The 54,213-nt window shown below is 68.7% G+C and carries 56 protein-coding genes and 1 riboswitch (1 of these 57 only partly in view); of the genes, 27 read left to right on the forward strand and 29 right to left on the reverse strand.

The features are described 5' to 3' along the window. The 9 genes from AC1DSA_RS23265 to AC1DSA_RS23305 all read right to left on the reverse strand — a co-directional run. Positions 1–284: GTP-binding protein (locus tag AC1DSA_RS23265; RefSeq protein ID WP_477893280.1), on the reverse strand; the 284-nt coding region annotated here is incomplete at its 3' end. Between the two features lie 147 nt (positions 285–431). Further along, positions 432–2,534, reverse strand: a complete 2,103-nt coding sequence (fusA, locus tag AC1DSA_RS23270; protein ID WP_477893281.1) for an elongation factor G — start codon at positions 2,532–2,534, stop codon at positions 432–434. A 69-nt stretch (positions 2,535–2,603) separates the two neighbouring features. Further along, the gene (rpsG, locus tag AC1DSA_RS23275) at positions 2,604–3,077 is read right to left on the reverse strand and encodes a 30S ribosomal protein S7 (protein ID WP_201674570.1); all 474 of its coding nucleotides are present in this window, start codon (positions 3,075–3,077) and stop codon (positions 2,604–2,606) included. A 151-nt stretch (positions 3,078–3,228) separates the two neighbouring features. Beyond that, positions 3,229–3,606 (reverse strand): 30S ribosomal protein S12, encoded by a 378-nt coding sequence (rpsL, locus tag AC1DSA_RS23280; RefSeq protein ID WP_017759704.1) that lies wholly within the window; start codon positions 3,604–3,606, stop codon positions 3,229–3,231. Positions 3,607–3,753: 147 nt separating this feature from the next. Continuing rightward, positions 3,754–4,914, reverse strand: a complete 1,161-nt coding sequence (locus AC1DSA_RS23285) for a D-alanyl-D-alanine carboxypeptidase family protein (RefSeq protein WP_477893282.1) — start codon at positions 4,912–4,914, stop codon at positions 3,754–3,756. Next, positions 4,911–5,540, reverse strand: a complete 630-nt coding sequence (locus AC1DSA_RS23290) for an alpha/beta hydrolase (RefSeq protein WP_477893283.1) — start codon at positions 5,538–5,540, stop codon at positions 4,911–4,913. Before AC1DSA_RS23290 ends, AC1DSA_RS23285 begins: the two co-directional genes overlap by 4 nt. A gap of 64 nt (positions 5,541–5,604) precedes the next feature. Beyond that, on the reverse strand, positions 5,605–5,943 hold the full coding sequence (locus AC1DSA_RS23295) for a (2Fe-2S) ferredoxin domain-containing protein (RefSeq protein ID WP_477893284.1): 339 nt from the start codon (positions 5,941–5,943) through the stop codon (positions 5,605–5,607). Further along, complete coding sequence (locus tag AC1DSA_RS23300) at positions 5,940–7,070, reverse strand: VanZ family protein (protein ID WP_477893285.1); 1,131 nt, start codon at positions 7,068–7,070, stop codon at positions 5,940–5,942. The genes AC1DSA_RS23295 and AC1DSA_RS23300 overlap by 4 nt, the downstream gene beginning before the upstream one ends. A 1-nt stretch (position 7,071) precedes the next feature. After that, positions 7,072–7,494, reverse strand: a complete 423-nt coding sequence (locus tag AC1DSA_RS23305) for a CopD family protein (RefSeq protein ID WP_477893286.1) — start codon at positions 7,492–7,494, stop codon at positions 7,072–7,074. A 255-nt stretch (positions 7,495–7,749) separates the two neighbouring features. On the opposite strand from AC1DSA_RS23305, the gene hemB reads away from it, so the two are divergent. The 4 genes from hemB to AC1DSA_RS23325 all read left to right on the forward strand — a co-directional run bounded on the left by hemB (position 7,750) and on the right by AC1DSA_RS23325 (position 11,270). Next, on the forward strand, positions 7,750–8,751 hold the full coding sequence (hemB, locus tag AC1DSA_RS23310; protein ID WP_477893287.1) for a porphobilinogen synthase: 1,002 nt from the start codon (positions 7,750–7,752) through the stop codon (positions 8,749–8,751). A gap of 92 nt (positions 8,752–8,843) precedes the next feature. Continuing rightward, a complete protein-coding gene (locus tag AC1DSA_RS23315; RefSeq protein ID WP_477893288.1) occupies positions 8,844–9,947 on the forward strand; it encodes a magnesium transporter CorA family protein in 1,104 nt (367 codons plus the stop codon). A 1-nt stretch (position 9,948) separates the two neighbouring features. Further along, entirely contained in the window at positions 9,949–10,545 is a 597-nt protein-coding gene (locus tag AC1DSA_RS23320) for a DUF1003 domain-containing protein (RefSeq protein ID WP_477893289.1), read from the forward strand. Then, positions 10,542–11,270 carry a DUF72 domain-containing protein gene (locus AC1DSA_RS23325; protein ID WP_477893290.1) on the forward strand — a complete coding sequence of 243 codons (729 nt, stop codon included), beginning with the start codon at positions 10,542–10,544 and terminating at the stop codon, positions 11,268–11,270. The genes AC1DSA_RS23320 and AC1DSA_RS23325 overlap by 4 nt, the downstream gene beginning before the upstream one ends. Here the strand turns inward: AC1DSA_RS23325 and AC1DSA_RS23330 are convergent. Next, positions 11,253–11,906: a glutathione S-transferase family protein gene (locus AC1DSA_RS23330; protein ID WP_477893291.1), complete on the reverse strand. Its 654-nt coding sequence runs from the start codon at positions 11,904–11,906 to the stop codon at positions 11,253–11,255. The two genes, AC1DSA_RS23325 and AC1DSA_RS23330, sit on opposite strands and share 18 nt — an antisense overlap. Positions 11,907–11,970: 64 nt before the next feature. Here AC1DSA_RS23330 and AC1DSA_RS23335 point away from each other — a divergent pair, with 64 nt between their 5' ends. After that, positions 11,971–12,624 carry a hypothetical protein gene (locus AC1DSA_RS23335; RefSeq protein WP_477893292.1) on the forward strand — a complete coding sequence of 218 codons (654 nt, stop codon included), beginning with the start codon at positions 11,971–11,973 and terminating at the stop codon, positions 12,622–12,624. 4 nt (positions 12,625–12,628) lie between these two features. Here the strand turns inward: AC1DSA_RS23335 and AC1DSA_RS23340 are convergent, their stop codons facing one another. Continuing rightward, the gene (locus AC1DSA_RS23340; protein ID WP_477893293.1) at positions 12,629–13,504 is read right to left on the reverse strand and encodes an amidohydrolase family protein; all 876 of its coding nucleotides are present in this window, start codon (positions 13,502–13,504) and stop codon (positions 12,629–12,631) included. After that, positions 13,504–14,187: a dienelactone hydrolase family protein gene (locus AC1DSA_RS23345; RefSeq protein WP_477893294.1), complete on the reverse strand. Its 684-nt coding sequence runs from the start codon at positions 14,185–14,187 to the stop codon at positions 13,504–13,506. The genes AC1DSA_RS23340 and AC1DSA_RS23345 overlap by 1 nt, the downstream gene beginning before the upstream one ends. Before the next feature lie 132 nt (positions 14,188–14,319). Here AC1DSA_RS23345 and AC1DSA_RS23350 point away from each other — a divergent pair, with 132 nt between their 5' ends. From AC1DSA_RS23350 to groL, 5 genes are all read left to right on the forward strand, one after another. Next, positions 14,320–15,066 carry an SDR family oxidoreductase gene (locus tag AC1DSA_RS23350; protein ID WP_477893295.1) on the forward strand — a complete coding sequence of 249 codons (747 nt, stop codon included), beginning with the start codon at positions 14,320–14,322 and terminating at the stop codon, positions 15,064–15,066. Beyond that, the gene (locus AC1DSA_RS23355) at positions 15,066–15,566 is read left to right on the forward strand and encodes a MaoC family dehydratase (protein ID WP_477893296.1); all 501 of its coding nucleotides are present in this window, start codon (positions 15,066–15,068) and stop codon (positions 15,564–15,566) included. The genes AC1DSA_RS23350 and AC1DSA_RS23355 overlap by 1 nt, the downstream gene beginning before the upstream one ends. Further along, the gene (locus AC1DSA_RS23360; RefSeq protein WP_477893297.1) at positions 15,566–16,213 is read left to right on the forward strand and encodes a MarC family protein; all 648 of its coding nucleotides are present in this window, start codon (positions 15,566–15,568) and stop codon (positions 16,211–16,213) included. The genes AC1DSA_RS23355 and AC1DSA_RS23360 overlap by 1 nt, the downstream gene beginning before the upstream one ends. A 211-nt stretch (positions 16,214–16,424) precedes the next feature. Then, positions 16,425–16,745, forward strand: a complete 321-nt coding sequence (gene groES, locus AC1DSA_RS23365; protein ID WP_477893298.1) for a co-chaperone GroES — start codon at positions 16,425–16,427, stop codon at positions 16,743–16,745. 50 nt (positions 16,746–16,795) lie between these two features. Further along, the gene (gene groL, locus AC1DSA_RS23370) at positions 16,796–18,442 is read left to right on the forward strand and encodes a chaperonin GroEL (protein WP_477893299.1); all 1,647 of its coding nucleotides are present in this window, start codon (positions 16,796–16,798) and stop codon (positions 18,440–18,442) included. 99 nt (positions 18,443–18,541) lie between these two features. Here the strand turns inward: groL and pcl are convergent, their stop codons facing one another. From pcl to AC1DSA_RS23395, 5 genes are all read right to left on the reverse strand, one after another. After that, the gene (gene pcl / locus AC1DSA_RS23375; protein ID WP_477893300.1) at positions 18,542–19,756 is read right to left on the reverse strand and encodes a 4-coumarate--CoA ligase; all 1,215 of its coding nucleotides are present in this window, start codon (positions 19,754–19,756) and stop codon (positions 18,542–18,544) included. Then, entirely contained in the window at positions 19,756–20,145 is a 390-nt protein-coding gene (gene pyp / locus AC1DSA_RS23380) for a photoactive yellow protein (RefSeq protein WP_477893301.1), read from the reverse strand. The genes pcl and pyp overlap by 1 nt, the downstream gene beginning before the upstream one ends. A gap of 130 nt (positions 20,146–20,275) precedes the next feature. Next, positions 20,276–21,301, reverse strand: a complete 1,026-nt coding sequence (locus tag AC1DSA_RS23385; protein ID WP_477893302.1) for an ABC transporter substrate-binding protein — start codon at positions 21,299–21,301, stop codon at positions 20,276–20,278. 10 nt (positions 21,302–21,311) lie between these two features. Continuing rightward, a complete protein-coding gene (locus tag AC1DSA_RS23390; protein WP_477893303.1) occupies positions 21,312–22,127 on the reverse strand; it encodes a pseudouridine synthase in 816 nt (271 codons plus the stop codon). Further along, the gene (locus AC1DSA_RS23395; protein ID WP_477893304.1) at positions 22,084–22,809 is read right to left on the reverse strand and encodes a Crp/Fnr family transcriptional regulator; all 726 of its coding nucleotides are present in this window, start codon (positions 22,807–22,809) and stop codon (positions 22,084–22,086) included. Before AC1DSA_RS23395 ends, AC1DSA_RS23390 begins: the two co-directional genes overlap by 44 nt. Positions 22,810–23,020: 211 nt before the next feature. On the opposite strand from AC1DSA_RS23395, the gene AC1DSA_RS23400 reads away from it, so the two are divergent. From AC1DSA_RS23400 to AC1DSA_RS23440, 9 genes are all read left to right on the forward strand, one after another. Next, positions 23,021–24,955 carry an AMP-dependent synthetase/ligase gene (locus AC1DSA_RS23400; protein WP_477893305.1) on the forward strand — a complete coding sequence of 645 codons (1,935 nt, stop codon included), beginning with the start codon at positions 23,021–23,023 and terminating at the stop codon, positions 24,953–24,955. Continuing rightward, entirely contained in the window at positions 24,952–25,860 is a 909-nt protein-coding gene (locus tag AC1DSA_RS23405) for an ABC transporter ATP-binding protein (RefSeq protein WP_477893306.1), read from the forward strand. The genes AC1DSA_RS23400 and AC1DSA_RS23405 overlap by 4 nt, the downstream gene beginning before the upstream one ends. A gap of 9 nt (positions 25,861–25,869) precedes the next feature. Further along, the gene (locus AC1DSA_RS23410; RefSeq protein ID WP_477893307.1) at positions 25,870–26,799 is read left to right on the forward strand and encodes a branched-chain amino acid ABC transporter permease; all 930 of its coding nucleotides are present in this window, start codon (positions 25,870–25,872) and stop codon (positions 26,797–26,799) included. A gap of 12 nt (positions 26,800–26,811) precedes the next feature. Next, positions 26,812–27,888, forward strand: a complete 1,077-nt coding sequence (locus AC1DSA_RS23415) for a branched-chain amino acid ABC transporter permease (protein WP_477893308.1) — start codon at positions 26,812–26,814, stop codon at positions 27,886–27,888. A 40-nt stretch (positions 27,889–27,928) separates the two neighbouring features. After that, positions 27,929–29,242 (forward strand): ABC transporter substrate-binding protein, encoded by a 1,314-nt coding sequence (locus AC1DSA_RS23420; RefSeq protein WP_477893309.1) that lies wholly within the window; start codon positions 27,929–27,931, stop codon positions 29,240–29,242. A gap of 93 nt (positions 29,243–29,335) precedes the next feature. Further along, a complete protein-coding gene (locus tag AC1DSA_RS23425; protein ID WP_477893310.1) occupies positions 29,336–30,220 on the forward strand; it encodes an ABC transporter ATP-binding protein in 885 nt (294 codons plus the stop codon). A 17-nt stretch (positions 30,221–30,237) separates the two neighbouring features. Further along, a complete protein-coding gene (locus tag AC1DSA_RS23430) occupies positions 30,238–31,488 on the forward strand; it encodes a phenylacetate--CoA ligase family protein (RefSeq protein WP_477893311.1) in 1,251 nt (416 codons plus the stop codon). Positions 31,489–31,642: 154 nt separating this feature from the next. Further along, positions 31,643–32,629, forward strand: coding sequence for a tripartite tricarboxylate transporter substrate-binding protein (locus AC1DSA_RS23435; protein WP_477893312.1), 987 nt, complete (start codon positions 31,643–31,645; stop codon positions 32,627–32,629). A gap of 118 nt (positions 32,630–32,747) precedes the next feature. Then, complete coding sequence (locus tag AC1DSA_RS23440; RefSeq protein WP_477893339.1) at positions 32,748–33,734, forward strand: Bug family tripartite tricarboxylate transporter substrate binding protein; 987 nt, start codon at positions 32,748–32,750, stop codon at positions 33,732–33,734. A gap of 49 nt (positions 33,735–33,783) precedes the next feature. Here AC1DSA_RS23440 and AC1DSA_RS23445 read toward each other — a convergent pair whose 3' ends face one another. Together AC1DSA_RS23445 and AC1DSA_RS23450 are read right to left on the reverse strand one after the other, a co-directional pair. Further along, complete coding sequence (locus AC1DSA_RS23445; RefSeq protein ID WP_477893313.1) at positions 33,784–34,107, reverse strand: DUF1840 domain-containing protein; 324 nt, start codon at positions 34,105–34,107, stop codon at positions 33,784–33,786. An 11-nt stretch (positions 34,108–34,118) separates the two neighbouring features. Further along, positions 34,119–35,381 carry a class I SAM-dependent methyltransferase gene (locus tag AC1DSA_RS23450; RefSeq protein WP_477893314.1) on the reverse strand — a complete coding sequence of 421 codons (1,263 nt, stop codon included), beginning with the start codon at positions 35,379–35,381 and terminating at the stop codon, positions 34,119–34,121. Positions 35,382–35,525: 144 nt separating this feature from the next. Here AC1DSA_RS23450 and AC1DSA_RS23455 point away from each other — a divergent pair, with 144 nt between their 5' ends. Beyond that, on the forward strand, positions 35,526–36,005 hold the full coding sequence (locus AC1DSA_RS23455) for a MarR family winged helix-turn-helix transcriptional regulator (protein ID WP_477893315.1): 480 nt from the start codon (positions 35,526–35,528) through the stop codon (positions 36,003–36,005). After that, complete coding sequence (locus AC1DSA_RS23460) at positions 36,002–37,627, forward strand: AMP-binding protein (RefSeq protein ID WP_477893316.1); 1,626 nt, start codon at positions 36,002–36,004, stop codon at positions 37,625–37,627. The genes AC1DSA_RS23455 and AC1DSA_RS23460 overlap by 4 nt, the downstream gene beginning before the upstream one ends. 28 nt (positions 37,628–37,655) lie before the next feature. Here the strand turns inward: AC1DSA_RS23460 and AC1DSA_RS23465 are convergent, their stop codons facing one another. Next, positions 37,656–38,675: an ABC transporter substrate-binding protein gene (locus AC1DSA_RS23465; RefSeq protein ID WP_477893317.1), complete on the reverse strand. Its 1,020-nt coding sequence runs from the start codon at positions 38,673–38,675 to the stop codon at positions 37,656–37,658. 118 nt (positions 38,676–38,793) lie between these two features. Beyond that, a complete protein-coding gene (locus tag AC1DSA_RS23470; protein WP_477893318.1) occupies positions 38,794–39,360 on the reverse strand; it encodes a GNAT family N-acetyltransferase in 567 nt (188 codons plus the stop codon). A 58-nt stretch (positions 39,361–39,418) separates the two neighbouring features. On the opposite strand from AC1DSA_RS23470, the gene gspF reads away from it, so the two are divergent. Further along, positions 39,419–40,645 (forward strand): type II secretion system inner membrane protein GspF, encoded by a 1,227-nt coding sequence (gene gspF, locus AC1DSA_RS23475; RefSeq protein WP_477893319.1) that lies wholly within the window; start codon positions 39,419–39,421, stop codon positions 40,643–40,645. 4 nt (positions 40,646–40,649) lie between these two features. Next, on the forward strand, positions 40,650–41,555 hold the full coding sequence (locus AC1DSA_RS23480; RefSeq protein WP_477893320.1) for a 5'-nucleotidase: 906 nt from the start codon (positions 40,650–40,652) through the stop codon (positions 41,553–41,555). A 130-nt stretch (positions 41,556–41,685) separates the two neighbouring features. Here the strand turns inward: AC1DSA_RS23480 and AC1DSA_RS23485 are convergent, their stop codons facing one another. Next, complete coding sequence (locus AC1DSA_RS23485) at positions 41,686–42,639, reverse strand: DMT family transporter (RefSeq protein ID WP_477893321.1); 954 nt, start codon at positions 42,637–42,639, stop codon at positions 41,686–41,688. Between the two features lie 99 nt (positions 42,640–42,738). Next, positions 42,739–42,907: riboswitch (FMN riboswitch) on the forward strand. Between the two features lie 99 nt (positions 42,908–43,006). Here AC1DSA_RS23485 and ribB point away from each other — a divergent pair. Then, the gene (gene ribB / locus AC1DSA_RS23490) at positions 43,007–43,648 is read left to right on the forward strand and encodes a 3,4-dihydroxy-2-butanone-4-phosphate synthase (RefSeq protein WP_477893322.1); all 642 of its coding nucleotides are present in this window, start codon (positions 43,007–43,009) and stop codon (positions 43,646–43,648) included. Between the two features lie 133 nt (positions 43,649–43,781). On the opposite strand, the gene acuI is transcribed toward ribB, so the two are convergent. The 6 genes from acuI to AC1DSA_RS23520 form a co-directional block, all read right to left on the reverse strand. After that, positions 43,782–44,762 (reverse strand): acrylyl-CoA reductase (NADPH), encoded by a 981-nt coding sequence (gene acuI, locus AC1DSA_RS23495; protein WP_477893323.1) that lies wholly within the window; start codon positions 44,760–44,762, stop codon positions 43,782–43,784. 30 nt (positions 44,763–44,792) lie between these two features. Further along, positions 44,793–45,347, reverse strand: a complete 555-nt coding sequence (locus AC1DSA_RS23500) for a Crp/Fnr family transcriptional regulator (protein ID WP_477893324.1) — start codon at positions 45,345–45,347, stop codon at positions 44,793–44,795. Positions 45,348–45,351: 4 nt separating this feature from the next. Beyond that, on the reverse strand, positions 45,352–45,984 hold the full coding sequence (locus tag AC1DSA_RS23505) for an ABC-type transport auxiliary lipoprotein family protein (RefSeq protein WP_477893325.1): 633 nt from the start codon (positions 45,982–45,984) through the stop codon (positions 45,352–45,354). Beyond that, positions 45,981–46,937 (reverse strand): MlaD family protein, encoded by a 957-nt coding sequence (locus AC1DSA_RS23510; protein ID WP_477893326.1) that lies wholly within the window; start codon positions 46,935–46,937, stop codon positions 45,981–45,983. The genes AC1DSA_RS23505 and AC1DSA_RS23510 overlap by 4 nt, the downstream gene beginning before the upstream one ends. A gap of 151 nt (positions 46,938–47,088) precedes the next feature. Next, positions 47,089–47,943, reverse strand: a complete 855-nt coding sequence (locus AC1DSA_RS23515; protein WP_477893327.1) for an ABC transporter ATP-binding protein — start codon at positions 47,941–47,943, stop codon at positions 47,089–47,091. Beyond that, positions 47,943–49,061 carry an MlaE family ABC transporter permease gene (locus AC1DSA_RS23520; protein ID WP_477893328.1) on the reverse strand — a complete coding sequence of 373 codons (1,119 nt, stop codon included), beginning with the start codon at positions 49,059–49,061 and terminating at the stop codon, positions 47,943–47,945. The genes AC1DSA_RS23515 and AC1DSA_RS23520 overlap by 1 nt, the downstream gene beginning before the upstream one ends. 103 nt (positions 49,062–49,164) lie before the next feature. On the opposite strand from AC1DSA_RS23520, the gene AC1DSA_RS23525 reads away from it, so the two are divergent. Together AC1DSA_RS23525 and AC1DSA_RS23530 are read left to right on the forward strand one after the other, a co-directional pair. After that, a complete protein-coding gene (locus AC1DSA_RS23525) occupies positions 49,165–49,941 on the forward strand; it encodes an enoyl-CoA hydratase/isomerase family protein (protein WP_477893329.1) in 777 nt (258 codons plus the stop codon). Positions 49,942–49,943: 2 nt separating this feature from the next. Continuing rightward, positions 49,944–51,716, forward strand: coding sequence for an acyclic terpene utilization AtuA family protein (locus AC1DSA_RS23530; RefSeq protein WP_477893330.1), 1,773 nt, complete (start codon positions 49,944–49,946; stop codon positions 51,714–51,716). A 148-nt stretch (positions 51,717–51,864) separates the two neighbouring features. Here the strand turns inward: AC1DSA_RS23530 and AC1DSA_RS23535 are convergent, their stop codons facing one another. After that, a complete protein-coding gene (locus AC1DSA_RS23535) occupies positions 51,865–52,800 on the reverse strand; it encodes a LysR family transcriptional regulator (protein ID WP_477893331.1) in 936 nt (311 codons plus the stop codon). Positions 52,801–52,899: 99 nt separating this feature from the next. On the opposite strand from AC1DSA_RS23535, the gene AC1DSA_RS23540 reads away from it, so the two are divergent. Then, positions 52,900–54,213, forward strand: the 5' portion of a protein-coding gene (locus AC1DSA_RS23540; protein ID WP_477893332.1) for a CoA-acylating methylmalonate-semialdehyde dehydrogenase. Its footprint extends 228 nt past the window's final position; 1,314 of the gene's 1,542 nt are visible here — the first part of the coding sequence; it begins with the start codon at positions 52,900–52,902; the stop codon falls past the right edge of the window.

Consider the following 54,213-nt stretch of genomic DNA (forward strand, 5'->3'; position numbering starts at 1 on the left):
CCGGTGATCATGTTCTTCACGTAGTCGGCGTGGCCGGGGCAGTCCACGTGCGCGTAGTGGCGCGCCTTGGTCTCGTACTCCACGTGCGCGGTGTTGATCGTGATGCCGCGCGCCTTTTCTTCCGGCGCCGCGTCGATCTGGTCGTACGCCTTGGCTTCGCCGCCGAACTTGGCCGACAGCACCGTGGTGATCGCCGCCGTCAGCGTCGTCTTGCCATGGTCCACGTGGCCGATGGTGCCCACGTTGACGTGCGGCTTCGTGCGCTCGAACTTACCTTTTGCCATTGAGAAATCTCCGATAAAGAGCAATGCCCGTGTTGGGTTTTACGTCTGCATCCGGCTGCTGGTTCCCCCGCCACGGGCAGCGGGGGAGCGTCGGATCGCAGACAGGAACGAGAACGAGGCGGCACCGGCCACCCCGTCGCTCTGCGTTTACTTCGAGCGGGCCGCGATGATCGTCTCGGCGACGTTCTTCGGAGCTTCGCTGTAGTGCTTGAACTCCATCGTGTAGGTAGCGCGGCCTTGCGACATCGAGCGCAGGGTCGTCGAGTAGCCGAACATTTCAGCCAGCGGGACCTCGGCCTTGATGACCTTGCCGCCGCCGGGCATGTCGTCCATGCCCTGCACCATGCCGCGGCGGGACGACAGGTCGCCCATCACGTTGCCGGCGTAGTCTTCCGGGGTCTCGACTTCCACCGACATCATCGGCTCGAGGATCACCGGCTGGGCCTTCTTGGCGCCTTCCTTGAAACCGAAGATGGCGGCCATCTTGAACGCCAGTTCGTTCGAGTCGACGTCGTGGTAGGAACCGAAGTGCAGCGTGACCTTCACGTCCACCACCGGGTAACCAGCCAGCACGCCCTGCGTCACGGCTTCGTTGATGCCCTTTTCCACCGCGGGAATGAATTCGCGCGGAACCACGCCGCCCTTGATGGCGTCGACGAACTGGATGCCCTTGCCCGCCTCGTTCGGCTCGAGCTTGAGCACGACGTGGCCGTACTGGCCCTTGCCGCCCGACTGGCGCACGAACTTGCCTTCCGCGTCTTCGACGGTGCGGCGGATGGTTTCGCGGTAAGCGACCTGCGGCTTGCCCACGTTGGCTTCAACGCCGAATTCCCGCTTCATGCGGTCGACGATGATTTCCAGGTGCAGCTCGCCCATGCCGGCGATGATGGTCTGGCCCGATTCCTCGTCGGTGCGGACGCGGAAGGACGGGTCTTCGGCGGCCAGGCGGTTCAGGGCGATGCCCATCTTTTCCTGGTCGACCTTGGTCTTCGGCTCGACGGCCTGCGCAATCACCGGCTCCGGGAACACCATGCGCTCGAGCATGACGATCGAAGACGGGTCGCACAGCGTTTCGCCGGTCGTGACGTCTTTCAAGCCCACGCAGGCGGCGATGTCGCCGGCGCGGATTTCGTCGACTTCCATGCGGTTGTTGGCGTGCATCTGCACGATCCGGCCGATCCGCTCTTTCTTGCCGCGGATCGGGTTGTACACGCTGTCGCCCTTGGACAGCACGCCCGAGTACACGCGCACGAAGGTGAGCTGGCCCACGAACGGGTCGGTCATCAGCTTGAACGCCAGCGCCGAGAACTTCTCGTTGTCGTCGGCCTTGCGGGTGACGGGCTGCTCGTCCTCGTCCGTGCCCTTCACCGGGGGGATGTCCACCGGCGACGGCATCAGCTCGATGACGGCGTCGAGCATGCGCTGCACGCCCTTGTTCTTGAAGGCGGTGCCGCACAGCATCGGCTGGATCTCGCCGGCGATGGTGCGCGTGCGCAGGCCCAGCGTGATCTCTTCCTCGGTGAGGTCGCCCTCTTCGAGGTACTTGTTCATCAGCTCTTCGTTGGCTTCGGCCGCAGCTTCCACCATCTTCTCGCGCCATTCCTTGGCCTGCTCGAGCAGTTCCGCCGGAATGTCGGCGAAGTTGAACTTCATGCCCTGGGAGGCTTCGTCCCAGTAGATGGCCTTCATCTTGCGCAGGTCGACCACGCCGGTGAATTTCTCCTCGGCGCCGATCGGGATCACGATGGGCACGGGGTTGGCCTTCAGGCGGACCTTCATCTGGTCATAGACCTTGAAGAAGTTGGCGCCGGTGCGGTCCATCTTGTTGACGAACGCGAGGCGGGGCACCCGGTACTTGTTGGCCTGGCGCCAGACGGTTTCCGACTGGGGCTGCACGCCGCCCACGGCGCAGTACACCATGCAGGCGCCGTCCAGCACGCGCATGGAACGCTCCACCTCGATGGTGAAGTCCACGTGGCCGGGGGTGTCGATGATGTTGATGCGGTGCTCGGGGAAGGACATGTCCATGCCCTTCCAGAAGCAGGTGGTGGCGGCGGACGTGATCGTGATGCCGCGTTCCTGCTCCTGCTCCATCCAGTCCATGGTGGCGGCGCCGTCGTGCACTTCGCCGATCTTGTGGTTCACACCCGTGTAGAACAGGATGCGCTCGGTCGTCGTCGTCTTGCCGGCGTCGATGTGCGCCGAGATACCGATGTTGCGGTAGCGCTCGATAGGCGTTTTGCGGGCCATGATGAGTCTTTCTGTCAAAGGGCACAGGCCCGCTCGTGGCGGGCCCGTACCGGTAGATGGGGACGGACTTTAGAAGCGGAAGTGGCTGAAGGCCTTGTTGGCCTCGGCCATGCGGTGCACTTCGTCGCGCTTCTTCATGGCGCCGCCGCGGCCTTCCGTGGCTTCCATGAGTTCGTTGGCCAGGCGCAGGGCCATGGACTTCTCGCCGCGCTTCTTGGCGGCTTCCTTGATCCAGCGCATCGACAGGGCGAGGCGGCGGACCGGGCGCACTTCGACCGGCACCTGGTAGTTGGCGCCGCCGACGCGGCGGGACTTCACTTCGACCATGGGCTTCACGTTGGCGATGGCCATCGTGAACGCTTCCAGCGGGTCACGGCCCGGGTTCTTCTTCTCGATCTGCTCGAGGGCACCGTAGACGATGCGCTCGGCGACCGCCTTCTTGCCGCCTTGCATGATGACGTTCATGAACTTGGCGAGCTCGACATTGCCGTACTTGGGATCCGGCAGGATTTCACGCTTAGGGACTTCGCGACGACGTGGCATTTCAAACCTCTCACTTTGCTTCAGTTGGCCGGGTCTTGCGACCGGCCGCGGGAGCCATCAGGACATCCCACTTACTCGACCCGACAGTGGGTCACTACGCTGGTTCAGCCTGCCAGGGCCGAACGAGCACCGACAAACCAGGACCGGCTTCTCAGGCCTTCTTCGGGCGCTTGGCGCCGTACTTGGAACGGGACTGCTTGCGATCCTTGACGCCTTGCAGGTCAAGCGATCCGCGGACGATGTGGTAACGCACACCGGGCAGGTCCTTCACGCGGCCGCCGCGCACCAGGACCACGGAGTGTTCCTGGAGGTTGTGGCCTTCGCCGCCGATGTAGGAGATGACTTCGAACCCGTTGGTCAGGCGCACCTTGGCGACCTTGCGCAGGGCCGAGTTCGGCTTCTTCGGCGTCGTGGTGTACACACGGGTGCACACGCCCCGGCGCTGGGGGCTGTTCTGCATCGCGGGGCTCTTGGATTTGGTCTTTTCGACCTCCCGCCCCTGACGCACGAGCTGGTTGATGGTTGGCATTGAGAAAACGTCCCTAAACGTTCGTGAAACTGGCTGCCGCGGTTGCGGCAAACGGAAAAGGCTCACCCGCCCCAAATTGCGGGAAAGCCCGCGAGTATATCCCGGCGGGGGAAAACCCTCAAGCGGCGGGGCTCGGTCGGACGCCTGTCACTTGATCCAGAGCCGGATGGCGTCCCAGGCACGGCCGAAGATGCCGGCCTGCTCCACGGGCTGCAGCGCCACCAGCGGCACCTCGCGCAGCAGCTGGTCGCCCGCCGTGATCTTGAGCGTGCCGACCTGCTGGCCCTTGGTGAAGGGCGCCACCAGCGGGTCCGGCCGCACCACCTGGGTCTTGATCCGGGAGGCGGTGCCGGCCGGCACCGCCAGCACGATCGGCTGGGTCTGGCCGAGCTTGACGGTCTTTTCGGCGCCCTTCCAGACCTGCGGCTCCAGCACCGGCTGGTTGGCGTCGAAGAGCCTCAGGCCTTCGTAGGCCGTGTAGCCCCAGTTCAGCAGTTTCTGCGCCTCGTTGGCGCGGGCCACCTCGCTGTTGGCTCCCAGCACGATCGCCACCAGCCGGCGGCCGGGAAGGTTGGGAAAGTCGCGCCTGGCCGTGGCGACCATGCAGTAGCCGGCCGCCGCGGTGTGCCCCGTCTTGAGGCCGTCCACCGTCGGGTCGCGGAACAGCAGCAGGTTGCGGTTGGTGTCGTTGGCCGTCGGCGTGCCCTGGTAGCGGAATTTCTGCAGCTTGTAGTAGCCGACGTACTCCGGGAAGTCCTGGATCAGGCGGCTTGCCAGGATGCCCAGGTCGCGCGCCGTGGTGGTGTGGCCCGGCGCCGTCAGCCCTTCCGGGTTCTTGTAGCTGGTGTTTTTCATGCCCAGGACCTTGGCCTGCTGGTTCATGAGTTCCACGAAGTGCTCCGACGTGCCCCCCACGCCCTCCGCCAGCGCCATGGTCGCGTCGTTTCCGGACTGGACGATCATCCCCTTGATGAGGTCCTCCACCGGCACCTGCATCTTGGGGTCGATGAACATGCGCGAGCCCGGCATCTTCCAGGCACGCTGGCTGACCGACAGGGTCTGCTGCAGGCTGATCTTCCGGGCCCGCAGGGCGTCGAAGACGATGTAGGCCGACATCAGCTTGGTGAGGGACGCCGGCTCCACCGGCGCGTCGATCTCGCGGGAGGCGAGGACTTGGTTGGCCGTCACGTCCATCAGCAGGTAGCTGCGGGCGGCCACCTCGGGCGGCTGGGGAACCTGCGCCGCGGCGAACAGGCAGAAAAAGGCCAGCCAAGGCGCGACCAGCGCCTGCATCCATCGGGTTCTCATGCGAGCGAGCGCAGGTGGCGGAGCACCAGGTTTTTGAGGAGGGGCAATTGTCCGTGGAAGAAATGCTCGACCCCCGGAACCACCGTAACGGGGAGTGACTGGGGTCGCGCCCAGTCCAGGGCCGCCGCCAGGGGCACGGTCTCGTCTTTCTCGCCGTGGATGACGAGCGTGCGGTCGTGGCTCTCCGGCGGCAGCGCCGGCACCTGGAAGCGCGAAGCGGCGGTGCCCACCAGCACCAGGGCGCGAACGTCCCGCTCGGCCCACAGGGCCTGCAGCGCCTGTGCGGTCACGAACGCACCGAACGAAAAGCCCGCCAACGCGATCGGCCCCGCCGGGGCGACTTCCCGCACCACGGCCTGCAGGTCCACCGCCTCGCCGCGGCCTTCGTCGTGGACGCCTTCGCTGCTTCCGACGCCACGGAAGTTGAAGCGCACCGCGGTCCAGCCGCATTGCACGAAGGCCCGCGCCAGCGTCTGCACCACCTTGTTGTCCATCGTGCCGCCGAACAGCGGGTGCGGATGCGCGATCACCGCGACGCCGTGCGGCGTGCCCTCCGGCTGGTCGCGCAACGCCTGCACGCGGCCGGCGGGTCCTGCCAGCGAAAGTCGCTCGGTCTGTGCGTTCATGCGGCCCTCTCCTCCAGGCTCGACGAGAGGAGGACGGGAGCGCCTTCCGGCAACCCCTCGGCGCTCATCGGCCGAGGTGCGGCGGCGTGAGCAGGCGCTCCACCACCTTGCCGTCCTTCAGGTGCGACTCGACGATCTCGTCGATGTCCTTCTCGTCCACGTAGGTGTACCAGACGCCCTCCGGGTAGACGACCGCGACCGGCCCGGCCGCACAGCGATCCAGGCAACCCGACTTGTTCACGCGCACCTTGCCGGGACCCGCCAGCCCCTGCGACTTGACCTGCGCCTTGCAGCGGTCGAACGCGGCCTGCGCATCGTGGTCGGCGCAGCAGGCCTCGCCGTTGTCCCGCTTGTTCAGGCAGAAGAAGATGTGGTGGCGGTAGTACGGGGACGGCGCGGTCATGCCGGAATTGTAGGAGTCCGCTCCGGCTGGGAGACCCGCACCAGCACATACACCAGCACCACATAAGGCCAGAGCCATCCCAGCCACTGGACGATCCCGTTGAAGCGGATGAACCGCCCCTGCTCCCACGCCTGCAGCGTGTCGGCGAAATAGGCGCTGGCCGGCGCCTGGTTCAACACGCTCAGGTGGACCACCAGCGCCAGCAGCAGCATCGCCGCGCAGCCGCGGCGCGGGATCGCGAGCATCAGCAACGCCAGCAGCAGCCCGAACAGCAGCCCCAGGCGCACCGGCAGGCTCAGCCAGGCCCAGGCGTGCGCGGGACCCCAGCTGAGCGCCGCGGACAACGCCGTGACCGCGGTACCCAGCGCCACCACCCCCACCGCGAACGCCGCACGCTTTCCGACCGAGCGCAGGATCGTGTAGCCGAGCAGGCAGGGAATGAAGGCGCCCAGGGCCACGCACAGCAGCTCCGCGGCCGGCACCAGCGGCTGCAACTCCACGTCGCGCACCGGCAGCCACTCGAGGAAGGGGGTTTCCTGCAGCCATTCGGCGATCGCGCTCTCGAGGCGTTCCATCACCTGGCCGAGGCCCAGCGGCACCGCCGCCGGGAACAGCAAGGCGAACGGCCAGAGTGCCAGCAGCACCAGCGCGCCGCGCGCCTGCGGGATGAACCAGCGCTCGCGAAAGCGGCTCCAGCGGTCGATCGCGCCGCCCAGCTCCAGGCCGGTGGCGACCACGGCGCCGATGATCGCCCCCGCCGCGTTCAGCGCGAAGTCCACGTTGGAGGCGACGCGGGACGGCAGGTAGTTCTGCAGGGCCTCCATGCACAGCGACAGCGTCGTGCCGGCGAGGCCCGCGACGAGGATGGCGGCCAGGTTGGGATGCGAGGCAAAGTAGCGCACGTTGCCGCGCCGCATGAAACTGAGCGCCAGCAGGAATCCCAGCGGCACGTAACCCAGCACGTTCGCCATCAGGTCGAAGCCGGTCCAGTACCTCGGCCAGCCCGCGAACAGGAAGTCCCATGGCGGGATTTCCTGGTCGCGCCAGCCCGTGAAAGGGTACAGGCTGGCGTAGACGATCAGCCCGACATAGGCACCCGACAGCGGCCACGCCGACGTCTTGTGCATGTCAGAAGGGCTTGACCACCACGAGGATCGCCGCGGCGACCAGGAACAGCACGGGCAACTCGTTGAACCAGCGGAACCACTGGTGGCTGCGTTGGCTGCCGCCATCGGCGAGCTTGCGCAGGATCCGTGCGCACGCATGGTGGTACCCGACGATGAGCACCACGACCAGCAGCTTGGCGTGCATCCAGCCGGCGCCGCGGCCGATGCCGTAACCCAGCCAGAGCCAGAGCCCGAGGGCGAGCGCGGGGACGGCGATCAGCGTCATGAAGCGCAGCAGCTTGCGCGCCATCAGGACCAACCGCTCGCGCTCGGCCACCGATCCCGCCGGCACCATCGCGATATTCACGAAGATCCGCGGAAGGTAGAACAGGCCCGCGAACCAGCTGGCCACGAACACGATATGGAAAGCCTTGATCCAGAGCATGCGCGGAGTGTACGGACCGGGGCGGGCTCGGGTTGTGGGCTCCCCCTCGGCGCCGCGGCCAAAAAAAAGCCCCAGCTCCTGCGAGCCGGGGTCGGAAGCCTTTTTGCTGTCACACATCAAGGCGCCCGCTCAGGGAGGAAAAGCGGGGGGCAGCAAGCTGCCCACGGCTAATTTAGCAGCGCGCGGCTGGGCTTTCAAGCATAAAGTCTTAAGTTCCCTGACGTGGGCGCTCGGCGATGGGGCACAATTTTCGCCATGACCTTCTACGCCCCTTACCCCCAAGGGCGCCCACGCCGGCTGCGGCGGGACGCGTTCACGCGCAACCTGGTGCGCGAACATGCCGTCACTCCCAACGACCTGATCTACCCGGTGTTCGTCCTGGACGGACAGAAGCAGCGGCAGTCGGTCGCATCGATGCCGGGCGTCGAGCGTCTGAGCCTGGACCTGCTGCTGCCGGTCGCGGAACAGTGCATGAAACTCGGCGTGCCGGCGCTCGCCCTGTTTCCCGTCATCGAAGCGAAGCTGAAGACGCCCGACGGCCGCGAAGCCTGGAACCCCGAAGGTCTGGTTCCCCGCGTGGTGCAGGGGCTGAAGAAGGAATTCCCGGAACTCGGCGTGATGACCGACGTCGCCCTCGACCCCTTCACCAGCCACGGCCAGGACGGCCTGCTCGACGAGACCGGCTACATCCTCAACGACGAGACCGTCGAAGTGCTGGTGAAGCAGGCCCTGACCCAGGCGCAGGCCGGCGTGGACATCGTCGCGCCTTCCGACATGATGGACGGCCGCATCGGCGCGATCCGCAGCGCCCTCGAGGCAGGGCGGCACATCCACACGCGGATCATGGCGTACAGCGCCAAGTACGCGAGCGCCTTCTACGGGCCGTTCCGCGATGCCGTCGGTTCGTCGTCCAACCTGGGCAAGAGCAACAAGAAGGTCTACCAGATGGACCCGGGCAACACGGACGAGGCCCTGCGCGAAGTGGCGATGGACCTGGCCGAAGGCGCGGACATGGTGATGGTCAAGCCGGGCATGCCTTACCTGGACATCGTGCGCCGGGTGAAGGACGAATTCCGCGTGCCCACCTTCGCCTACCAGGTCTCGGGGGAATACGCGATGCTGAAAGCGGCCGCGGCCAACGGCTGGCTGGACCACGACCTGGTGATGATGGAAAGCCTGCTGGCGTTCAAGCGGGCCGGCGCCGACGGCGTGCTGACGTATTTCGCGCTGGACGCCGCGCGCATGTCGCGCGCCTGAGGCAAGGCATTGAGCCCCGCCGCGCTGAAGCCCCCCCACCTGGCTCCCCTGGAAGGCGTCGCAGCCGTCCAGCGGCGCACCGGAGCCTGAGCGTGCAGATCGTCGAATTTGGTGCCGGCACGCTGCGCTTCCTGGACCACCTCCCGCAGCGCGCTCCCGAAGGCGGCTTCATCTGGATCTACCTCGAACGCGAGCACCTGGAGCAGGACCTGCCGGTGCTGCAGCGGGCGGCCACCACGCTCGGCGGCTCGCCGCTGCTCGACCTGCACGTCAAGGACCTGGGCAACCGATCGCATCCTTCGCACTACGACTACACCTCGGTGTACGACCTGGTGATCTTCCGCCGCCTCGCCACGGAAGCGGAAGTGCGCGCGGAGCTGGGCGAGGCGCACCTGGCCAAGGACGCCGCGCTCGCGAGCTTCAGCCACATCCGCACCCGCCCGGTCGGTTTCGTGGTGTTCGACCGGCTGCTCGTCACGGTGCACCCGGCCGGGTGCTTCGCGGCCCGCACTTTCATCGATCGCTACCTGCAGGACGCGGTCCAGAACGAACGGCTCAGCGCCTCCGCCCGCAGCCGCCTGCCGGCCAGTGCCGCGGACCTGATGCTGCGCATGTTGAACCTCATGGTCGACAGCTATCTGGAGCTGCGCAAGGTGCTCAGCACCGAGCTGGACCACTGGCAGCAGACATTGCTCGCGCCGAGGCAGCACAGCGACGCCGACTGGGGCGCGCTGATGACGGCGCGCAATGCGCTGCACATGTTGCAGGACCTGTGCGAAGAGCAGAACGATGCCATGCAGGAGTGGCTGGATGCGCAGCGCGAGCAGCCGCCGCCCTGGATGACGCAGCAGGAGCGCGACGGCCTGCTGGCCCGCGCGCGCGACGTGGTGGAGCACATCCAGCGTGTCACCCACCACGTGCACCGCATGGAGCAGAGCGCCGAGACCGCGGTGCAGATCCATTTTTCCGCCGTCGGCAACCGCACCAACGACATCATGCGCACGCTGACGGCGCTCACCGCCATCTTCCTGCCGCTGAACCTGATCGCGGGCATCTTCGGCATGAATTTCGAGCTGCTGCCGCTGATTCACCAGGCCGCGGGATTCTGGTGGACGCTGGGGGCGATGGGCTTCATCGCGGTCGTGCTCGGGATCGTCTTCTGGCGCAAGCGCTACCTGGCGCGCGGCGGGCACTGAGATGGTCACCGGCAACAACGCGGGGCATGCGCATTCGAACTACCGCAAGGCGCGCAGCGGCGCCGACGTCACGCGCGAGAACGTGCAGGCGATGCGCAAGCTGGAGGAGCTCGCCGTCGCCCAGCGCACGGTCGCGGACCGCGTGGCGGAATTCGTGGCGAAGTTCTGCGGCAGCATCGTCTTCGTGTGGCTCCACGTCGTCGGGTTCGCAGCGTGGATCGGCTGGAACGTGCTGCCCAGGCTGCCGCACTTCGACCCGTACCCGTTCACCTTCCTCACCCTGTGCGTGTCGCTGGAGGCGATCTTCCTGTCGTCGTTCATCCTGATCTCCCAGAACTACGAGATGCGCATCACCGAGCGGCGCAACCAGCTGGACCTGCAGATCAACCTGCTGGCGGAACAGGAAAACACCAAGATGCTGCAGCTGCTGGACCGAATGGCCCGGAAGATGGGCCTCTACGAGGAGGACGATCCCGAGATCCAGGTGCTGGAGCAGGCCACGCGGCCGGAGACGCTCGCGCGCCAGATCGAGGACGCCTTCCGCGAGCAGACCGGCCAGTCCCCGATCGGCAAGGAGAACCACAAGGACCGCAAGTGATCCTGGTCGGCTGCGCCGGCTGGAGCCTGCCGCGCGCGGTCCAGCAGGCGTTCGGCGCGGGCGACAGCCATCTCGCGCGCTACGCCACCCGCTTTCCCGCGACCGAGATCAACTCCTCCTTCCATCGCCCGCACCGACGAGCCCTGTACGAGAAATGGGCGGCGGCGGTCCCGAGGGATTTCCGCTTCTGCGCGAAGCTGCCGAAGACGATCACCCACGAGCGGCGCCTGGCCGGCTGCGAAGCACCGCTCGATGAGTTCCTGGCGCAGGCCGGCGGCCTCGGCCCGCGGCTCGCCTGCCTGCTGGTGCAGCTGCCCCCCAGCTTCGAATTCGACGCGCGCCTGGCCGGGACCTTCCTGGCCTTGGTGCGCGACCGGTTCGCAGACGGGCTGGCACTGGAGCCGCGCCATGCGAGCTGGTTCAGCCCGGAGGCGGACGCGCTGCTTCGCGCGCACGAGGTCGCGCGAGTGCTGGCCGATCCCGTTCGCCACGAGGCCGGCCGCTGGCCTGGCGGCTGGCCAGGGCGCGTGTACCTGCGCCTGCACGGATCGCCCCGGATGTACTACTCGTCGTACGAAACCACGCTGCTGCAGGCCCTGGCCGACCGCCTGCTGCAGGCGCAGGCCGATGGCGCGGAGGTCTGGTGCATGTTCGACAACACGGCGTCGGGCGCCGCCGCCGGCGATGCGCTGCAGCTGCAGCGGCTGCTAGAAGTACGGCGCTGAAAGCTGCTCGGCAGCGAACACGCGCTGCACGGCCGGGCGCTCGCTCATGCGCTGCAGGTACGGACCCAGGTGGGCGAGGTCCCTGGCCTTGCGGCCCTGGAAGTTGCGCGTCCAACGGCCCAGGGTGAACACGTACGCATCCAGTGCGCTGAACTCCCGGCCCAGGATCCAGGGTCCGCCGTGGCCCGCGAGCAGCGCATCGAGCTGGTCGAGCAGTCCGGAGATCTTCGCCTGTGCGCGTGCCTTCACCTGCGCCGCACCCTCTGCATTGCCGTCCTCCACCCAACGCTCGGGATAGAAGTAGACGATCAGCGTGGACTGCAGCGTGTTCGTGCACCACATGAGCCACTTGTAGAAGTGCGCCCTCGCGGCGGTTCCCAGGTCGGGCGCGAGCTTCGCTTGCGGGTGCGTGTCGCACAGGTGGAGCAGGATCGCCGCGGTCTCGTACAGCACGAGGTCGCCGTCGGTGAGCACCGGGATCAGCCCGTTCGGATTGAGCTTCAGGTAAGCCGGCTCCTTGTGCCGGTTCTGCGAGCGGTCGACCAGCACCCGTTCGTAGGCGACGCCGAGTTCCTCCAGCACGATGTGCGGAATCATCGCCGCGCTGCTCGGGTGGTAGTGAAGTTGGATGGACATGGGCAGCCTCCTCGCCGCGGCCGTGACACTACACTAACCGCACACAACAATGACAGGACCGCCGATGCGCAGAGGCCCGATTCCTTCGAGCCTGTTCCCCCTTCTCCTGGCGGCCGCGACCGGATCCGCCGCCGCCCAAGCCGCCGCCGAACCTCCTGCGCGCATCTTCGACAGCGTGGCGCTGTACGCCGGCCAGGGCGTGGACCTCAACCTGCGCGAACTGCCGGGGGCGGTGCTGCGGGGCGACCTGCACAGGGAGTCTTCCTATTTCGTCAGCCTGGGACTGGGCAAGGTGTGGGGCACCCTCGGCGGCAGCGTCGAGGCGCTGCGCGGCAGCTTCGTGGAGAACGTCCGGCACGGCTACGAGGTGGTGCTGGTGCAGCACCACGGCCTGCAGGACAACTTCGAACTGGGCGCCGCGTACCTGCTGCGCTCGCCCGATCTCGCCCTCGGGCACCTGCGCGTCAACGCGGCCGGCGGCGCGGGCCTGTCGCACGCCTTCGGCACGCCCAGCTACGAGGACGGCCCGGCCGGCGACCCTGAACGCCGCTACCGCACCCAGCTGCTGATCCTGCTGGAGGCGGAGTGGAGCTGGGATTCGTTGCCGCAGGTCGCGCTGGTGACGCGCGTCCACCACCGTTCGGGGGCCTACGGGACGATCGCGCCCTCGGGCGTGGGCTCGAACTTCGTGGCGGCGGGGCTGCGCTACCGCTTCTGAGAATTCAAGGTTGCTTCAGGCCGAACAGGGCGGCGCCGTTGTCCCAGGCGATGCGGCGGCCGACGTCGGCCGGCAGGTCCCCGAGCCAGGTGCGGTAGCCCTTCATGGTGTCGTCGTAGGACTGCCAACGCTGGTTGATCCACGTGTCGGAGCCGATGAGAAAACGCGTCGGGTATTTCAGCAGCAGCTGCCGCCATTCCGGGCAAAGCTTGCCGTCTTCGCAGGTCAGCCCCGGACGGTACGAGAGCTCGCCCATGAGGCGCGGATAGCGCGCCAGCAGCTGGTCCACCCGCGCCACCGGGGCGCCGCCGATGCCGGTATGCGCCCAGATCAGGCGCAGCTTCGCGCCCTTCGACGGCGTGTGGGCCATCAGCAGGTCGATGGCCGCATCGTCCACGTGCGCGAGCACCGCCAGGTCCTTCTCTTCGGCCAGCGCCATCAGCTTGCGCGCCACCGCTCCGTTGGCGTTGGCCGATTCGTAGAGGTGGAATTCGCCCAGGCCGCGGTAGGGGCCGGCGGCCGTGCCCCGCGCCAGTTCCGCCTGCACCATCTCGTGGATGCTCTCGTCGCGGAACCAGCTGGTGTAGTCCGCGCGGTTGCGGTACAGGCGCACGAACGGCACGACGGTGACCCCGGCCTGGCGGGTCTCCGGCGCCTGGGCCAGCGACTTCGTGCCCTCGTTCGGCCGCGAGTTGGCGATGATCGCGCGCACGCCGTTGCGCTGCATGCGCGCGAGCACGTCGGGCAGCGGGTGCGGCCCCTCTCTGCCGTTGGACGCCTCCTCGTTGTAGTGCAGGTGGGCGTCGAACAGCGGCCCGCCGTAGTCCGCGGCCGTCGCCGCCGTGGCGAGGCATGCGACCAGGGCGAGCAGGCCGCGCATCAGCCGACGTGCTTGGCGAAGAAGGCCAGTGCGCGCTCGCGCGCGAGCTTCGCGGCGTCGGCGTTGTAGGAAGCCCGGTGGTCGCAGTTGAAGCCGTGGTTGGCGTGGTAGACGTGCACCTCGACCTCGGGATGCGCCTTCTTGAAGGCCTCCACGCTTTCCAGCGAGATCCAGTGGTCCTGGTCGCCGAAGTTCGCGAGCACCGGGCACTTGGGCTTGCGCGCGATTTCGTCCGGCGTCGTCACGCCGCCGCCGTAATACGGGACGGCCGCGCTGAGGCCGCTGAGGGTGCAGGCAGCGCGCCAGGTCAGCAGGCCGCCGTAGCAGTAGCCGACGATGCCCACCTTGCCCGCTTGCAATGCGTGCCGGATCGCGGCCTGGATGTCCTGCATCGCGCCCGGCGACGGCAGCGCCTCGGTCGCCGTCTTCAGCGCCATGCCGGCGGCCATGTCGTCGGCTTCGTAGCCCAGTTCCACGTTGGGCTTCACGCGGTGGAAGATGGCCGGCGCCACCGCCAGATAGCCCTGTTCGGCGTAGCCATCGGCCACCGCGCGGATGTGCGCGTTGACGCCGAAGATCTCCTGGATCACGACGATGCCGCCCTTGGCTGTCCCTTTGGGCTGGGCGACGTAGGCAGGGATGGCCTGGCCATCGGCGGCCTGGAGGTCTGTGAATTGGCCCATGTGACGGTCTCCTGATTGGTGGTCGGAATGCGGGGAGGGCCGAGCTTCCCCCATCCGCCCCGCCCGCGTCAATCCGGATCGCTTTTGGTCTAATGGCGGCTCGCCGCAGGCAGCGCGGCCGTGGAGAGCGACGTGGACGAGGTTCTGTTGGTGACCGGCGGCAGCCGCGGCATCGGCGCGGCGACGGCGGTGCTGGCCGCCCGCAAGGGTTACGCCGTGGCGGTCAACTACGCCCGCGGCGAAGCCGCTGCGCAGGAAGTGGTGCGCACCATCCGCGCCGCCGGCGGCCGCGCCGAGGCGGTGCAGGGCGACGTGGCCGACGAGGCGCAGGTACTGGCCCTGTTCGCGGAAGTGGACGGCAGGCTCGGTCGGATCACGGCGCTGGTGAACAACGCCGGCATCGTCGACCGCGCCGCCCGCGTGGACGAGATGGACCTGCAACGGCTCAAGCGCATGTTCGACATCAACGTGATCGGCAGCATCCTTTGCGCGCGCGAAGCGGTCAGGCGCATGAGCACGCGGCACGGCGGGCGCGGCGGCGCCATCGTCAACGTGTCGAGCGCCGCGGCGCGGCTGGGCGCTCCCGGCCAGTATGTGGACTACGCCGCGTCCAAGGGAGCCATCGACACCTTCACCATCGGCCTGGCCAAGGAGGTCGCGGCCGAGGGCATCCGCGTGAACGCCGTGCGGCCGGGGCTGATCGAGACCGAGATCCATGCATCGGGCGGACTGCCCAACCGCGTGCGCGACCTGGCGCACCTGGTGCCGATGCAGCGCGGCGGCAGCGCCCAAGAGGTGGCGGAGGCGATCGTCTGGCTGCTGTCGCCCGAGGCCAGCTACACCACCATGTCGCTGCTGGATGTCTCGGGAGGGCGCTGATGGCCATCACCCTCTACTGGGAAGACCTGCAGCCCGGCTCGGTGCGTGAACTCGGCACCACCTCCGTGAGTGCCGAGGAGATCAAGGAGTTCGCCGGCCGCTACGACCCGCAGCCTTTCCACGTGGACGAGGAGGCCGGTCGCCGCTCGCTGTTCGGCGGCCTGTGCGCCAGCGGCTGGCAGACCTGCGCCCTGGCGATGCGGCTGACGGTCGACCACCTGCTGAAGGATTCGGCCAGTCTCGGTTCGCCCGGGCTGGAGAGCCTCAAGTGGCTCAAGCCGGTGTTTCCCGGCGATCAGCTCTCGCTGCGCCACACGACGCTGGAGTCGCGCGCCCTGCGCAAGCGGCCCGCCGTGGGCATGGTGCGATCACGCTGGGAACTGTTCAACCAGGACGGCGACAAGGTGCTGGAGATGGACGGCTACGGCTTCTTCGGTCGCCGCCACCCGGCCACGCCGCAAGAGCTTGCCGCCATCGACGCGGAACGCGCGGCAGGCTGATGGAATTCAAGCCGCTGATCACCTTGCTGGCCATCGTCAACCCGCTGGCGATCGTCCCTTTCTTCATCCACTACACCGAGGGGCTCGCGCCCGAGCACCAGCGCCGCACGATCTGGGTGTCGTCCTTCACCGCCTTCGTCGTGATCGCGGCCAGTGCGCTGCTGGGCGTCGGCATCCTGGAATTCTTCGGCATCTCGCTGGCCAGCTTCCAGGTGGGCGGCGGCATGCTGCTGCTCATCAGCGCACTGAACATGCTCAATGCCAAGCCGGCGGAAGTGAAGCCCGCCAGCAATGAGATGAGCGATGGCGCCGCCAAGGCCGCGATGGGGGCCAGCATCGCGGTGGTGCCGCTGACGATTCCCCTGCTCACCGGTCCCGCCACGATGTCGGCCGTGGTGATCTACGCGGAGCGCGCGAAAACCGTCTGGCAGCTGGTCACGCTGCTCGGCTACGGCGTGGTCATCGGCCTGGTCACCGCCCTGTGCTTCTCGCTGGCGCATCCGATCGCGCGGGTGCTGGGCCGCACCGGCATCAACGTGATGACCCGCCTGATGGGCCTGATCCTGGCGGCCCTGGCAGTCGAGGTGATGGCCAGCGGCCTTGGCAAGCTGTTCCCCATCCTCGGCCGCAGCGCCTTGGTCAACTAGCCCTGGCGACCGCGAAAAGCGTGGAAATCGGGGCGTAGGCCTTCGACTACGCACCGCCCCGCTTGAAACCGACAGAACATCCCTTATCATTAGCACTCGTTGGAGTTGAGTGCTAACAGCGTGAGCTGAGCCCTCCTCCACGCGAGTTAATGAGCGCTAACTTTCATTGGCGCCCTTTCACCACCCCCATGCTTCCATTCAAGGAGATGCAATGAAACTTCGTCCTCTGCACGATCGCGTGATCGTCAAGCGCCTGGAACAAGAAACCAAGACGGCGTCCGGCATCGTGATCCCGGACAACGCCGCCGAAAAGCCGGACCAGGGTGAAGTCCTGGCCGTCGGCCCCGGCCGCAAGAACGACAAGGGCGAAACCATCGCACTGAACGTCGCCGTGGGCGACCGTGTCCTGTTCGGCAAGTACTCGGGCCAGACCGTCAAGGTTGACGGCGACGAGTTGCTGGTCATGAAGGAAGACGACCTGTTCGCCGTGGTCGAGGGCGCTCCCGCCGCCGGCCTGAAGAAGGTCGCCTGATCCAGGCCGCCGTTCCCGACATCCTATTCATCTCACCGAGGTAAAGAACAATGGCTGCTAAAGACGTGGTTTTCGGCGCTGACGCGCGCCACCGCATGGTCGAAGGCGTGAACATCCTGGCCAACGCGGTCAAGGTGACCCTGGGCCCCAAGGGCCGCAACGTGGTGCTCGAGCGCTCCTTCGGCGCCCCCACCGTGACCAAGGACGGCGTGTCCGTGGCCAAGGAAATCGAGCTCAAGGACAAGCTGCAGAACATGGGCGCGCAGATGGTCAAGGAAGTCGCTTCCAAGACCAGCGACATCGCCGGTGACGGCACCACCACCGCCACCGTGCTGGCCCAGTCCATCGTGCGCGAAGGCATGAAGTACGTGGCCGCCGGCATGAACCCGATGGACCTCAAGCGTGGCATCGACAAGGCCGTGCTGGCCCTGACGGAGCAACTGAAGAAGGCCTCCAAGGCGACGACGACCTCCAAGGAAATCGCCCAGGTCGGCTCGATCTCCGCGAACTCCGACGCTTCCATCGGCGACATCATCGCCAAGGCGATGGACAAGGTCGGCAAGGAAGGCGTGATCACGGTCGAAGACGGCAAGAGCCTGGAAAACGAACTCGACATCGTCGAAGGCATGCAGTTCGACCGCGGCTACCTGTCGCCCTACTTCATCAACAACCCGGAAAAGCAGTCCGCGCTGCTCGACAACCCCTTCGTGCTGCTGTACGACAAGAAGGTGTCCAGTATCCGTGACCTGCTGCCCGTCCTGGAGCAGGTGGCCAAGGCTTCGCGCCCGCTGCTGATCATCGCGGAAGAAGTCGAAGGCGAAGCGCTGGCGACCCTGGTGGTCAACACCATCCGCGGCATCCTGAAGGTCGTGGCCGTCAAGGCGCCTGGCTTCGGCGACCGCCGCAAGGCCATGCTGGAAGACATCGCCATCCTGACCGGCGGCAAGGTCATCGCTGAAGAAGTGGGCCTGACGCTCGAGAAGGTGACGCTGGCCGACCTGGGCCAGGCCAAGCGCATCGAAGTGGGCAAGGAAAACACCACCATCATCGACGGCTCCGGCGCCGCTGGCGACATCGAAGCGCGCGTCAAGCAGATCCGCGTCCAGATCGAGGAAGCCACCAGCGACTACGACCGCGAGAAGCTGCAAGAGCGCGTGGCCAAGCTGGCCGGCGGCGTTGCGGTGATCAAGGTCGGTGCCGCCACCGAAGTGGAAATGAAGGAAAAGAAGGCGCGCGTGGAAGACGCGCTGCACGCCACCCGCGCTGCCGTGGAAGAAGGCATCGTGGCCGGCGGCGGCGTCGCCCTGCTGCGTGCCCGCCAATCCGCTGGCACGATCAAGGGTGACAACCCCGACCAGGAAGCCGGCATCAAGCTGGTGCTCAAGGCGGTCGAGTCGCCCCTGCGCGAGATCGTGGCCAACGCCGGTGGCGAGCCGTCCGTGGTGGTCAATGCCGTGCTGAACGGCAAGGGCAACTACGGCTTCAACGCCGCCAACGACACCTACGGCGACATGATCGAGATGGGCATCCTGGACCCGACCAAGGTGACCCGCACGGCGCTGCAGAACGCCGCCTCCGTGGCGTCGCTGATGCTGACGACGGAAGCCATGGTTGCCGAAGCGCCGAAGGAAGAAGCTCCTTCCATGGGCGGCGGCGGCATGGGTGGCATGGGCGGCATGGGCGGCATGGACATGTAAGGTCCGCCGGAAACGGGGCGGCGGCAACGCCGCCTCGCTCACCGCAATGAAGAAGGCCGGGACATCCCGGCCTTTTTCTTTTGCGTCGGCGCTGCTGCGCTAGTCTTCCAGCAACCAGTCGGCCAGCTTGCCGGAAGCGGTCCGGGGCAAGGCGCTTCCCAGCCGCAGGGCCTTCGGACGTTCGGGCGGAGTGAGTTCGCGGGCGATCCAGGCGCGCAGGTCCGCGAACAGTTCCGGCTCCGCAGGGGCGTCTTGCGCCGGCACGACGAATGCCTTCAGGCGCGCACCCTCCTCCGGCCGCATCAGCCGCACCGCGGCGTCCCGCACCGACGGATGCCGGCACAGCACGTCGCGCACTCGCGCTGGGAAGACATTGATGCCCGCCACCTGCACGGCCTGGTCGTGGCGTGCGCCGAGCCGGAACATGCGCTCGCCGCAGGGGACCAGTGCATCCGGCAGGGCGACCACCTGCTGTCCGCCGTCGGGCAGCGCACGAACCAGCCACTGCGCATTGGAGCGATCGAAGCTCCAGTACGGAAACAGCGTGTAGGGTTCCGCATGCGAGCGGCGCGCGGCGATGCCCGCCGTCTCGGACGCGCCGTAGATCTGCACCAGCCGATCGAGTCCCGCGCGGAGAACACCTTCGGCCACATCGGCGGGACACGGCCCCGTGGACGTGACGCCGAACACGTCGATCGGCAGCGTCGCAGCGCTGCCCGCGAGCGCGCGCCAGAACTCCGGATGTGCGATGACGAGGTCACCCGGCTGCGCCACACGGGCCAGCCACGCAGGCGTGCCGGTGCGCAGGTCCTGCACCGAGTCCGCGGGGATGCCGAGCTCCTTCGGCAACAGCACGCCGAACAGGAAGCCGTAGATGTGGTGACTGGGAACCGCGCAGAGCACGCGACGTCGCCCCGGAAAATAGCTGGCCAGGTGCTGCACTTCCTGGCGCAGGGTGGCCAGCGCGTGCACGCAGGGCTTGGGCGCGCCCGTGCTGCCCGAGGTTCGGAAGACGAGACGCTCGTCGAAGCGGGCGAGTCCGGCCTGCGCGATGTCCAGCCACTCGCCCAGGGTGCGGCGCGCCAGCAGGTGGTCCTCGATGCCGGACTCGTACAGCTGCAATGCCTCGGCCAGGGCCGAGGCCAGGTTCATGTGTTCGAGCGAGTCGACGCCGAGGTCTGCGTCCAGCCGCAGGTCCTCGCTCCAGCCGGCCGGTGGCGGCACGCTGCTGCGGCGCAGGCGCGCCAGTTCGTCGGCGAGCATGTCTGCGACGAAGCGGCGCAGCACGGCGCGCGGCTCCCACCAAGGCTGCATCACAGGCGCTTGACGAAGATCCAGTAGCTGTCGTCGCTGATCGCCTTCTTCATGTGGATCTTCACCTTGGTCGGCGACATGTTGTAGTCGAAGACGTACTCGAACATGGTGTTCAGGTTGCCTTCGCGCACGCCCTTGTCGAACAGACCCTTGAAGGCGGGCGTGCTGGTGCAGGGCGCCACCTCGCGGAAGAAGTTCCTGCCGATCACCGCCTTCGCATCGCGCCCGGTGATGCCGGCTTCCGCGGCGTTGTACTGGAGGATCGTCCCTTTTCCGTCGAGCTGCACCGCGCCGAAGGCGAGCTGGTCGACCTCCTTCGCCGACAGCCGTGACAGCACGTTGTCGATGTCGTCCTTGCCGAAACCGACGATGTTGAGCGAACTGGGCATCTTCTTTCCTGTGTCGTATGACAAAAAGGAAAGTTTATGAAAGGCGAATCGGAATTCGTCCGCCATCGGTCGGCCACGCGCCGCCGCCCGCACGGCGGCGCGCGTCGCCGGCACTTTCGCCTGCCGCGGTTTACCGCGGCAGCGACTCGACCTCGCGGGTCCAGCGGTCCACCAGCCGCTTGCGTTCGGCCGCCTTGCCGAACTTCTCGAAGTCGTACTTGATCAGGCGAACCCCTTCGAGCGACGGGATACGCGGGTCCGGCCGGAAGGTCTTGTTGGCCGGCACCTGCAGGCTGTTGGCGCGGGCGCCGATCTGCTGGCCGGCGGGGCTCATGAGCCAGTCGTAGTAGCGGCGCGCCGCTTCCGGGTTGCGCGCGCCCTTCACCAGGGCAATGCCGCCGATCTCGTAGGGCGTGCCCTCGCAGGGCGCCGCCGCGTAGACGGGAAACTTGTTCGTCAGCCGCTCGTTGTCGAAGCCGAAGATGAAGCTGACGCCGATCGCCACCTCGCCGCGCGCCACGTTGCGCGCCTGCGCCGTGCCGCTGCGCGTGTACTGGGTGACGTTGCGATGCAGCTTCTTCAGGTAGTCGAAGGCCGCGTCCTCGCCCATCAGCTGCACGAGTCCGGCGAGGATCGTGTACCCGGTGCCGCTGGAGGCGGGATGGGAAGTCTCGATCTCGCCCTTGTAGCGGGGGTCGAGCAGGTCCTTCCAGCATTTGGGCGCCGGCAGCTTCTTCTTCCTGAGCACCTCCTCGTTCCAGCCGAAGCCGATGGCGCTGGTGTAAAAGCCGCCGACCTGGTTCTGGCTCATGGCGTACTGGCGCACCGCCCACCCATGCAGGTCGCCCAGGTAGCCGGGCCGGTACGGCTCCAGCAGTCCCACCTCCGCCGCCTGGTAGTACGGGTCGCCCGTGCCGCCCCACCAGAGATCGGTCTTCGGGTTGGAGGCTTCCGCGCGCAGCTGGGCGAGCGCCTCGCCCGTGGGCTTGCGCGTCTGCAGCACGCGGATGCCGGTCGCCTTGCTGAACTCCTGCGCGGCCAGCTCGCACCACGACTGGTCGGTGCTGCAGATCGCATTCACCACGCCCTGCGCCCGCGCCGGCGAGTGCAGCGCGGCCGCCAGGAGGGCGAGCGCGAGCCACGGCTTTCCTTGCATGCCTGTTCCTTCAGAACCGTTCGTTGGGCGCCAGGTAGCGCCATTGCCCGAGCGGCAGTTGCCCGAGCGTGACGCGGCCGATGCGCACGCGCTTGAGGCCCAGCACCTTCAGCCCCACGATCTCGCACATCCGCCGGATCTGGCGCTTCTTGCCTTCGGTGAGCACGAAGCGCAGCTGCTCCGGGTTCTGCCAGTCCACCCTGGCGGGCTTGAGCGCCTGACCGTCCAGGCTGAGGCCGTGCCGCAGCAGGACCAGTTGCTGCGGCGGGAACACCGCCTGCACGTCGTTGCTGACCGCGCCGAAGCCCACGCGCACGAGGTATTCCTTCTCCACGCCGGAGTCCTCGCCGATCAGCTGCCGGGCCACGCGGCCGTCCTGCGTGAGCACCAGCAGGCCGGTCGAATCGATGTCCAGCCGGCCGGCCGGCGCCAGCCCCTTGAGCTGCGAGGGCGCGAAGCGGTGGGGTGCGGTGTCGCCCGTCCAGCGATTTCGGCCCTGGACCAGCACCACGGCAGGCTCGTAGCCGTCTTCCGCCTGGCCGCTCACGTAGCCGATCGGCTTGTGCAGCAGGATCGTGACCTGCTCGCGCTGCTGGCCGCGCGCCTTCGGGTCGATCTCGATCTTCGCCTGCGGGCCGACCTGCAGCCCCATGGGCGCGACGGCGCCGTTCACCTTGACCCAGCCCCTGGCGATCCAGTCGTCCGCCTCCCGCCGTGAGCACATGCCCAGTTCGGCCATGCGTTTGTTCAGTCGGGTGGTGCCGCCGGGGGCGGCAGGTGCATCAGGCATGGGCGCGGACGGGGAAGGGAGTGGAGCGCAGGGCATGCAGGTCGAGGACGCGCAGCCCACCGTATTCGACCCGGATGATGCCTTGTTCCTGCAGCGAGGACAGCGCCTCGTTCACCCGCTGGCGCGACAGGCCCACGAGGTAGGCCAGTTCCTGCTGCGTGATGCGCAGCACCTCGCCCACGCCCGGGAACAGCACCGGGTTGAACAGCGCTGCCAGGCTGCGGGCCACGCGCAGGTCGGGGCTGTTCATGCGGTCGATCTCGCGCGCGGCGATGAATTGCGCCAGGCGTTCGTTCAGCTGGTTCATCACGAAACGGTTGAAGCCGATCGAATGGTCCAGCAGCCAGTGGAAGGTGTCCGCGGGCAGCCCCGCCACGACGCTCTTGCGCAGCGCCTGGATGTTGTAGCGGTAGACCTCGCGCTTGAGCACGGTGCCTTCGCCGAACCACCCACCGGGCGGCAGGCCGCTGAAGGTGATGGTCTGGCCCTGCTCGTTCTCGTTGCTCATCTTGAGCAGGCCCTCGATCACGCCGAACCAGTACGTGACGGGCCGGCCGACGCGGCACAGGTAATCGCCGGGCAGGGCGTCGCCCACCTTGATGGCGCGCACGGCCACGTCCCGCTCCGGCTGCTGCAGGCGGGCGAGCCACGGAATGCCCGCGAGCTCCGATTGCGTGGGCTCGCGACGGCGCTGGTGCAGGCTGGTTTCGGCGGACATCGGAGTGGTATTCGGTGCGGGTCGGCGTTCGATTTTGCGTCACGGCTCGGCGCAGTCGGTGCGGTGCGGGGCGCGTCTGACCTGCATCAAGGCCGGCGCACCGAGGGTGCACACCCTACTAGGATATTCCCTAGGAATGTCGTCGCAAAGACAGCAGGACGTCAAACCCCCGCCTACATTGCCGCCATACGCCTCACGCAAGGACAAGGGCATGGAGACAACTTTCCCGCGGCTGCTGCTGCAGCACGCATCCCGGCGGCCCGCCGCCGCGGCCATGCGCGAGAAGGAATACGGCATCTGGCAGGCGCTCACGTGGGCACGGCTGGCGCACATGGTGGAGCACCTGGCCTGCGGCCTGCACCAGGCCGGACTCACCCGCGGCGAGCACATGGTGGTCGTCGGCGCCAACCGCCCGCGCCTGTACGCCACGATGCTCGCGGTGCAGTCCCTGGGCGCGATCCCCATCCCCCTGTACCAGGACGCGGTGGGCGCGGAGTGCGTCTTCCCGATCAACAACGCCGACGTCCGCTTCGCCCTGGCCGAAGACCAGGAGCAGGTCGACAAGCTGCTGGAGATCCGCGCGCAATGCCCGCAGCTGGGCACGATCTTCTACGACGATCCGCGCGGCCTGCGCAACTACGTCGAGACCGGGCTGGCGTCGCTGGACGAACTGCTGGCCGCCGGCGAAGTGTTCGCGCGCCAGCATCCCGACTTCTTCCGCGCCGAAGTGGAACAGGGCACGCCCGACGACGTGGCCGCGATGTTCTTCACCTCCGGCACCACCGGCCAGCCCAAGGGCGTGGTGCACACCAACCGCACGCTGCTCGATCGCGCGCACGCCGGCGCCGAGTTCGACCACCTCACCGACAAAGAGGAAGTGCTGGCCTACATGCCGCCGGCGTGGATCGGCCAGAACATCTTCAGCTACGCGCAGTGGCTGGCCTGCGGCTACGTGGTGAACTGCCCGGAATCCGCCGGCACGGTGATGATCGACCTGAAGGAGATCGGGCCGACCTACTACTTCGCGCCGCCGCGGATCTTCGAGGGCCTGCTGACCAGCGTGATGATCCGCATGGAGGATGCGGGCACGATCAAGCGGCACATGTTCCATGCCTGCATGGACCTGGCACGCCGCGTCGGCCCGGCCCTGAGGGACGGCAAGGCGATCGGCACGCTGGACCGCCTGAAGTACGCCATCGGCAACCTGCTGGTGTACGGACCGCTGCGCAACAACCTGGGGATGTCGCGCGTGCGCGTGGCCTACACCGCCGGCGAGGCGATCGGCCCCGACCTGTTCACCTTCTACCGCGCCATCGGCATCAACCTCAAGCAGCTGTACGGCAGCACCGAGACCGCCGTGTTCGTCTGCATGCAGCCGGACAACGAGGTGCACTCGGACACGGTGGGCGTTCCCTGCCGCGGCGTGGAGATCAAGGTGCAGGACAACGGGGAGATCCTGGTGCGCTCGCCCGGCCTGCTCAAGGAGTACTACAAGAACCCGCAGGCCACCGCCGAAGTGAAGACCGCCGACGGCTGGTACCACACGGGTGACGCCGGCTTCCTGGACGCCCACGGCCACCTGAAGATCATCGACCGCGCCAAGGACGTGGGCCGGCTGGCCGACGGCGCGATGTTCGCGCCCAAGTACATCGAGAACAAGCTGAAGTTCTTCCCGCACATCAAGGAAGCGGTGGCGGTGGGCGACCGCCGCGACATGGCCTGCGCCATGCTCAACATCGACTTCGAGGCGGTCGGCAACTGGGCCGAGAAGCGCAACCTGCCCTACGCCGGCTACACGGACCTGGCGCAGAAGCCCGAGGTCTACCAGCTGATGAAGGAGTGCATCGAGAAGGTGAACGCCGACCTCGCCGCCGACGAGAAGCTGGCCGGCAGCCAGATCCACCGCTTCCTCGTGCTGCACAAGGAACTGGACGCCGACGACGGCGAACTCACCCGCACCAACAAGGTCCGCCGGGGCTTCATCGCCGAGAAGTACCAGGTGCTGCTGGATGCGCTGTACGGCGGCCGCAACGAGCAGTACATCGAGACCCAGGTCAAGTTCGAGGATGGGCGCACGGGCATGGTCAGCGCCACGCTGAAGATCATGGATGCCCGGACCTATCCCGCCATGAGGGCTGCCGCATGAACCCCGCCTCCACCCTGGTGACTCCGTTCGACGCGCCGCTCGCGGAAGGATCGGTCACGGAGCTGGAACGTCCCGACGCCGGCGAGCCCGCCTCGACGCTGTCGTCCGAGCCGATCGCCAACGCCGGCCGCCGCATCGGCGAAGTGATCCTGGACGTGCGCAACATCTCGCTGGCCTTCGGCGGCGTCAAGGCGCTCACCGACATCTCCTTCGACGTGTGCGAGCACGAGGTGCGCGCCATCATCGGGCCCAACGGCGCCGGCAAGAGCTCGATGCTCAACTGCATCAACGGCGTCTACCAGCCGCAGCAAGGCCACATCACCTTCCGCGGCAAGCGCTTCAACCACATGAAGAGCCGGCAGGTGGCGGAGATGGGGATCGCCCGCACCTTCCAGAACCTGGCGCTGTTCAAGGGCATGAGCGTGCTGGACAACATCATGACCGGCCGCAACCTGCGCATCAAGAGCAACCTGCTGCTGCAGGCGCTGCGCATCGGGCCGGCCGAACGCGAGGAGATCCGCCACCGCGAGGTGGTCGAACGGATCATCGACTTCCTGGAGATCCAGGCCTATCGCAAGACCCCGGTGGGCCAGCTGCCCTATGGCCTGCAAAAGCGCGTCGACCTCGGCCGCGCGCTCGCGATGGAGCCGCAGGTGCTGCTGCTGGACGAACCCATGGCCGGCATGAACATGGAGGAGAAGCAGGACATGTGCCGCTTCATCCTGGACGTGAACGACGAATTCGGAACCACGGTCGTGCTGATCGAGCACGACATGGGCGTGGTGATGGACATCTCCGACCGCATCGTGGTGCTGGACTACGGCAAGAAGATCGGCGACGGGCCGCCGGACGAGGTGCGCAACAACCCCGAAGTGATCCGCGCCTACCTCGGCACCTCGCACTGAAAGCACACCATGGGCTTCTTTCTCGAAACTCTGCTGGGCGGCCTCATGGCCGGCATGCTGTATTCGCTGGTCGCGCTCGGCTTCGTGCTGATCTTCAAGGCGTCCGGCGTCTTCAACTTCGCGCAGGGCGCGATGGTGCTGTTCGCGGCGCTCGCCATGGCGCGCTTCGCGGAATGGATCCCGGCCTGGACCGGCATCACCAGCCCGATCGTCGCCACCGTCGCGGCCTTCGTGATCGCCGGCGCCATCATGTTCGTGGTGGCCTGGGTGATCGAGTTCCTGGTGCTGCGCCGGCTGGTCAACCAGGAAGGCGCGACGCTGCTGATGGCCACGCTGGGCATCGCCTACTTCCTCGAAGGCCTGGGCCAGACGCTGTTCGGCAACAGCATCTACAAGATCGACATCGGCATGCCCAAGGACCCCGTGATCGCTTTCGAGAGCGTGTTCCAGGGCGGCATCCTGATCAACAAGGAGGACCTGATCGCCGCGGCGATCTCCGCCGCCCTGGTGATCCTGCTGTCCGTGTTCTTCCAGAAGACGTCCACCGGCCGGGCGCTGCGCGCGGTGGCCGACGACCACCAGGCCGCGCAGTCCATCGGCATCCCGCTGGCGCGCATCTGGGTGATCGTGTGGTGCGTCGCCGGCGTCGTCGCGCTGGTGGCCGGGATGATCTGGGGCAGCAAGCTGGGCGTGCAGTTCTCCCTGGCGACGGTCGCATTGCGCGCGCTGCCGGTGGTGATCCTGGGCGGACTCACCTCGGTGCCGGGCGCCATCATCGGCGGCCTGATCATCGGCGTGGGCGAGAAGCTCTCCGAGGTCTACATCGGCCCGCTGGTGGGCGGCGGCATCGAAATCTGGTTCGCCTACGTGCTGGCGCTCGGCTTCCTGCTGGTGCGGCCGCAGGGCCTGTTCGGCGAAAAGATCATCGACCGCGTGTAAGGACGAATCACCATGCTTTACCGCGAAAACGGCCAGTTCAAGACCAGCTACCGCAGCGACCTGCAGATCTTCCCGATCCTGCAGGACCGCGTGGCGATCGCCGCCATCCTCGCCATCGCCTTCTTCCTGGTGCCTTCGATCGCCAGCGACTACATGTTCCGCGCGATCCTGATCCCCTTCCTGATCATGGCGCTCGCCGCGTTGGGCGTGAACATCCTCGTCGGCTACTGCGGGCAGATCTCGCTCGGCTCCGGTGCCTTCATGGCGGTGGGCGCCTACGGGGCCTACAACTTCTTCGTGCGCATCCCCGGCATGCCGCTGGTTCCGGCCATCCTGCTGGGCGGCCTGTGCGCGACCCTGTTCGGCATCCTGTTCGGCCTGCCCAGCCTGCGCGTGAAAGGCCTCTATCTCGCGGTCGCGACGCTGGCCGCGCAGTTCTTCTCCGACTGGGCGTTCCTGCGCATCAAGTGGCTGGTGAACGACTCGCCCTCGGGCTCGGTGTCGGTCAACGCCCTGCAGGTGTTCGGCCTGCCGATCGAAAGCGCCACCAGCAAGTACTGGTTTTGCCTCGCGATCCTGGTGGTGATGGCCTTGCTGGCGAAGAACCTGGTGCGCAGCGCGATCGGCCGCGAGTGGATGGCGATCCGCGACATGGACGTCGCCGCCGCCGTGATCGGCATCCGCCCCATGTACGCCAAGCTGAGCGCCTTTGCGGTCAGCTCTTTCATCGTCGGCGTGGCCGGCGCGCTCTGGGCCTTCGTCTACCTGGGCGCCTGGGAGCCTGCCGCCTTCTCGGTGGACCAGTCGTTCCGCCTGCTGTTCATGGTGATCATCGGCGGCCTCGGCTCGATCACGGGCGCCTTCTTCGGCGCCGCCTTCATCGTCGTGCTGCCGATCTTCCTGAACCAGTTCCTGCCGGCCTTCGCTTCGCTGTTCGGCATCACGATCTCCACCGCCGGCATCTCGCACGCCGAACTGATGATCTTCGGCGCGCTGATCGTCTGGTTCCTGATCGTTGAGCCGCACGGCCTCGCGCGCCTGTGGGCCACCGGCAAGCAGAAGCTGCGCCTGTGGCCCTTCCCGCACTGATTCTTTCCAGCCCCCTGTGTTCACCAAGAGGAGACATCCAATGAAGTTGCGTTCCGCACTACTCGCCGCCCTGTTGGGAGTGGCCGCCACGGGCGTGTTCGCCCAGGCGAAGGAGCAGTTCTTCCCGCTGCTCTCTTATCGCACCGGCCCCTACGCGCCCAACGGCACGCCGTGGGCCAACGGCAAGCAGGACTACATCAAATTGATCAACGCGCGCGATGGCGGCATCAACGGCGTGAAGATCACGTTCGAGGAATGCGAGACCGGCTACGCCACCGACCGCGGCGTGGAGTGCTACGAGCGCCTGAAGGGCCGTCCCGGCGTCACCCTGTTCGATCCGCAGGCCACCGGCATCACCTTCGCGCTGACCGAGAAGGTGCCGAACGACAAGGTGCCCCTGATCACCCTGGGCTACGGCCTGTCGGTGGCGCAGGACGGCATGGCCTTCAAGTGGAACTTCCCGCTGATGGGCAGCTACTGGACCGGCGCCGACATCATCCTGCAGCACATCGCCAAGAAGGAAGGCGGCTGGGACAAGCTCAAGGGCAAGAAGATCGCCCTCGTGTACCACGACTCGCCTTTCGGCAAGGAGCCGATCCCGCTGCTGGAAGAGCGCGCGAAGATGCATGGCTTCAACCTGAGCCTGGTGCCGGTGACGGCGCCCGGCGTGGAGCAGAAGGCCGCCTGGCTGCAGGTGCGCCAGAACCGTCCCGACTACGTTCTGCTGTGGGGCTGGGGCGTGATGAACTCCACCGCCCTGAAGGAAGCGCAGGCCACGGGCTACCCGCGCGACAAGATGTACGGCGTGTGGTGGTCGGGCGCGGAGCCGGACGTGAAGGACGTGGGTGATGGCGCCAAGGGCTACAACGCACTGGCGCTCAACACCTCCGGCCAGCAGCCCAAGGTGATCCAGGACATCCTCAAGTACGTGCACGACAAGGGCCAGGGCACCGGCCCGCGCGAGGAAGTCGGCTCGGTGCTGTACACCCGCGGCCTGATCATCCAGATGCTGGGCGTCGAAGCGGTGCGCCGCGCGCAGGAGCGCTATGGCAAGGGCAAGGTCATGACGGGCGAGCAGGTCCGCTGGGGCCTGGAGAACCTGGCGCTGGACCAGAAGCGGCTGGACGCACTGGGGTTCGCCGGCGTGCTGCGCCCGATCAGCACGTCCTGCCAGGACCACATGGGTTCCACCTGGGCGCGCATCCACACCTGGGATGGCAAGGAGTGGAAGTTCTCCAGCGACTGGTACCAGGCCGACGAGCAGATCATCAAGCCGATGGTGAAGACCGGCTCGGAAAAGTACCTGGCGGACAAGAAGATGCAGCGGCGCCCGGCTGCGGACTGCCAGTCCTGACCTGACCTGCCTTGCTCCCTCCCCTTCGGGGGAGGGTTGGGGTGGGGGCGCTCCTCCGCGCGCCTCCATCCCAGCCCCCGAGGAACGATCCAGATGCAATCCACAACGAAGGCCGACGCCGGCCAGAGGCCGGCCAGCGACAGTCCGTCCCAACCTGCGCAGGCAGGCTTGCAGCCGCGGACTGTCGTTCTCAACGTCAACGGCATCGAGGTCATCTACAACCACGTGATCCTCGTGCTCAAGGGCGTGTCGCTGCAGGTGCCCGAAGGCGGGATCGTCGCGCTGCTCGGCGGCAACGGCGCCGGCAAGACCACGACGCTGCGCGCCGTGTCCAACCTGCTCAAGGGCGAGCGCGGCGAGGTCACCAAGGGCTCCATCGAACTGCGCGGCGAACGCATCGAGAACCTCACGCCCGCCGACCTGGTGCAGCGCGGCGTGGTCCAGGTGATGGAAGGCCGGCACTGCTTCGCGCACCTCACGATCGAGGAGAACCTGCTCACCGGCTCGTACACGCGCAGCAACCGCGCGGAGGTCGCGGCCAACCTGGAGAAGGTCTACAACTACTTCCCGCGCCTGAAGACGCGCCGCACCTCGCAGGCGGCCTACACCTCGGGCGGCGAGCAGCAGATGTGCGCGATCGGCCGCGCGCTGATGGCCAACCCGAGCATCGTGCTGCTGGACGAGCCTTCCATGGGCCTGGCGCCGCAGATCGTGGAGGAGGTGTTCGAGATCGTGAAGGACCTCAACGCCAAGGAGCGGGTCACCTTCCTGCTGGCGGAACAGAACACCAACATGGCCCTGCAGTACGCCGACTACGGCTACATCATGGAAAGCGGCCGCATCGTCATGGACGGCCCGGCCGCCGACCTGGCGAACAACGAGGACGTCAAGGAGTTCTACCTGGGCGTGGGCGGCGGCAAGCGCAAGAGCTTCCGCGAAGTGAAAAGCTACAAGCGCCGCAAGCGCTGGCTGGCCTGACGGGGAGGACCGGGACGATGACGAAGCCGTTCTACGACAGCCTGGAGACGCGCGCGCCCGCCGAGCGCGAGACCCAGCTCATGGCCGCACTGCCGGCGCAGCTGGCCCACGCACAGCAGGCCACCGGCGCCTATGGCGCCATCCTGGCGGGCGTCGATTGCGCGCGGGTCACCACCCGCGAAGCGCTGGCGAAGCTGCCTGTGACGCGCAAGAGCGAACTGCTGCAGCGGCAGCAGGCGCAGCGCGCCGACGACCCCTTCGGCGGCTTCTCCGCGCTGGTGCGCGGGCCGGCCATGCCGCGCATCTATGCCTCGCCCGGCCCCATCTACGAACCCGAAGGCAGCACGCGCGACTACTGGCGCGTGGGGCGCGCGATGTACGCGGCGGGGTTCCGCGGCGGCGACCTCGTGCACAACGCCTTCAGCTACCACATGACGCCGGGCGCGTTCATCATGGAATCCGGCGCGCACGCGGTGGGCTGCACCGTGTTCCCGGCCGGCGTCGGCCAGACCGAGCAGCAGCTGCAGGCGATCGCGGAACTGCGGCCGGCCGCCTATGCCGGCACGCCCAGCTTCCTGCGCATCCTGGTGGAGAAGGCGCAGGAGACCGGCAGCGACCTGTCCAGCATGCGCAAGGGCATGGTGGGCGGCGAAGCCTTCCCGCCCAGCCTGCGCGACTGGTTCCTGGAGCGCGGCATGGACGTCTTCCAGAGCTACGCGACCGCGGACCTCGGCCTGATCGCCTACGAGACCAGCGCCCGGCAGGGCATGGTGATCGACGAAGGGGTGATCGTGGAGATCGTCCGTCCCGGCACCGGCGACGTCGTGGCCGCCGGGGAAGTCGGCGAAGTCGTGGTGACCACGCTCAACCCCGGCTATCCGCTGATCCGCTTCGGCACCGGCGACCTGTCGGCGGTGCTCGCCGGCGAGGACCCCACGGGCCGCACCAACATGCGCATCAAGGGCTGGCTCGGCCGGGCCGACCAGACCACCAAGATCCGCGGCATGTTCGTGCACCCGGGCCAGGTCGCGGACATCACCCGCCGCTTCCCGGAGATCGTCAAGGCGCGGCTGGTGGTGAGCGGCGAGATGGCCAACGACGTGATGACGCTCAAGGTGGAAGCCAGCGCGGCGCCGCAGGGGCTCGACGCCCGCATCGGCGAAGCCGTGCGCGACGTCACCAAGCTGCGCGCCGACGTGCAGCTGGTGCAGCCGGGCAGCCTGCCGAACGACGGCAAGGTCATCGAGGACGCACGCAGCTACAAGTAGACATGGCGGGGACACACGGCCGGGTTGGCCGGCCATCGGGGCGGCGCGACAAAAGTCTGGAATCCTGATGAAGGACAAAGCCTAAGTAGTTCCGGCGATGCAACATCGCCGGCGCGTCCTTATGATCGCGCGGTTTTTCCCCTCGGAGTTCCCAATGAAGAAACTGTTCCAGTCGCTCGTGCCGGTCGCGCTGATGGCTGCCGCGCTGGGTGCCGGCGCCCAGGCCGCCTACCCGTCCAAGCCCATCACCATCATCGTGCCCTTCGCCGCGGGCGGCCCCACGGACAAGGTGGCGCGCGACCTGGCCGAAGCCCTGCGCAAGCCCCTGGGCGGCGCCGTCGTCATCGTCGACAACGCAGCCGGCGCGGGTGGCTCCATCGGCGCCAACAAGGTGGCCAAGGCCCCCGCCGACGGCTACACGCTGCTGCTGCATCACATCGGCATGGCGACCATGCCCACGCTGGTGCGCAACATCCCCTTCAAGGTGGAGAGCGACTTCGAGTACCTGGGCCTGATCAACGACGTGCCGATGACGATCATCGGCAAGCCCACCCTGCCGGCCGCCAACTACAAGGAAATGGTCGCCTGGATCCAGCAGAACAAGGGCAAGATCAACCTGGGCAACGCCGGCGTCGGCTCGGCCTCGCACCTCTGCGGCATGCTGTTCCAGCACGCGATGGGCGTGGACATGACCGCCGTGCCGTACAAGGGCACCGGCCCGGCCATGACCGACCTGATGGGCGGCCAGATCGACCTGATGTGCGACCAGACCACCAACACCACCGCCGCCATCGAAGGCAAGAAGGTGAAGGTGTTCGCGGTGACCACGCCCAAGCGCCTGTCCGTCGCGTCCCTGAAGGACGTGCCGACGATGCAGGAATCGGGCGTCAAGGATTTCAACGTGACCATCTTCCACGGCCTGTACGCGCCCAAGGGCACGCCCGCGCCGGTGCTCAAGAAGCTGAACGACGCCCTGAAGGTCGCGCTGAAGGATCCTGAGTTCGTCAAGCGCGAGGAAGGCCTGGGGGCCGTGGTCGTGACCGACAAGCGCACCGACCCGGCGGAGCACAAGAAATTCGTGGAGTCTGAAATCGGCAAGTGGAGCCCCCTGATCAAGGCGGCCAACGTCTACGTCGATTAAGCTCGGACCACGCCAGCGGAAAGCCTCCTTCGGGAGGCTTTTTCCTTGGCATCATGCGCAGCGCACCAAGACATCCAAGGAGACCTCCGTGAGCCGTCCCGTTTCCCCGAACCGCCGCATCCTGCTGGCCGCCGGCACCGCCGTCGCGGCCGGCCTGCTGCCCCTGTCGTCCTTCGCGCAGGCCGCCTGGCCGGCCAAGCCCGTGCGCATCGTCGTGCCCTTCGCGGCCGGCGGCACCACCGACATCCTGGCGCGCGCGGTGGCGCAGGAACTGACCCGGTCGCTCGGCCAGTCCTTCGTGGTCGACAACAAGCCGGGCGCGGGCGGCAACATCGGCGCCGACCTCGTGTCGAAGGCGGCGCCGGATGGGTACACGCTGCTCATGGGCACGGTGGGCACGCACGCGATCAACAAGTCGCTGTACGCGAAGATGCCCTACGACCCGCAGAAGGACTTCCAGCCGATCACGCTGGTGGCCGGGGTTCCGAACGTCATGGTGGTCAATACCGAGAAGGCGGCCGCCCGCAAGATCGCCACCGTCCAGGATTTCATCAAGTACGCCAAGGCCAACCCCGGCAAGCTGAACATGGCCTCCAGCGGCAACGGCACCTCGATCCACCTCGCCGGCGAGCTGTTCAAGTCCATGACCGGCGTCTACATGACGCACTTCCCGTTCCAGGGCTCCAACCCGGCGCTGTTCAGCCTGATGTCCGGCGACATGGACGTGATGTTCGACAACCTGCCTTCGGCAATGACGCACATCAAGTCGGGCAAGCTCAAGGCGCTCGCGGTGACCAGCGCCACGCGCTCGGCGGCGCTGCCCGACGTCCCCACCGTGGAGGAAGCGGGGGGACCTTCGCTCAAGGGCTTCGAGGCGAGCTCGTGGTTCGGCCTGCTCGCGCCGGCCGGCACGCCCATGGACATCGTCAATCGCATCCAGCAGGAAACGGCGAAGGCGCTCGCCACCCCGGCCATGAAGGAGCGGCTGCTGGCGCAGGGCGCGATCCCCAGCGGCAACACGCCCGCGCAGTTCGCCCAGATGATCGACCGCGAGATGAAGAAGTGGGCCCCCGTCGTCAAGGCCTCGGGCGCGAAGGTGGACTAGTCAATCCACCAGGCATCGCGCGCGCGGACCGTGTGCCGCGCGCCGGGCATCACACGCCCCAGACGATTTCCTTGCCGGCGGCGCTGCAGCGCCTGAGCATGTCGAGGAAGGGCACCGCCCGTTGGCGCAGCGACACGGCGTCGAACTTCGGCGCGACCTCGCCCTTCGCCTTGGCTTCCTCGATGAGCGCCTTGTGCTCCGCTTCCTCGCGGGCGATGGCCCCCTCCAACGCCTGGATCGCCGCCGGCATCGCCTCGGGCAGGATGATGCCCTTCGCTGCGGGGTCCTTGCCGATGATCTCCAGCACGCGCCGGCCGTTGGGCTCCAGCATGATGAGGTCGCCGGCGGCCTTGGACTTGAACTTGTAGAGCATGCGAGCGAGTATCAGCGATACATGTAGCCGCGGGTGAAGGGATAGGCCGACTGCGCACCGTGCAGCGTGCCCGTCTTCATGTCGTGGTCCGGCCGCGTGGCCAGGAACTGGTGCAGCGCGATCCAGCCGCGCTCGAAGCTCATGGCGCAGCCCGCCAGGTAGAGGCGATAGGCGCGCAGCACGGTGCCGGCACCCTCTTCCCCGTGGGTCTTCTCGAGCACCACGCGCGCTTCGTCGAGGCGCTGCTCGAGCGCATCCGACCACGCCCACAGCGTGCGCGCGTAGTGCGGACGCAGGTTCTCGGTGTCCACCATCTCCAGGCCGCTCGCCGCCATGTCGCGCAGCACGACGCTCGTGTGCAGCAGTTCGCCGCCGGGGAAGATGTACTTGCCGATGAAGTCGCCCATGCCCAGGCCCAGCTGGCTGGAGTCGGTGCTGCCGGCGGTGATGCCGTGGTTCATCACCAGCCCGCCGGGCGCCAGCAGGCGGTAGATCTTGCCGAAGTACCCCGGCATGTTCGCCTGGCCCACGTGCTCGAACATGCCGACCGAAGCGATCTTGTCGAAGGGCCGGTCGTCCGGCAGGTCGCGGTAGTCCAGCTGCAGCATCTGCACCCGGCCCTGCAGGCCCTTCTCTTCGATCAGGCGGTTCACGTGCGCATGCTGGTTGCGCGACAGCGTGATGCCGGTGCCATTGACGCCATAGTTCTCGGCGGCCCACAGCAGCAGGCCGCCCCAGCCGGCGCCGATGTCGAGGAAGCGCTCGCCCGGGCGCAGCATCAGCTTGCGGCAGATGTGGTCGAGCTTGGCCTCCTGCGCCTGCGCGAGCGACAGGCTGGCGTCCCGGTAGTAGGCGCACGAATAGACCCGCCGCGGGTCCAGCCACAGCGCGTAGAAGTCGTCGGACACGTCGTAGTGGAAGCGGACCTGCGCGGCATCCCGCTGCGGCGTGTGCGAGGCCAGTGACCGGGCCCGGCGCAGCATCTGCGTCCACCAGCGCGTATCGCTGGCGACCGGGCTGCCCGGCAGCAGGTTCGCCGCTGCGGCCATGACGTCACGCATGCGGCCTTCGATGCGCACGCGCTTTTCGACGTAGTCCTCGGCGATCTTGCCGATCTGGCCGGCGGCGAACGTCGCAAGGCCGGACCAGTCGTGGAACTCCAGCCGCACCGGGGCGTCCGGCGGCCCGAGGCGGCGCCCCTTGGGCAGTCCGAGCGCGACCGGCACGGGCAGCGCGGCAAGTTGCGTTTCGAGCTTGTGCAGCAGCGGTTCCATCTGCAAATTCTTGGCGACAGCTGGTCCGGCGTCAACCGTCGCACTGTAGGACGACTCCGTCACCGGCACCGGGCCGGGGCCGACCGCCATTGCGCGCCAATTCGTTCAAGCCTAAACTATTTAGACCACAGCGAAGGAGCCTCCATGGACATCGAAGCGCGCGCCCACAGCGAGCACCCCGAGGCCCTGCGCCTTTGGCTGCGGATGCTGACCTGCACCCAGCTGGTGGAAAAGCAGGTGCGCACGCTGCTGCGGGACCGCTTCGACACGACGCTGCCCCGCTTCGACCTGATGGCGCAGCTGGAGCGCTCCCCCGACGGCCTGAAGATGAACGAGCTGTCCCGCCGCATGATGGTCACGGGCGGCAACGTCACCGGCATCACCGACCAGCTGGTGGCCGAGGGGCTGGTGGAGCGCATCGAGGTCCAGGGCGACCGGCGGGCCTACTGCGTGCGCCTCACGGCCAAGGGCCGGCGGCAGTTCCACGACATGGCGCGCCAGCACGAGGACTGGATCGTGGAGGCCTTCGCCGGTCTCAGCGACAAGGAGATCGCCACCCTGCACCGGCTGCTGGGCAAGGTGAAGGAACGGGCCCAGCAGCCACGCCAGGAGGCCGCCGCATGAGAGCACCCGTCGCGTCCGCCCAGGTCGACCGCTTCGTCCACGACCGGCTGCCGCCGCGCTCGCAGTGGCCGGCGCTGCACTACGACCTGCCCGAGCTCCAGTTGCCGCCGCAGGTGAACCTGGTGGCCGAGCTGCTCGACCGCGCCGGCGAGAAAGGCTGGGGCGACCGGCCGATGCTCCGCTCCCCGCGGCGCACCCTCGGCTACGACCAGGCGCGGCAGGAGGTCGACCGCATCGCCCGGCTGCTGGTGGAAGACCTCGGCATGGTGCCGGGCAACCGGGTGCTGCTGCGCGGCGGCAATTCCATCGGCATGGCGCTCGCGTGGCTGGCCGTCGTCAAGGCGGGCGGCATCGCCGTGGCCACCATGCCGCTGCTGCGCGCCCGCGAGCTGGGCGACATCATCGACAAGGCGCAGCCGACGCTGGCGCTGTGCGACGCGAAGCTGGGCGAGGAGCTGGAGCTGGCGCGCGCCGGGCGACCGGTGCTGACGACCGTGGTGCGCTTCAATGCGCCCGATGCGGCGGACAGCCTGGAAGCCCGCGCCGCGCAGAAGTCCGGTCCCTTCACCGCCTGCCCGACGGCGGCGGACGACATCGCGCTGCTTGCCTTCACCTCGGGCACGACGGGCAGGCCCAAGGCCGCCGTGCATTCGCATCGGGACGTGCTGGCGGCCTGCGAGGCCTGGCCGCGCCACGTGCTGAAGGCCACGCCGGATGACATCGTCATCGGCAGTCCGCCGCTGGCCTTCACCTTCGGCCTGGGCGGGCTGCTGCTGTTTCCCATGTGGGCCGGTGCCTCGGTGTACTTCCCGGACGGCCCCTACACGCCGGAATCGATGGTGCGCACGATCCGCGACGTGGGCGCGACCATCTGCTACACCGCGCCGACGTTCTACCGGCAGTCCGCGGCCTTCGCCCGCGAGCTGGGCGTCGGCCAGCTGCGCACCAGCGTGAGCGCCGGCGAGGGCCTGCCCGACGCGACGCGGCAGCTGTGGAAGGACGCGACCGGCATCGAGATGCTCGACGGCATCGGCGCCACCGAGATGTTCCACATCTTCATCTCCTCGGGGGGCGCGGACGTGCGGCGCGGCGCCGTCGGCAAGGTGGTGCCCGGCTACACCGCCAAGGTGGTGGACGACGACGGCCGCGAAGTGCCGCGCGGCACCGTGGGCAAGCTGGCCGTGGTCGGCCCCACCGGCTGCAAGTACCTGGACGAGCCGCGCCAGGCGAACTACGTCCGGGACGGCTGGAACTACCCGGGCGACGCCTTCCTGCAGGACGCCGACGGCTACTTCTTCTACCAGGCGCGCGCCGACGACATGATCATCACGGCCGGCTACAACGTGGGCGGGCCGGAGGTCGAGGATGCGCTGCTGAAGCATCCCGCCGTGGCGGAGTGCGGCGTGGTGGGCAAGCCGGACGAGGAGCGCGGCATGATCGTCAAGGCGTTCTGCGTCCTCAAGCCAGGGCACGAAGCGGGGCCGGAGATGGTCCGGTCGCTGCAGGACCACGTCAAGGCCGCCATCGCGCCGTTCAAGTACCCGCGCGAGATCGAGTTCGTCGCCAGCCTGCCGCGCACCGAGACCGGCAAGCTGCAGCGGTTCAAGCTGCGGCAGGGCTAGGGATCGGAGCCTCCCTGGGCGTCCGCGCTCAGCCCGCGCTGGCTTCGCGCCAGTAGCGCCGGTCGACGTACTTGTCGGGGTCGGTGAGCGCGCGCGGCGGTTCGCCCAGCTTGCTGCGCAACGCGAGCACCGCCGCCACCCCCTGCGGGTCCATGGCCGCGTCGCTGAAGAAGCCGGTGCGCGGATCGAGCATCAGCGCACAGGACTGCTCGGCGATCTGTTCGCTCATGCCCGGCACGTTCTTCACCAGCAGAGCGCGGGCCGCCGGCCGGTTGGCGGGCGCCTCCAGCCAGCGCACCGCGTCGCGGTAGGCGCGGATGAAGCCCACCACGGCGTCCGGATGCTGCTTCGCCCAGCTGCGGCGCGCGGCGCCGACGATGCCCAGGTAGGGCCCGATCGCCTCGCGCGCCGTCGCCAGCTGGTTGAAGCCGCGGTTGCGCGCCTGCAGGTCGAAGGGCGCGCGCAGCATGGTGGCATCGTGCTGCCGCTCCATCAGCGCCGCGAAGCGCCGGTCGGTGCCGCCGGCGCGCGCCCACTTCACCTCGGATTCGGCCACGCCGGCCCGCGCGAGCATCTCGCGCAGCGCGAAGGAAAAGCCGTTGCTCATCGCGTCCACCGAGACCGTGCGTCCGCGCAGCTGGGCCACGCTCTTCACGTCGGGCGCGGCCACCAGGCTGAGGAAGCCGTCATCCGAGCCCATGAAGGCGAAGAAGTCGCTGGGCGGATCGAACTTCAGCTCGCCCTGTCCTTCCTGGTAGGCGACGATGTTGTCGAAGGCGGTGATGGCGACGTGGTAGCGCCCCTCCATCAGGCCGCTGAACACGTTCTTCGAATCCGGCGTCACCTGCAGGTTCGGCGCCAGTCCCTGCTGCGCGAAGAAGCCCTGGTCCCGCGCGGCCCACAGCGGCAGGTTGAAGCCGCCGCCGAAACTGATGACGGACAGGGCCTGGGGTTCACGCCGCGGCGTCGCGCAGCCGGTCATCGCGGCCAGGGCGGTGGCGGAAGCGGCGGCCAGGACGCCCCGGCGGCGGAGGGTGGGTTGCTGCATGCGCGCGAGTGTCCGGCCGCCTGGGGAGCCGGGCAAGGGGGAGATTCCGGAAGACAGTTTTCCGGCGCGCGCAACAGGCCGGCGGTCGGCCGCCGGACCGGGCCCGATCTGCCCGCGTTCACGGCGTGGCGCCTCGCTGTCCGCCATCGCCCGCCGCGCCGGGGAACACCCGCGCGTGCAGCACCGTGTCGATCAGCTGGCCGTCCTTGGTGGCGGCGCAGCGCAGCACGGCCTCGCGCGTGAAGCCCGCCTTTTCCAGCACCCGCATCGACGCCGGGTTCCATGCGAACACCTGGGCCTCCAGCCGCGCGAACAGCACCTCGTCGCCGATGCGCGCGGCCAGCGCCGTGGCCGCCGCCGTGGCGATGCCGCGGCCCCAGAACGGCTCGCCCAGCCAGTAGCCGAACTGGGCGGTGGCCACCTGGACGCCCTCGCCCGCGATCGCACCGATCCCGCCCACGGGCCGTCCGTCGACGGCGATCGCCAGCTGGATGCTGCGGCCCGGGTGCGCGGCGATGCGCAGCCACAGGTCCGCGTCGTCTTCCGTGTAGGGATGCGGGAAGGTGTGCGTCATGTTGCGCCACACGCGCCGGTTGTTGGCGAGCCGCACCAGGTCGGCCTTGTCCTGCGCGCGCCAGGCGCGCAGCACGCAGCCCGGCAGGGAGGTCGGGAGGGACGCGCTCATGCGTCCATGCTAGCGCGGCGCGGGTGGCGTGGCCGCACTGCCCCCGTATGATCCCCCCATGCCGGCATACGCATTCGAGGCGCTGGACGCGCGGGGCACCACCCAGAAGGGAGTGATCGAGGCCGATACGGCGAAGGCGGCCCGCGGCCTGCTGCGCGGCCGCCTGCTGGTGCCGCTGGACGTGCGGCCGGTCGCTTCCGGCGAGGCCGGCGCGGGCGGCTCCGGATCCCGCCCGCTGTTCCGCCGCGCGGTGTTCGGCAGCACGGCACTGTCGGTGTGGACCCGGCAACTGGCCGGGCTGGTCGGATCCGGCCTCACGCTGGAGCGGGCGCTGACCGCCCTGGCCGACGAGGCCGACACCGAACAGCAGAACCACCTCATCGCGGCGCTGCGCGCCGAGGTCAACGCGGGTTCCTCGTTCGGCAAGGCGCTGGCGCGCTTCCCGGGGGAGTTCTCCGACATCTACGTGGCCGTGGTGAGCGCCGGCGAGCAGAGCGGCCACCTGGGCCTCGTGCTGGAGCGGCTGGCCGACGACCTGGAGGAGCGGCAGGCGCTCAACGCCAAGCTGCTGGCCGCCACGCTCTACCCGGCCATCGTCACGGTGGCGGCGGTCGTGATCGTGCTGCTGCTGATGACCTATGTGGTGCCGCAGGTGGCCAACGTGTTCGCGGGCAGCAAGCGCGCGCTGCCGCTGCTGACGGTGATCATGCTGGCGGCCAGCGCGTTCGTGCGCAGCTGGGGCATCGCGCTGCTCGCGGTGCTGGCGGCGGCCTTCGTGCTGCTTCGGCTCGCGCTGCGCAACCCGGCGTTCCGCGAACGGTTCGACGCGAGCTGGCTGACGCTGCCGCTGGTGGGCAAGCTCTCGCGCGGCTACAACGCGGCGCGCTTCGCCGGCACGCTCGCCATGCTGGCGGGCGCCGGCGTGCCGATCCTGAAGGCGCTGCAGGCGGCGGCCGAGACCCTGGGCAACCGCGCCATGCGCGCCGATGCGCTCGACGCGCTGGTGCTGGTGCGCGAGGGTGCACCGCTGGCCTCCGCGCTGGCGCAGAAGAAGCGCTTTCCCGGGCTGCTGGCCATGTTCGCGCGGCTGGGCGAGCAGACCGGCCAGCTGCCGGCCATGCTGCAGCGGGCGGCCAAGCAGCTCTCCGCGGAGGTGCAGCGGCGCGCGCTGCAGCTGGCCACCCTGCTGGAGCCCCTGCTGATCGTGGGCATGGGCCTGGTGGTGATGCTGATCGTGCTGGCGGTGCTGCTGCCGATCATCCAGCTCAACCAGTGGGTACGATAAGGCCATGGCCTCGGTGTCCCTCGACGACAAGCTGGTGGTGGCGATCTCCTCGCGCGCCCTGTTCGATTTCGAGGAAGAGAACCGCGTCTTCGAAAGCGGCGATGCCGCCGGCTACATGCGGCTGCAGCTGCAGCGGCTGGACCAGCCGGCCAAGCCGGGCATCGCCTTCTCGCTGGTCAAGAAGCTGCTGGCCTTCAACGACGGGGCGGTGCAGCGCGTCGAGGTGGTCGTGCTGTCGCGCAACGACCCGGTGTCGGGCATGCGCGTGTTTCGCTCGGCCAAGGCCAACGGCATCCACCTGCAGCGCGGCGTGTTCACCCAGGGCCGCTCGCCCTTCGGCTACCTGCGCCCGCTCAAGGCCACGCTGTTCCTCTCGGCCAATGCCGACGACGTGCGCGGCGCGCTGGCCGCCGGCTTTCCCGCGGCGCGGGTGCTGACCGAGTCGGTGCTGGCCAGCGCCAGCTATCCCGGCGAAGTGCGCATCGCGTTCGACGGCGATGCGGTGCTGTTCTCCGACGAGGCCGAGCAGGTCTTCCAGGCGCGCGGGCTGGAGGCGTTCCAGGAGCACGAGTCGAGCAAGGCCACGCAGCCGCTGCCCGGCGGCCCGTTCAAGCCGCTGCTGACCGCGCTGCACCGCCTGCAGCAGGCCGCCACGCCGCAGATGCGCATCCGCACGGCGCTGGTCACGGCACGCAGCGCGCCGGCGCACGAGCGAGCGATCCGCACGCTGATGGACTGGAAGATCAACGTCGACGAGGCGATGTTCCTGGGCGGCCTGCCCAAGGGCGAGTTCCTGCGCGAGTTCGAGCCGGACTTCTTCTTCGACGACCAGACGCGGCACGTCGCGCATGCGGCGTTGCACGTGCCGTCCGGGCACGTGTCGGCCGGCATCGCCAACGCGGTCTCGTAGGTCGGCGCAGCTTGTAGGCTGGCGGTGAGCCGCGAAGCGCGAACCCCAGCGATGCGGGTGGATCGCTGGGGTTCGCCTTCGGGCTCACCACCAGCCTACGAACCACGCCACAGCGCGGTTGGCCGCGAAACTAGCTCCGTGGTCCCCGCCCCTCGCGCCGCGCGATCCACACCGTGGAGGCGGCGATGACCACCCCGCCCACCAGCGTCGAGCGGCTGGGCGCGTCGCCGAACCACAGCCAGCCGATCAGCGTGGCCCACACCAGGTCCAGGAACTTGACCGACTGGGTGGCGGAGATGTCCGCGGTGGCATAGGAGCGCGTGAGGCAGTAGTGCGCGGTGCTGCCCAGCAGCCCGCACAGCAGCGACAGCAGCCACTGCGTCGGCGTCGGGTTCTGCCAGTGCCACAGCGCGAGCGGCAGGCTCAACAGCGTGACGGTGATCGACTGCCACGCGACGATCACCTCCGGCCGTTCGTAGCGCGTGAGCGCCTTGGTGATCAGGAAGGAGGCGGCGAACACCGGCGAGGAGGCCAGCATCACCAGGTTGTAGAGGCCGCCGCCGCCCGTGAGCTTGGGCGCCACCACGATCAGCACGCCGCCGAAGCCGATCGCGGCCGCGACCCAGCGCTCCCAGCGCATCGGCTCCTTGAACAGCAGCACCGCGCCCAGCATGATGAAGATCGGGCCGGTGAAGCCGATGGCCGTGACGTCGGCGATCGTGATGTGCGGCAGCGCGGTGAACCACAGGCACAGCCCCAGCGTGTGCACGCCGCCGCGGGTGAACTGGCCGGCGATGTTCTTCGGTCGGTAGTGGGCCAGGCCGCTGCGCGCCATCAGCGGCAGCATCACCGCCAGCCCCATCAGGTAGCGCAGGAACTGCGTCTCGAAGACGTCCAGCGTCAGCGACACGGCGCGCATGATGGAGTTCAGCACCACGAACAGCAGGCCCGCCGTGCCCGACCACAGCAGCGCGCGCGTGGTGGCGTCGAGCCGTTCGACGCGGCGCTGCGCCACGCTCGCGTGGCGCGCGAGCAGGTTGCGGCGCGCGCTGCGGCGCGCTGCGGGTTGCGGTCGAGGCTCCATCGGTGCCGCCACTATAGGTGCAGCCGGCAAAGCGACACCAAAGTTCCTCCGGCCTGACACCGCGGCGACTGCAGGGGGATCGGAGCTTGTCTAGGATGGCAGGGTCTTCAGGGCGGGGTGCGATTCCCCACCGGCGGTAGGCCACGCGAGTGGCGAGCCCGCGAGCGCCCGCAGCCGCCAGGCCGCGGGGTCAGCAGACCCAGTCCGATGCTGGGGCCGACGGTGTTGCAGGTGCCAACCTGCTGAGTCCGGATGAAAGAAGATGCGCGCCGCCTCGCGTGGCGCGTGCGCGCGTGCCTGTCCGCAAAGGCCGGCGTGCGCTGTCTTTTCGCCTTGGAGCGTTTTTGTTCACCAACAGGAGCGTTTCATGACCCCAGCCGCCCTCTCCGATGCCGGCGCGATCGCGCTGAGCCCCCTCCCCGCCATCCTCGCGCGCATCGCCGCCGGCGAACCCGTGCTGGTGCTCGACGATGCGGACCGCGAAAACGAAGCGGACCTGATCGTCGCGGCCGACCGCATCACGCCGGCCACCATGGCGCTGCTGATCCGGGAAGGCAGCGGCATCGTCTGCCTGTGCATCCGCCCGGACCAGGCCAGCGCGCTGAAGCTGCGGCCCATGGTGGAGCGCAACCGCTCGCGCTATGCGACGGCCTTCACGCAGTCGATCGAGGCCGCCTTCGGCGTGAGCACCGGCGTGTCCGCCGCCGACCGCGTGCAGACCATCCAGTGCGCCTTGCGCTCGACGCTGGAACGCAGCGAGATCGTCAGCCCGGGCCACGTGTTTCCGCTGGTGGCGCGCGAGGGCGGCGTGCTGGAGCGCCAGGGCCACACCGAGGCGGCCGTCGACCTCGCGCAGCTCGCCGGCTGCCGGCCCGCCGGCGTGCTGTGCGAGCTGATGAACCCGGACGGCAGCATGGCGCGCGGCGACGAGGTCGCCCGGTTTGCCGAGCGCCACGGGCTGCTCTGCACCACGGTCGAAGCCGTGCGGCAGTATCGGCTGTCCTTGTAGTTCCGAAGGCTGGGGTGGGCAGTTGTAGGCTGGGGTGAGCGCGCAGCCGAACCCCAGCGATGCGACCCGAGCGTGGGGTTCGCCCTCGGGCTCACCGCCAGCCTACGTGCTCGCCTCCGAGCGCACCGCCAACCTACGTGCTCGTCTTGACGACGATCCGGCCGCGCACCTGGCCGGCCATCAACTTCTGCGCGGCCTCGATGGCGCCGGCCAGCGGGATCTCGGTCGTGATGGTGTCCAGCAGCCCCGGATCGAGATCGCGGGCGAGGCGCGACCACGCCTGTTCGCGCAAGGCCATGGGCGCCATCACGCTGTCCACGCCCAGCAGCGCGATGCTGCGCAGGATGAAGGGCGCGACGCTGGCCGGGAAGTCCATGCCCTGGGCCAGTCCGCAGGCAGCCACCGCGCCGCCGTAGCGCACCTGCGCGCAGGCGTTGGCCAGCGTGTGGCTGCCCACTGCGTCGACCACCGCGCTCCAGCGTTCCTTCTGCAGCGGCTTGCCCGGCGCCGACAGTTCCGCGCGATCGATCACCGCCGCGGCGCCCAGCTTCTGCAGGTAGCCGGCCTCCGCGGCCTTGCCGGTCGCCGCCACCACCTTGTGGCCCAGCTTCGCCAGCAAGGCGATCGCCACCGAGCCGACACCGCCGGTGGCGCCGGTGACCAGCACCTCGCCATCGCCCGCCTTCACGCCATGGCGCTCCAGCGCCAGCACGCACAGCATGGCCGTGTAGCCGGCCGTGCCGATCGCCATCGCCTGGCGCGCACTGAAGGCGGTGGGCCGCCGCACCAGCCATTGCGACTTCAGCCGCGCCTTGCCGGCCAGGCAGCCCTTGTGGGTCTCGCCGACGCCGAAGCCGTTGAGCACGAAGGCATCGCCCGGCTTCCAATTCGGCGCGCTGCTCTCCAGCACCGTGCCCGAGCCGTCGATGCCGGCCACCATGGGCCAGCTGCGCACGACCGGCGAGCGGTTGGTGATCGCCAGTCCGTCCTTGAAGTTCAGCGTCGAATAGTCGACGGCGACCGTCACGTCGCCGTCCGGCAGGAAGCTGTCGTCCACCGCGCGCACCTCGGCGCGGAACTCGGGGTCCTTCTCCAGCACCAGGGCTTGGAACATGGCGGCTCCTCTCGTGGGTCGTGGGGGGTCTCAGGCGACGTGCTGGCGCAGCAGCTTCACCAGTTGCGCGCTGGTGTTGCGCAGGCGCTGGGACAGCAGCTGCGTGAGCTTGACCAGCAGTTTGGCACCGATGTCGGGACGCGCCTTGATCAGCCGCGCCACCGCGGCGCGGTCCAGCACCGCCGCCTCCACTTCGGACAGCGCCCAGCAGCTCGCGTAGCGCGGTTCGCCGTCGAACATGGACATCTCGCCCAGGACGGCCCCGGGCCGCACCACCGCCAGCCGCGTGTTGTCGCCGCGCTCCTGGTGGTTCGCTTCCGGGCCGATGCGCTTGCCCACGTCGACCGTGCCGCGCAGCAGCAGCATCATCCAGTCGTCGATGTCGCCTTCGCGAATCAGCATCTGGCCCGGCTTCGCGCGCACGTGCAGCATGAGCGCGCCCAGCGCGTCCACCTCCTGCGGGGTGAAGTCCTGTAGCACCGGGCTGTGCTCCAGCAGCCCCTCCCATTGCGCGAGGTGCTCGCAGCAACCGGTCACCTCCAGCCCGGCGGCGCGGACCTGTTCTTCCAGCGTGGTGTCGGCCATGCGTTCAATGCTGCTGGAGCCAGCGCGCGATGTCCTGGGCCGCTGCCTCGGTGGCGGCGGTCAGCGCGCGCACGCCCCCGGTCGCGTCGGCGCTGGGAGCCGGCCGCTGCACTTCGAAGCTGCGCTGCGCCACCAGCCGCTCGCCGCCGGCGGTGTTCTCCAGCAGGGTGCAGCGCAGGCGCAGCACGCCCTTGCTGTCGTTCGGCGCGTCGAACAGCTGGCTGAATTCCTCCAGCTCCACCCGCAGCACCGGGGGCGGCGTGCCGCGCCGCGCGATGGCCGCGCCGGCCGCGGGATCGAGCACCGCCCGCTCGCGTCCGAGCACGTCGCGCAGGCGCTGGCGCACCAGCTCGCCGGGCGGCCCGCTCCAGCGCGCGAAGGCATACGGCCGCAGCTGGTGCGGGTCGTCATAGCCGAGGCGGTACAGCAGCGCGGGTGTCTCCAGGATGCCGCTCACCTCCACTTCCGGCAGCACCAGCGCGCTGCGCGCCGGCGAGGTCGGAGCCGCGGCGACCGCCGCCGTGGGGGCGACCGGGCCGAAGTCGTACAGGGTCGGGCGCACCGGCTTGTCGGGCAGCGCCTTGCAGCCCGCCAGCAGCAGCAGCAGCACGCACAGTGCAGGCAGCGCGCGGGTCATCGGTTCGCTCCCGGTGCGCGGAAGCCCGGTTCGCCCGGACCCGGCTGCGCGGCGCCATCACCATAGATCAGCATCTGCGGATTCTCGGTGAGTTCGTTCACCGCGCGGTTGAGCGTGCGCACGGTTCGCATGGTTTCGTCGGTCGCCCGGTTGATGCGCGGCAGCGTGCCGGCGCTGAAGCTGGCGGCGGCCTGTGCCAGGTTATCGGTGCCCTCCGAAATGCGCTCCATCGGCCCGCCCGGGGCATTGAGGCGCTGCGCGGTCTGGCCGAATTGCGTCGCGGCGGCACCGACCTGGTCGACTGCCTTCTGCGCGCCCTTGAGCGTGGCGGTCGCCTCGGCGAGCGCCGGGTCCAGCCGCTGGCGGATCGTGCTGTCGGTGTGCGTCACCAGCAGGTTGGTGTTGCTCGCGGCCTGGCTGATGGTCTCCAGCGCCGTCGCAATGCGCTTCTGGTTGGAGTCGCCCAGGAGCGTGTTCACGCGCTGCGCCACTTCGTCCACCCGGTCCAGGATCACTTCCCCCCGCTCCTCCAGCCGCGACAGCAGGCCCGGGTGCAGCGGGATGCGCGGCGGCACCTCGTCGTTGGGCTCCAGCCGGGGCGCCGGCTTGCCCTCGTCGGCCAGCTGGACGAAAGCCAGGCCGGTGACGCCCTGGTAGCTCAGCGTGGCGAAGGTCTCCTTGGTCAGCGGCGTGTCGCGGTCGATCTCCAGCCGCACCAGCACGTTGCCGACCTGCTTGGGGTCGAAGCCGATGCGCTTGACCTTGCCGACGTCGACCCCGCGGAAGCGCACCGGCGCCTGTTCCTGCAGGCCGGTGACGGTCTCCTTGGTGGAGATCTCGTAGGGATCGCGGACGCCGGTGTCGCGCGTCAGCCAGGCAGCCAGGCCGAGCACCAGTGCGGTGAGCACCGCGACGAAGATGCCGGCAGCGAGAGCGTGGGCCTTGTTTTCCATGGCGTGTTTTTACCTTTCCGGTCGCTCGAAGAGTTCGCCCCCGGCCATTTCCGCCGGGTCGAGGCGACGGGTGGACCGGCAGGGCCAGTCTCCCCGGAGCGGTTCGGCGACTCTGGAAAGCCCGCGGCCGGCGGACTTTCCGGAAGCGCCTTCAGATGGCGAACGGGTATTCGCGCAGCAATTCCATCGCACGCTGCCCGCGCTCGCCCAGGAAGAAGGCCTCGACGAAGGGATGGCGGTAGGCGATCACTTCGCGCGGCGGGCCGTTGACGATGACGCGCTGGTCGGCCAGCACCGCGATGCGCGTGGACAGTTCGAACAGGGTGTCCAGGTCGTGCGTGACCATGATCACCGTCAGCGCCAGGTCGCGGTGCAGCGAGCGCAGCAGGGCGACGAAGCCGTCCGAGCTGTCCGGGTCCAGCCCGGCGGTCGGCTCGTCCAGCAGCAGCAGGGGCGGATCCATGATCAGCGCCCGCGCCAGCGCTGCCCGCTTGATCATGCCGCCGGACAGCTCCGACGGCATCTTCTTTCCGTCGGCGGGCTTCAGGCCCACCATCTGCAGCTTGACCATCGCCGCCTCCTCGATCATGCGTCGCGGCAGGGTCTTGAGCTCGCGCAGGGGGAAGGCGACGTTCTCCAGCACGCTGAAGGCCGAGAACAGCGCGCCGTGCTGGAACAGCATGCCGATTCGGCTGGAAGCGCCGCGCCGCGCAAAGGCCTGCACGGGCTGGCCCATGATGCGCACCTCGCCGGCGGCGGGTTGCTCCAGGCCGAGGATCTGCCGCAGCAGCACGGTCTTGCCGGAGCCCGACCCCCCGACGATGGACAGCACCTCGCCACGGTTGACCGTGAGGTCCAGGTCCTTGTGCACCACCACCCGCCGGTCCGGCTGGTCGAACGCGGACCAGAGCTTGCGGATCTCCACCACCGGGCCGTCGGCCGGAAACGGGGGCAGTTCAACCTCGTCGTCCGTTGCGGTGTCGGTGTCGTCGTCGGTGTCGGACATCAGATCCCCACGCTGCTGAAGAGGATGGCGAACAGCGCATCCACCAGGATCACCATCGTGATCGCCGTCACGACGGAGGCCGTGGTGCCCTGGCCCAGGCTCTCGGTGTTGGGCTGCACCCGCAGGCCGAAGTGGCAGCCGATCAGGGCGATCATGATGCCGAAGACCACGGATTTCGACATGCCCAGGATCAGGTTGGGCAGGCTCACCGCCGCCGGCAGCGCCTTGACGAAGAAGATGGGGCTGATGCCCAGCGACAGGTCGGCCGCCACCATGCCGCCGATCAGGCCGGCGATGGTGGTCCAGCCGCTGATCAGCGGCATGGCGATCGACAGCGCCATGGCCCGCGGCATGACCAGCCGGTAGGTGTGCGAGATGCCCATCACGCGCATGGCGTCCAGTTCGTCGGTCACCCGCATCACCCCGATCTGCGCCGTGATCGCCGAGCCGGAGCGGCCGGCGATCAGGATGGCGGCGAGCATCGGCCCGAGCTCGCGGACCAGTGCGATGCCCAGGATGTCGACGATGTAGGCGTCCGCACCGAACTGCCGCAGCTGCTGCGAGGTGAGGTAGGCCAACACCACGCCGATCAGCCCGCCCACCAGCGCGGTGATCGGCAGCGCCGTCGCGCCGATGCGGTACAGGTGTCCCGTGAAGTCGCGCCACGGCGCCCGGTGCGGCGCCCGCACCAGTTCGCGCAGGTCCAGCGTGAGCTGGCCAATGAGCGTGACGAAGCTGCGGCCATGCTCCAGGGCGGCGAGCAGCTTGCCGCCGAACGCCAGGAACAGGTCGTACCAGCCGAGGCGCGGCGAGGGCGGCGGCCGGCAGGTGAACTGGGCCACCCGCTCGAGGATGGCGCGCTGCGACGGCAGCAGTTCGAGCCGGTCCGGCCAGCGCTGGTCCCAGTGGTCCCACAGCAGCTGGGCTCCCACGTGGTCCAGTTGCCCGGCCTGGCGCAGCTCCCAGGCCTGGCTCGCCGCCGGCGCAGGCAGCGAGCGGCGCAGGCCGCGGGCCACGCCGGGACGGCCGAACTGGGCAGCCGTCCACTCGCCGAGTAGGCGGACGGTGGGACCCTGCGGCGCTGGCGCCTGTTCGAAGCGGGGCGTGGCGTCGGTCATGGTCGGGGAGCGCCCATCGTAACGGCAGAGCCTGACGCTGTCGTGTAGGAGAAGGGGCCGGGGCGGCGCGCCGGGTATAACCACGACGGAAGGAGACTCGGCCATGACGACGAACCCTGGGGAACTGGGCGTGGAGCGCCGCGGCGCCGTGCTGTGGCTGACCATCCAGCGCGAAGAGCGGCGCAATGCGATGAGCCATGGCGTGCTGGCCGCGATGGGCGAGGCGATCGATGCGGCGCAGGCCGACCGCGCCGTCCGCGCGATCGTGGTGACGGGCGCCGGCGACAAGGCCTTCTGCGCCGGCGCCGACCTGCAGAACGCCCAGGCCTTCACCAGCGACTATTCCGATCCCACCGGCCACTTCGCCCGGCTGCTGCGGCGGGCGCGGGCCAGCCACCTCCCGCTGGTGGCGCGGGTGAACGGCGCCTGCATGGCCGGCGGCATGGGCTTGCTGGCCATGTGCGACCTGGCGGTGGCAGCGCGGCACGCGGTGTTCGGCCTGCCGGAAGTGAAGGTGGGCGTGTTCCCGGCGCAGGTGCTCACGGTCCTGCAGCGCCTCGTCCCGCGCCGGCAGCTGGCCGAGCTGTGCATCACCGGCGAGCCCGTCACCAGCGAGGAGGCGCTGGCCATGGGGTTGGTGAACCACGTGGCGGACGATGTCGACGCGAAGCTGGAGTGGCTGCTCAACCGCATCCTCGACAAGTCGCCGGCCGCAATCCGCCGCGGTGTCTACACCATGAAGAGCATCGAGACCATGGCCTTCGAGGAGTCCATGGCCTTCACCGAAAGCCAGATCGCGCTGTTCGCGCTGACCGAGGACGCCCGGGAGGGCCAGGCCGCCTTCCAGCAGAAACGCAAGCCCGATTGGAAAGGCCGCTAGCCATGGACAAGACCGTGCGCATCGGCGGCGCCTCCGCCTTCTGGGGCGACAGCAGCGTGGGCGCGCCGCAGCTGGTGGCGCAGGGCAACGTGGACTTCCTGGTGTTCGACTACCTGGCCGAACTCACGATGTCGATCCTGGCCGCGGCCCGGGCGAAGAAGCCGGACCTGGGCTATGCCACCGACTTCGTGGATGTGACGATGAAGGCGATCCTGCGCGACGTCGCGAAGAAGGGCATCCGCGTGATCAGCAACGCCGGCGGCGTCAATCCGCAGGCCTGCGCGCAGGCGCTGGCCGCCGTCGCGGCGGACCAGGGCCTGCCGCTGAAGATCGCGGTGGTCACCGGCGACGACGTGCTGCCGCTGGTGCCGCAGTTGCGGGAACAGGGCGTGCGCGAGATGCAGACCGGCGCGCCGGTGCCCGAACGCCTGCTGGCCGCGAACGCCTACTTGGGCGCCCTGCCGATCCGGGCCGCGCTGGATGCCGGTGCGCAGGTCGTCATCACCGGCCGTTGCGTGGACAGCGCGGTGACGCTGGGCGCCCTGATGCACGCCTTCGACTGGCGTGCCGACGACTACGACCGGCTGGCCCAGGGCAGCCTGGCCGGCCACGTGATCGAGTGCGGCGCGCAGGCCACGGGCGGCCTGCACACCGACTGGGAGTCCGTGCCGGACTGGCCGCACATCGGCTATCCGGTGATCGAGTGCCAGGCCGATGGCAGCTTCGTGGTCGGCAAGCCGAACGGCACCGGCGGACTGGTCACCACGGCGGTCGTCGCCGAGCAGATGCTGTACGAGATCGGCGATCCGCGCCGCTACCTGCTGCCGGACGTGACGTGCGACTTCACGCAGGTGCGGCTGGAGCAGCTGGGCCAGCACCGCGTGCGCGTCACCGGAGCGCGCGGACTGGCGCCCGGGCCGGCGTACAAGGTGTCGGCCACCTACATGGACGGCTTCCGCTGCACCGCGCAGCTCACCATCGTCGGCCTCGATGCGGCGCGCAAGGCCCAGCGCACGGGCGAGGCGATCCTGGCGCGCACGCGCGAGCTGTTCGCGCAGCGGCGCTGGCTGCCCTACACCCGCACGCACGTCGAGGTGCTGGGCGCGGAGCTGGCGTACTACGGGCCGCACGCGCGCACGCAGGACGTGCGCGAAGCCGTGCTGCAGGTGGCCGTGATGCATCCACAGAAGGAGGCACTGGAGCTGTTCGCGCGCGAAATCGCGCCGGCCGGCACCAGCTGGTCGCCGGGCACGACGGGCGCGGGCGGGCGGCCCAGTCCGTCGCCCTGCATCCGGCAATTCGCGTTCCTGGTCGACAAGGGACGGTTGCAGCCGCAGGTGCACTTGGCCGATGAAGCGCACGCGGTGGCCGTGCCCCATGGCCAGGCACCGGTGCCCCCACCCGACGCGACCGGTGCCGTCGATGCGGAGCTGTCGCGCGAGGACTGGCCGCAGGTTCCTCTGGTGCAGCTCGCCTGGGCACGCAGCGGCGACAAGGGCAACCACTCCAACATCGGCGTGATCGCGCGCCGGCCCGAGTGGCTGCCGTGGCTGCGCGGCCAGCTGACGCCGGAGCTCGTGAAGGAGTGGCTGGGCCACCTCGTGCAGGGCGACGTCACGCGCTACGACGTGCCCGGCGTCCACGCGATGAACTTCCTGTGCACCGATGCGCTCGACGGCGGCGGCATGGCATCGCTGCGCAACGATCCGCTGGGCAAGGGGATGGCGCAGATCCTGTTGTCGATGCCGGTGGCGGTGCCGCCGGGATGGCGGTGAAGGGGAAGTCGAACAGGAGGCTTGCGCGGCCGTAGGCTGGCGGTGCGAGCGAAGCGGCACCCCAGCGATGCGCGAGGCGCTGGCTTTGCGGGCGCGCGCGCTGGGCTTCGGCGCTGCGCGCGCTCACCCCAGCCTACGACGCCCCCGCCTATGAAGTAGCGAACCCGCCGGCGAACACTTCGCGCAGGTGGTCCACGAAGCATTGCACCGCGCGCGGCACCTGCGGCGCCCAGGGACGGATCGCGTAGATGCCGTCGCCGAAGAAGCCCAGCGGCCGCCACTCCGGCAGCACCGGCACCAGCTGGCGCGGGCCGAGATGCGAAGCGGCGCTGAAATCCGGCAGCAGGCCGATGCCCAGGCCACCCAGCACCGCCTCGCGCAGCACCTCGCTGTTGTTGGCTCGCAGGGGGCCATCGACCGCCACCACGGCGCGTTCCGCCTTGCGGCCCGTGCCGCGCTCGAAGGACCAGCTCTGCCCGGCGGTGTCGCGCAGGTACAGCAGGCAGGCGTGCTGCGCCAGTTCCGACGGGTGCGCGGGGCGGCCCCGGCGCCGCAGGTAGTCCGCGCTCGCCACCAGCAGCGAACGCGAGGGGCACAGCTGCCAGGCGACGTGGGTCTCCGGCGGCGCCTGCGTGTGGCGGATCGCGAGATCGAACCCTTCCTGCGGCAGGTTGGCCAGGCGATCGCCAAGGTCCAGCTCCAGCCGGATCTCCGGGTACTTCAGCAGGAAGGCCGGCAGCGAGGGCGCGACGTACTGCCGGCCCAGCGCCACGGGTGCCGTCACGCGCAGGACGCCACGCGGCGAGCCGGCCAGGTCGCGGATGCCGGCAAAGCTCTGCGCGATGCGCTCGAAGGAGGCGCGCGTTTCTTCCACGAGTTGCTGGCCGGCCTGCGTCAGTCCCACCGAGCGGGTCGTGCGCCGCACCAGCGGCACGCCGGCGCTGCGCTCCAGTTCCGCGATGCGGCCGCTGACCGACGCCTTGGAAATGCCCAGCCGGCGCGCGGCCTGCGTGTAGCTGCGCGTTTCCGCCAGCACGGTCAGCAGGTGCAGGTCGGCGAAGGCAGGGGTGGGACTCGTGGCCATGGTTCGATTGTTCATTTTCTCAAACAATCTGGTCAGCGCCGCCGTATTTCCAAACGGCCCGCGCAGGCCTAGACTGGCCCATCCCCGCAGGAAGCCACCATGAACGCACCCGACAAGTCCCGCCCCGCCGCCACGCTGGCATCGATCGAACACTGGATCAACGGCAAGCTGGTCCCCGGCCAGAGCGGCCGCCGCGCCGATGTCTTCAACCCCGCCACGGGCCAGGTGAGCGGCCGCGTCGCGCTGGCCAACTCGGGCGAGGTCGCGCAGGCCGTGGCCGCCGCGCAGGCCGCCTTCCCGGCCTGGGCCGACACGCCGCCGATCCGGCGGGCGCGCGTGATGTTCAAGTTCCTCGAACTGCTGAACCGGCACCGCGACGAACTGGCGCACATGATCACCGCCGAACACGGCAAGGTGTTCACCGACGCGCAGGGCGAGGTCACGCGCGGCATCGACATCGTCGAGTTCTCTTGCGGCATCCCGCAGCTGCTCAAGGGCGACTACACCGACCAGGTCTCCACCGGCATCGACAACTGGACGCTGCGCCAGCCCCTGGGCGTCGTGGCGGGCGTCACGCCCTTCAACTTCCCGGTGATGGTGCCGATGTGGATGTATCCGGTGGCCATCGCCGCCGGCAACTGCTTCATCCTCAAGCCCAGCCCGCTGGACCCGACGCCGTCGATCCGCATGGCCGAACTGCTCAAGGAAGCGGGACTGCCGGACGGCGTGTTCAACGTCGTGCAGGGCGACAAGGACGCGGTGGACGCGCTCCTGGAACACCCCGACGTCAAGGCGATTTCCTTCGTCGGCTCCACGCCGATCGCGCAGAAGATCTACGAAACGGGCGCGAAGCACGGCAAGCGCGTGCAGGCCCTGGGCGGCGCCAAGAACCACATGGTGGTGATGCCCGACGCCGACATGGACCAGGCGGTCGATGCGCTGATCGGCTCGGCCTTCGGCTCCGCCGGCGAGCGCTGCATGGCGATCTCGGTGGGCATCCTGGTGGGCGAAGCGGCCGACCTGGTGATGGCCAAGCTGGCCGAGCGCACGCAGGCGCTGAAGGTGAAGAACGGCGAGGAGCTCGACGCGGAGATGGGCCCGATCGTCAGCAGCGTGGCGCACCAGCGCATCACCGGCTACATCGCCCAGGGTGAAAGCGAAGGCGCCAAGCTGGTCGTCGATGGCCGCAAGTTCCAGGGCGCCATGGCCGGCGCCGGCTGCGACGCCGGCTTCTGGCTGGGTGGCACGCTGTTCGACAACGTGAAGCCCGACATGAAGATCTACAAGGAAGAGATCTTCGGACCCGTGCTCGGCTGCGTGCGCGTGAAGGACCTGAAGGAAGCGACCGAGCTGGTCAACGCGCACGAGTACGGCAACGGCGTGTCCTGCTTCACGCGCGACGGCAACGTGGCG

The organism is Ramlibacter sp. P4_H7, assembly GCF_056400765.1.

What these genes read in the sequence shown, in the direction of transcription:
- AC1DSA_RS23455 (WP_477893315.1), top strand. Translation starts at nt 35,526, where the DNA reads ATGGACATCGAAGCGCGCGCCCACAGCGAGCACCCCGAGGCCCTGCGC.
- AC1DSA_RS23405 (WP_477893306.1), top strand. Translation starts at nt 24,952, where the DNA reads ATGAACCCCGCCTCCACCCTGGTGACTCCGTTCGACGCGCCGCTCGCG.
- AC1DSA_RS23465 (WP_477893317.1), bottom strand. Translation starts at nt 38,675, where the DNA reads ATGCAGCAACCCACCCTCCGCCGCCGGGGCGTCCTGGCCGCCGCTTCC.
- AC1DSA_RS23385 (WP_477893302.1), bottom strand. Translation starts at nt 21,301, where the DNA reads ATGCAAGGAAAGCCGTGGCTCGCGCTCGCCCTCCTGGCGGCCGCGCTG.
- AC1DSA_RS23480 (WP_477893320.1), top strand. Translation starts at nt 40,650, where the DNA reads ATGGCCTCGGTGTCCCTCGACGACAAGCTGGTGGTGGCGATCTCCTCG.
- AC1DSA_RS23425 (WP_477893310.1), top strand. Translation starts at nt 29,336, where the DNA reads ATGCAATCCACAACGAAGGCCGACGCCGGCCAGAGGCCGGCCAGCGAC.
- groES (WP_477893298.1), top strand. Translation starts at nt 16,425, where the DNA reads ATGAAACTTCGTCCTCTGCACGATCGCGTGATCGTCAAGCGCCTGGAA.
- AC1DSA_RS23485 (WP_477893321.1), bottom strand. Translation starts at nt 42,639, where the DNA reads ATGGAGCCTCGACCGCAACCCGCAGCGCGCCGCAGCGCGCGCCGCAAC.
- AC1DSA_RS23520 (WP_477893328.1), bottom strand. Translation starts at nt 49,061, where the DNA reads ATGACCGACGCCACGCCCCGCTTCGAACAGGCGCCAGCGCCGCAGGGT.
- AC1DSA_RS23415 (WP_477893308.1), top strand. Translation starts at nt 26,812, where the DNA reads ATGCTTTACCGCGAAAACGGCCAGTTCAAGACCAGCTACCGCAGCGAC.
- AC1DSA_RS23435 (WP_477893312.1), top strand. Translation starts at nt 31,643, where the DNA reads ATGAAGAAACTGTTCCAGTCGCTCGTGCCGGTCGCGCTGATGGCTGCC.
- AC1DSA_RS23400 (WP_477893305.1), top strand. Translation starts at nt 23,021, where the DNA reads ATGGAGACAACTTTCCCGCGGCTGCTGCTGCAGCACGCATCCCGGCGG.
- acuI (WP_477893323.1), bottom strand. Translation starts at nt 44,762, where the DNA reads ATGTTCCAAGCCCTGGTGCTGGAGAAGGACCCCGAGTTCCGCGCCGAG.
- fusA (WP_477893281.1), bottom strand. Translation starts at nt 2,534, where the DNA reads ATGGCCCGCAAAACGCCTATCGAGCGCTACCGCAACATCGGTATCTCG.
- AC1DSA_RS23305 (WP_477893286.1), bottom strand. Translation starts at nt 7,494, where the DNA reads ATGCTCTGGATCAAGGCTTTCCATATCGTGTTCGTGGCCAGCTGGTTC.
- AC1DSA_RS23395 (WP_477893304.1), bottom strand. Translation starts at nt 22,809, where the DNA reads ATGTCCGCCGAAACCAGCCTGCACCAGCGCCGTCGCGAGCCCACGCAA.
- hemB (WP_477893287.1), top strand. Translation starts at nt 7,750, where the DNA reads ATGACCTTCTACGCCCCTTACCCCCAAGGGCGCCCACGCCGGCTGCGG.
- AC1DSA_RS23410 (WP_477893307.1), top strand. Translation starts at nt 25,870, where the DNA reads ATGGGCTTCTTTCTCGAAACTCTGCTGGGCGGCCTCATGGCCGGCATG.
- AC1DSA_RS23530 (WP_477893330.1), top strand. Translation starts at nt 49,944, where the DNA reads ATGGACAAGACCGTGCGCATCGGCGGCGCCTCCGCCTTCTGGGGCGAC.
- AC1DSA_RS23355 (WP_477893296.1), top strand. Translation starts at nt 15,066, where the DNA reads ATGGCCATCACCCTCTACTGGGAAGACCTGCAGCCCGGCTCGGTGCGT.
- AC1DSA_RS23295 (WP_477893284.1), bottom strand. Translation starts at nt 5,943, where the DNA reads ATGACCGCGCCGTCCCCGTACTACCGCCACCACATCTTCTTCTGCCTG.
- rpsG (WP_201674570.1), bottom strand. Translation starts at nt 3,077, where the DNA reads ATGCCACGTCGTCGCGAAGTCCCTAAGCGTGAAATCCTGCCGGATCCC.
- AC1DSA_RS23290 (WP_477893283.1), bottom strand. Translation starts at nt 5,540, where the DNA reads ATGAACGCACAGACCGAGCGACTTTCGCTGGCAGGACCCGCCGGCCGC.
- rpsL (WP_017759704.1), bottom strand. Translation starts at nt 3,606, where the DNA reads ATGCCAACCATCAACCAGCTCGTGCGTCAGGGGCGGGAGGTCGAAAAG.
- AC1DSA_RS23330 (WP_477893291.1), bottom strand. Translation starts at nt 11,906, where the DNA reads ATGTCCATCCAACTTCACTACCACCCGAGCAGCGCGGCGATGATTCCG.
- AC1DSA_RS23460 (WP_477893316.1), top strand. Translation starts at nt 36,002, where the DNA reads ATGAGAGCACCCGTCGCGTCCGCCCAGGTCGACCGCTTCGTCCACGAC.
- AC1DSA_RS23430 (WP_477893311.1), top strand. Translation starts at nt 30,238, where the DNA reads ATGACGAAGCCGTTCTACGACAGCCTGGAGACGCGCGCGCCCGCCGAG.
- AC1DSA_RS23535 (WP_477893331.1), bottom strand. Translation starts at nt 52,800, where the DNA reads ATGGCCACGAGTCCCACCCCTGCCTTCGCCGACCTGCACCTGCTGACC.
- ribB (WP_477893322.1), top strand. Translation starts at nt 43,007, where the DNA reads ATGACCCCAGCCGCCCTCTCCGATGCCGGCGCGATCGCGCTGAGCCCC.
- pyp (WP_477893301.1), bottom strand. Translation starts at nt 20,145, where the DNA reads ATGCCCAGTTCGCTCAACATCGTCGGTTTCGGCAAGGACGACATCGAC.
- AC1DSA_RS23500 (WP_477893324.1), bottom strand. Translation starts at nt 45,347, where the DNA reads ATGGCCGACACCACGCTGGAAGAACAGGTCCGCGCCGCCGGGCTGGAG.
- gspF (WP_477893319.1), top strand. Translation starts at nt 39,419, where the DNA reads ATGCCGGCATACGCATTCGAGGCGCTGGACGCGCGGGGCACCACCCAG.
- AC1DSA_RS23335 (WP_477893292.1), top strand. Translation starts at nt 11,971, where the DNA reads ATGCGCAGAGGCCCGATTCCTTCGAGCCTGTTCCCCCTTCTCCTGGCG.
- AC1DSA_RS23525 (WP_477893329.1), top strand. Translation starts at nt 49,165, where the DNA reads ATGACGACGAACCCTGGGGAACTGGGCGTGGAGCGCCGCGGCGCCGTG.
- AC1DSA_RS23420 (WP_477893309.1), top strand. Translation starts at nt 27,929, where the DNA reads ATGAAGTTGCGTTCCGCACTACTCGCCGCCCTGTTGGGAGTGGCCGCC.
- AC1DSA_RS23345 (WP_477893294.1), bottom strand. Translation starts at nt 14,187, where the DNA reads ATGGGCCAATTCACAGACCTCCAGGCCGCCGATGGCCAGGCCATCCCT.
- AC1DSA_RS23515 (WP_477893327.1), bottom strand. Translation starts at nt 47,943, where the DNA reads ATGTCCGACACCGACGACGACACCGACACCGCAACGGACGACGAGGTT.
- AC1DSA_RS23340 (WP_477893293.1), bottom strand. Translation starts at nt 13,504, where the DNA reads ATGCGCGGCCTGCTCGCCCTGGTCGCATGCCTCGCCACGGCGGCGACG.
- AC1DSA_RS23470 (WP_477893318.1), bottom strand. Translation starts at nt 39,360, where the DNA reads ATGAGCGCGTCCCTCCCGACCTCCCTGCCGGGCTGCGTGCTGCGCGCC.
- AC1DSA_RS23360 (WP_477893297.1), top strand. Translation starts at nt 15,566, where the DNA reads ATGGAATTCAAGCCGCTGATCACCTTGCTGGCCATCGTCAACCCGCTG.
- AC1DSA_RS23510 (WP_477893326.1), bottom strand. Translation starts at nt 46,937, where the DNA reads ATGGAAAACAAGGCCCACGCTCTCGCTGCCGGCATCTTCGTCGCGGTG.
- AC1DSA_RS23320 (WP_477893289.1), top strand. Translation starts at nt 9,949, where the DNA reads ATGGTCACCGGCAACAACGCGGGGCATGCGCATTCGAACTACCGCAAG.
- AC1DSA_RS23445 (WP_477893313.1), bottom strand. Translation starts at nt 34,107, where the DNA reads ATGCTCTACAAGTTCAAGTCCAAGGCCGCCGGCGACCTCATCATGCTG.
- AC1DSA_RS23450 (WP_477893314.1), bottom strand. Translation starts at nt 35,381, where the DNA reads ATGGAACCGCTGCTGCACAAGCTCGAAACGCAACTTGCCGCGCTGCCC.
- AC1DSA_RS23285 (WP_477893282.1), bottom strand. Translation starts at nt 4,914, where the DNA reads ATGAGAACCCGATGGATGCAGGCGCTGGTCGCGCCTTGGCTGGCCTTT.
- AC1DSA_RS23505 (WP_477893325.1), bottom strand. Translation starts at nt 45,984, where the DNA reads ATGACCCGCGCGCTGCCTGCACTGTGCGTGCTGCTGCTGCTGCTGGCG.
- AC1DSA_RS23390 (WP_477893303.1), bottom strand. Translation starts at nt 22,127, where the DNA reads ATGCCCTGCGCTCCACTCCCTTCCCCGTCCGCGCCCATGCCTGATGCA.
- groL (WP_477893299.1), top strand. Translation starts at nt 16,796, where the DNA reads ATGGCTGCTAAAGACGTGGTTTTCGGCGCTGACGCGCGCCACCGCATG.
- AC1DSA_RS23300 (WP_477893285.1), bottom strand. Translation starts at nt 7,070, where the DNA reads ATGCACAAGACGTCGGCGTGGCCGCTGTCGGGTGCCTATGTCGGGCTG.
- pcl (WP_477893300.1), bottom strand. Translation starts at nt 19,756, where the DNA reads ATGCAGCCTTGGTGGGAGCCGCGCGCCGTGCTGCGCCGCTTCGTCGCA.